At 67.1% G+C, this 56,592-nt stretch carries 51 protein-coding genes (2 of these 51 only partly in view); 21 read left to right on the top strand and 30 right to left on the bottom strand.

Annotation, left to right across the window (positions count from 1 at the left end):
• The 6 genes from BLV01_RS18350 to BLV01_RS18330 form a co-directional block, all read left to right on the top strand.
• On the top strand, positions 1-191 hold the final stretch of the coding sequence (locus BLV01_RS18350) for a hypothetical protein (RefSeq protein WP_091803147.1). Its footprint begins 502 nt before the window's first position; the window shows 191 of its 693 coding nt (coding positions 503-693); its start codon lies beyond the left edge, outside the window; it ends in the stop codon at positions 189-191.
• A 292-nt stretch (positions 192-483) separates the two neighbouring features.
• Positions 484-1,299, top strand: a complete 816-nt coding sequence (locus BLV01_RS26390; protein ID WP_175486101.1) for a gasdermin — start codon at positions 484-486, stop codon at positions 1,297-1,299.
• A gap of 56 nt (positions 1,300-1,355) precedes the next feature.
• Positions 1,356-2,495, top strand: coding sequence for a trypsin-like peptidase domain-containing protein (locus tag BLV01_RS26385; RefSeq protein WP_175486099.1), 1,140 nt, complete (start codon positions 1,356-1,358; stop codon positions 2,493-2,495).
• Positions 2,496-4,418, top strand: coding sequence for a serine protease (locus BLV01_RS18340; RefSeq protein ID WP_091803144.1), 1,923 nt, complete (start codon positions 2,496-2,498; stop codon positions 4,416-4,418).
• 182 nt (positions 4,419-4,600) lie between these two features.
• Complete coding sequence (locus tag BLV01_RS18335; RefSeq protein WP_139178845.1) at positions 4,601-7,630, top strand: hypothetical protein; 3,030 nt, start codon at positions 4,601-4,603, stop codon at positions 7,628-7,630.
• 109 nt (positions 7,631-7,739) lie between these two features.
• The gene (locus BLV01_RS18330) at positions 7,740-8,351 is read left to right on the top strand and encodes a DUF1353 domain-containing protein (protein WP_175486097.1); all 612 of its coding nucleotides are present in this window, start codon (positions 7,740-7,742) and stop codon (positions 8,349-8,351) included.
• A gap of 27 nt (positions 8,352-8,378) precedes the next feature.
• Here the strand turns inward: BLV01_RS18330 and BLV01_RS18325 are convergent, their stop codons facing one another.
• Positions 8,379-9,611 carry an MFS transporter gene (locus tag BLV01_RS18325; RefSeq protein WP_091803134.1) on the bottom strand — a complete coding sequence of 411 codons (1,233 nt, stop codon included), beginning with the start codon at positions 9,609-9,611 and terminating at the stop codon, positions 8,379-8,381.
• Between the two features lie 243 nt (positions 9,612-9,854).
• Positions 9,855-10,526 carry a hypothetical protein gene (locus BLV01_RS18320; RefSeq protein ID WP_091803130.1) on the bottom strand — a complete coding sequence of 224 codons (672 nt, stop codon included), beginning with the start codon at positions 10,524-10,526 and terminating at the stop codon, positions 9,855-9,857.
• A 416-nt stretch (positions 10,527-10,942) separates the two neighbouring features.
• Here BLV01_RS18320 and BLV01_RS18315 point away from each other — a divergent pair, with 416 nt between their 5' ends.
• From BLV01_RS18315 to BLV01_RS18300, 4 genes are all read left to right on the top strand, one after another.
• Complete coding sequence (locus BLV01_RS18315) at positions 10,943-11,620, top strand: winged helix-turn-helix domain-containing protein (protein WP_091803222.1); 678 nt, start codon at positions 10,943-10,945, stop codon at positions 11,618-11,620.
• Positions 11,604-12,848 carry a sensor histidine kinase gene (locus BLV01_RS18310; RefSeq protein ID WP_091803127.1) on the top strand — a complete coding sequence of 415 codons (1,245 nt, stop codon included), beginning with the start codon at positions 11,604-11,606 and terminating at the stop codon, positions 12,846-12,848. The genes BLV01_RS18315 and BLV01_RS18310 overlap by 17 nt, the downstream gene beginning before the upstream one ends.
• A gap of 111 nt (positions 12,849-12,959) precedes the next feature.
• Positions 12,960-14,093 carry an agmatine deiminase family protein gene (locus BLV01_RS18305; protein WP_217633540.1) on the top strand — a complete coding sequence of 378 codons (1,134 nt, stop codon included), beginning with the start codon at positions 12,960-12,962 and terminating at the stop codon, positions 14,091-14,093.
• Positions 14,094-14,247: 154 nt separating this feature from the next.
• A complete protein-coding gene (locus tag BLV01_RS18300) occupies positions 14,248-14,886 on the top strand; it encodes a DUF2306 domain-containing protein (RefSeq protein ID WP_091803122.1) in 639 nt (212 codons plus the stop codon).
• A gap of 9 nt (positions 14,887-14,895) precedes the next feature.
• Here the strand turns inward: BLV01_RS18300 and BLV01_RS18295 are convergent, their stop codons facing one another.
• Together BLV01_RS18295 and BLV01_RS18290 are read right to left on the bottom strand one after the other, a co-directional pair.
• The gene (locus BLV01_RS18295; protein WP_091803118.1) at positions 14,896-15,144 is read right to left on the bottom strand and encodes a hypothetical protein; all 249 of its coding nucleotides are present in this window, start codon (positions 15,142-15,144) and stop codon (positions 14,896-14,898) included.
• 211 nt (positions 15,145-15,355) lie between these two features.
• Positions 15,356-17,662 carry a VWD domain-containing protein gene (locus tag BLV01_RS18290; RefSeq protein ID WP_139178843.1) on the bottom strand — a complete coding sequence of 769 codons (2,307 nt, stop codon included), beginning with the start codon at positions 17,660-17,662 and terminating at the stop codon, positions 15,356-15,358.
• A 767-nt stretch (positions 17,663-18,429) separates the two neighbouring features.
• On the opposite strand from BLV01_RS18290, the gene BLV01_RS18285 reads away from it, so the two are divergent.
• Positions 18,430-19,983, top strand: a complete 1,554-nt coding sequence (locus BLV01_RS18285) for a hypothetical protein (protein WP_091803112.1) — start codon at positions 18,430-18,432, stop codon at positions 19,981-19,983.
• A 106-nt stretch (positions 19,984-20,089) separates the two neighbouring features.
• Here BLV01_RS18285 and BLV01_RS18280 read toward each other — a convergent pair whose 3' ends face one another.
• From BLV01_RS18280 to BLV01_RS25650, 5 genes are all read right to left on the bottom strand, one after another.
• A complete protein-coding gene (locus BLV01_RS18280; protein WP_091803108.1) occupies positions 20,090-20,656 on the bottom strand; it encodes a hypothetical protein in 567 nt (188 codons plus the stop codon).
• A gap of 97 nt (positions 20,657-20,753) precedes the next feature.
• Positions 20,754-21,233 (bottom strand): VOC family protein, encoded by a 480-nt coding sequence (locus tag BLV01_RS18275; RefSeq protein ID WP_091803216.1) that lies wholly within the window; start codon positions 21,231-21,233, stop codon positions 20,754-20,756.
• 181 nt (positions 21,234-21,414) lie between these two features.
• The gene (locus BLV01_RS18270; protein ID WP_139178841.1) at positions 21,415-22,140 is read right to left on the bottom strand and encodes an SRPBCC family protein; all 726 of its coding nucleotides are present in this window, start codon (positions 22,138-22,140) and stop codon (positions 21,415-21,417) included.
• Between the two features lie 42 nt (positions 22,141-22,182).
• The gene (locus tag BLV01_RS18265) at positions 22,183-22,431 is read right to left on the bottom strand and encodes a DUF6869 domain-containing protein (protein ID WP_343124248.1); all 249 of its coding nucleotides are present in this window, start codon (positions 22,429-22,431) and stop codon (positions 22,183-22,185) included.
• Between the two features lie 49 nt (positions 22,432-22,480).
• Positions 22,481-23,074, bottom strand: coding sequence for a hypothetical protein (locus BLV01_RS25650; RefSeq protein ID WP_139178839.1), 594 nt, complete (start codon positions 23,072-23,074; stop codon positions 22,481-22,483).
• A gap of 158 nt (positions 23,075-23,232) precedes the next feature.
• Here BLV01_RS25650 and BLV01_RS18260 point away from each other — a divergent pair, with 158 nt between their 5' ends.
• The 3 genes from BLV01_RS18260 to BLV01_RS18250 all read left to right on the top strand — a co-directional run bounded on the left by BLV01_RS18260 (position 23,233) and on the right by BLV01_RS18250 (position 25,571).
• Complete coding sequence (locus tag BLV01_RS18260; RefSeq protein WP_091803101.1) at positions 23,233-23,697, top strand: hypothetical protein; 465 nt, start codon at positions 23,233-23,235, stop codon at positions 23,695-23,697.
• Positions 23,694-24,812 (top strand): XVIPCD domain-containing protein, encoded by a 1,119-nt coding sequence (locus BLV01_RS18255; RefSeq protein WP_091803098.1) that lies wholly within the window; start codon positions 23,694-23,696, stop codon positions 24,810-24,812. The genes BLV01_RS18260 and BLV01_RS18255 overlap by 4 nt, the downstream gene beginning before the upstream one ends.
• A 441-nt stretch (positions 24,813-25,253) precedes the next feature.
• Positions 25,254-25,571, top strand: a complete 318-nt coding sequence (locus BLV01_RS18250; RefSeq protein WP_091803095.1) for a hypothetical protein — start codon at positions 25,254-25,256, stop codon at positions 25,569-25,571.
• Positions 25,572-25,698: 127 nt separating this feature from the next.
• Here the strand turns inward: BLV01_RS18250 and BLV01_RS18245 are convergent, their stop codons facing one another.
• The 5 genes from BLV01_RS18245 to BLV01_RS25645 form a co-directional block, all read right to left on the bottom strand.
• Positions 25,699-26,676, bottom strand: a complete 978-nt coding sequence (locus BLV01_RS18245) for an HNH endonuclease (RefSeq protein WP_091803092.1) — start codon at positions 26,674-26,676, stop codon at positions 25,699-25,701.
• A 644-nt stretch (positions 26,677-27,320) separates the two neighbouring features.
• On the bottom strand, positions 27,321-27,569 hold the full coding sequence (locus tag BLV01_RS18240) for a hypothetical protein (RefSeq protein WP_091803089.1): 249 nt from the start codon (positions 27,567-27,569) through the stop codon (positions 27,321-27,323).
• A gap of 77 nt (positions 27,570-27,646) precedes the next feature.
• The gene (locus tag BLV01_RS18235; protein WP_175486095.1) at positions 27,647-27,799 is read right to left on the bottom strand and encodes a hypothetical protein; all 153 of its coding nucleotides are present in this window, start codon (positions 27,797-27,799) and stop codon (positions 27,647-27,649) included.
• Between the two features lie 22 nt (positions 27,800-27,821).
• Positions 27,822-28,256 (bottom strand): hypothetical protein, encoded by a 435-nt coding sequence (locus tag BLV01_RS18230; RefSeq protein ID WP_139178837.1) that lies wholly within the window; start codon positions 28,254-28,256, stop codon positions 27,822-27,824.
• Between the two features lie 193 nt (positions 28,257-28,449).
• Positions 28,450-29,628 (bottom strand): XVIPCD domain-containing protein, encoded by a 1,179-nt coding sequence (locus BLV01_RS25645; protein WP_139178835.1) that lies wholly within the window; start codon positions 29,626-29,628, stop codon positions 28,450-28,452.
• 194 nt (positions 29,629-29,822) lie between these two features.
• Here BLV01_RS25645 and BLV01_RS25640 point away from each other — a divergent pair, with 194 nt between their 5' ends.
• Complete coding sequence (locus tag BLV01_RS25640; protein ID WP_139178833.1) at positions 29,823-30,209, top strand: hypothetical protein; 387 nt, start codon at positions 29,823-29,825, stop codon at positions 30,207-30,209.
• A gap of 422 nt (positions 30,210-30,631) precedes the next feature.
• Here the strand turns inward: BLV01_RS25640 and BLV01_RS18215 are convergent, their stop codons facing one another.
• Positions 30,632-30,868 (bottom strand): Imm32 family immunity protein, encoded by a 237-nt coding sequence (locus tag BLV01_RS18215; RefSeq protein ID WP_091803079.1) that lies wholly within the window; start codon positions 30,866-30,868, stop codon positions 30,632-30,634.
• A 149-nt stretch (positions 30,869-31,017) separates the two neighbouring features.
• Positions 31,018-31,371 carry a helix-turn-helix transcriptional regulator gene (locus BLV01_RS18210; protein WP_091803076.1) on the bottom strand — a complete coding sequence of 118 codons (354 nt, stop codon included), beginning with the start codon at positions 31,369-31,371 and terminating at the stop codon, positions 31,018-31,020.
• A 528-nt stretch (positions 31,372-31,899) separates the two neighbouring features.
• Between BLV01_RS18210 and BLV01_RS18205 the strand changes: the two genes are divergently transcribed.
• Entirely contained in the window at positions 31,900-33,411 is a 1,512-nt protein-coding gene (locus BLV01_RS18205; protein ID WP_175486093.1) for a reverse transcriptase family protein, read from the top strand.
• Positions 33,412-33,413: 2 nt separating this feature from the next.
• Here the strand turns inward: BLV01_RS18205 and BLV01_RS18200 are convergent, their stop codons facing one another.
• The 5 genes from BLV01_RS18200 to BLV01_RS18175 form a co-directional block, all read right to left on the bottom strand.
• The gene (locus BLV01_RS18200) at positions 33,414-33,926 is read right to left on the bottom strand and encodes a DUF4411 family protein (protein ID WP_091803073.1); all 513 of its coding nucleotides are present in this window, start codon (positions 33,924-33,926) and stop codon (positions 33,414-33,416) included.
• The gene (locus BLV01_RS18195) at positions 33,923-34,960 is read right to left on the bottom strand and encodes an ImmA/IrrE family metallo-endopeptidase (RefSeq protein ID WP_217633539.1); all 1,038 of its coding nucleotides are present in this window, start codon (positions 34,958-34,960) and stop codon (positions 33,923-33,925) included. Before BLV01_RS18195 ends, BLV01_RS18200 begins: the two co-directional genes overlap by 4 nt.
• 238 nt (positions 34,961-35,198) lie before the next feature.
• A complete protein-coding gene (gene aceE, locus BLV01_RS18190) occupies positions 35,199-37,904 on the bottom strand; it encodes a pyruvate dehydrogenase (acetyl-transferring), homodimeric type (RefSeq protein ID WP_091803067.1) in 2,706 nt (901 codons plus the stop codon).
• A gap of 999 nt (positions 37,905-38,903) precedes the next feature.
• Complete coding sequence (locus BLV01_RS18180) at positions 38,904-39,233, bottom strand: DMT family transporter (protein ID WP_091803064.1); 330 nt, start codon at positions 39,231-39,233, stop codon at positions 38,904-38,906.
• On the bottom strand, positions 39,230-39,850 hold the full coding sequence (locus BLV01_RS18175; RefSeq protein WP_217633538.1) for a glutathione S-transferase C-terminal domain-containing protein: 621 nt from the start codon (positions 39,848-39,850) through the stop codon (positions 39,230-39,232). The genes BLV01_RS18180 and BLV01_RS18175 overlap by 4 nt, the downstream gene beginning before the upstream one ends.
• Positions 39,851-39,935: 85 nt before the next feature.
• On the opposite strand from BLV01_RS18175, the gene BLV01_RS25635 reads away from it, so the two are divergent.
• On the top strand, positions 39,936-40,817 hold the full coding sequence (locus BLV01_RS25635) for a LysR family transcriptional regulator (RefSeq protein WP_175486091.1): 882 nt from the start codon (positions 39,936-39,938) through the stop codon (positions 40,815-40,817).
• Between the two features lie 220 nt (positions 40,818-41,037).
• Here BLV01_RS25635 and BLV01_RS18160 read toward each other — a convergent pair whose 3' ends face one another.
• Positions 41,038-41,940 carry a LysR substrate-binding domain-containing protein gene (locus BLV01_RS18160; RefSeq protein WP_091803053.1) on the bottom strand — a complete coding sequence of 301 codons (903 nt, stop codon included), beginning with the start codon at positions 41,938-41,940 and terminating at the stop codon, positions 41,038-41,040.
• 103 nt (positions 41,941-42,043) lie between these two features.
• Here BLV01_RS18160 and BLV01_RS18155 point away from each other — a divergent pair, with 103 nt between their 5' ends.
• Entirely contained in the window at positions 42,044-42,673 is a 630-nt protein-coding gene (locus BLV01_RS18155) for a flavodoxin family protein (protein ID WP_091803048.1), read from the top strand.
• 142 nt (positions 42,674-42,815) lie between these two features.
• Here the strand turns inward: BLV01_RS18155 and BLV01_RS18150 are convergent, their stop codons facing one another.
• The 6 genes from BLV01_RS18150 to BLV01_RS18125 all read right to left on the bottom strand — a co-directional run bounded on the left by BLV01_RS18150 (position 42,816) and on the right by BLV01_RS18125 (position 50,262).
• Positions 42,816-43,178 carry a hypothetical protein gene (locus BLV01_RS18150; protein WP_091803045.1) on the bottom strand — a complete coding sequence of 121 codons (363 nt, stop codon included), beginning with the start codon at positions 43,176-43,178 and terminating at the stop codon, positions 42,816-42,818.
• Between the two features lie 203 nt (positions 43,179-43,381).
• Entirely contained in the window at positions 43,382-44,404 is a 1,023-nt protein-coding gene (locus BLV01_RS18145) for a glycosyltransferase (RefSeq protein WP_175486089.1), read from the bottom strand.
• A gap of 42 nt (positions 44,405-44,446) precedes the next feature.
• On the bottom strand, positions 44,447-46,759 hold the full coding sequence (locus BLV01_RS18140; protein WP_091803038.1) for an NADP-dependent malic enzyme: 2,313 nt from the start codon (positions 46,757-46,759) through the stop codon (positions 44,447-44,449).
• Between the two features lie 218 nt (positions 46,760-46,977).
• Entirely contained in the window at positions 46,978-48,144 is a 1,167-nt protein-coding gene (locus BLV01_RS18135; protein ID WP_091803035.1) for an ABC transporter substrate-binding protein, read from the bottom strand.
• A complete protein-coding gene (locus BLV01_RS18130) occupies positions 48,141-49,577 on the bottom strand; it encodes a sensor histidine kinase (RefSeq protein WP_091803032.1) in 1,437 nt (478 codons plus the stop codon). Before BLV01_RS18130 ends, BLV01_RS18135 begins: the two co-directional genes overlap by 4 nt.
• Positions 49,570-50,262: a response regulator transcription factor gene (locus tag BLV01_RS18125; RefSeq protein WP_091803029.1), complete on the bottom strand. Its 693-nt coding sequence runs from the start codon at positions 50,260-50,262 to the stop codon at positions 49,570-49,572. Before BLV01_RS18125 ends, BLV01_RS18130 begins: the two co-directional genes overlap by 8 nt.
• A 335-nt stretch (positions 50,263-50,597) precedes the next feature.
• Between BLV01_RS18125 and BLV01_RS18120 the strand changes: the two genes are divergently transcribed.
• From BLV01_RS18120 to phbB, 3 genes are all read left to right on the top strand, one after another.
• Positions 50,598-51,794: an OprO/OprP family phosphate-selective porin gene (locus tag BLV01_RS18120; protein WP_091803026.1), complete on the top strand. Its 1,197-nt coding sequence runs from the start codon at positions 50,598-50,600 to the stop codon at positions 51,792-51,794.
• Positions 51,795-51,920: 126 nt separating this feature from the next.
• Positions 51,921-53,249 (top strand): CitMHS family transporter, encoded by a 1,329-nt coding sequence (locus BLV01_RS18115; protein WP_091803023.1) that lies wholly within the window; start codon positions 51,921-51,923, stop codon positions 53,247-53,249.
• Positions 53,250-53,387: 138 nt separating this feature from the next.
• The gene (gene phbB / locus BLV01_RS18110) at positions 53,388-54,128 is read left to right on the top strand and encodes an acetoacetyl-CoA reductase (RefSeq protein ID WP_091803020.1); all 741 of its coding nucleotides are present in this window, start codon (positions 53,388-53,390) and stop codon (positions 54,126-54,128) included.
• A gap of 117 nt (positions 54,129-54,245) precedes the next feature.
• On the opposite strand, the gene BLV01_RS18105 is transcribed toward phbB, so the two are convergent.
• Entirely contained in the window at positions 54,246-55,520 is a 1,275-nt protein-coding gene (locus BLV01_RS18105) for a flavohemoglobin expression-modulating QEGLA motif protein (RefSeq protein WP_091803018.1), read from the bottom strand.
• 78 nt (positions 55,521-55,598) lie between these two features.
• A protein-coding gene (rsgA, locus tag BLV01_RS18100; protein WP_254782687.1) for a ribosome small subunit-dependent GTPase A crosses the window boundary here: on the bottom strand, positions 55,599-56,592 show its 3' portion. 176 nt of this gene lie beyond the right edge of the window; only the last 994 of its 1,170 coding nucleotides appear in the window; its start codon lies off the right edge, out of view; its stop codon occupies positions 55,599-55,601.

Below are 56,592 nucleotides of genomic sequence, written 5' to 3'. Positions count from 1 at the left end.
TCCCCAATTCGATGACCTTCGCCGACGGCAGCAGCGCCCACTACGGCCTCAGCGGCGGCACCGGCCCGGGCTACATCGCCTATGTCGAAGTCGCGGGACAGCGCTGCCTGTACAACGTGTGGGCCGACGTCGGCGGGCAGCAGCGCCTGGAAGAGCTGCTGCGCAGCTTGCGCAAGGTGCAGACGCCGTAACCCACGCACGCGGCCGGCCGCTGCACGGTAGCCGCGGATGCGGCGCCCGTGCGGCGGGACGCCGCACGCGGGCGGCGCCGCGCCGCATCGCTATTGGACAGGTCCACTCGCCGGCCCCGCCCGTCCGCGCGCGGCGCCGATGTTTATCGCGCTGAACGCCCTCGCCGCGCGGACGCGGACGGACATGGCCCGGCGCCGCGGCGTTTTTCGTTACGAACTGACGAGGGCGAATCTTTCGCCCACGCAGCGCAAGCGCGGCTCGCGCCGCATCCAATGGATTGGGAGCCAGCGCATGAGCATCTTTCCCGCGTGCAAAGACCCGTCCCTGACCGCGCTGCGGTCCAAGGGCTACAACGTCGTCCAGCTGCCGCGCGCGGATCTGCGCCCGACCCAGTTGCTGGTCGAGAAGAGCAAGCGCCTGCAGCGCCTGGGCGAACTGCTTTCGGTCTTCGACGCCGCCGCGGACGGCCCGCCGGCGCCGCCGGTCAGCGCCGACCGCCCCGGCCCCAACATCGCCGGCACCCAGTCGGCCGACCTGGATGTCGATCTCGGCCTGAGCGTGCTGCGCGGGATCGTATCCGCGCTCGGCGGCTCCACCTTGGGCATGGACGCGGCGTTCGCCCGGGCCGCCACGGTCCAGTTCGAATTTTCCTCGACCCTGGAGAACAACAGCGAGCTGGCGCTGATCGACCGGTTCCTCGCCGCGTCGCAGGTCAACCCGCACGCCCGCGCGGTGATGGAAATGCTCGAGCAGGATCAGGTCTACGTGGTCACCAGCACGCTCAAGGCGCAGCGGATCAATGTCGCCGCCAAGGATTCGAACAAGCGCTCGCTGGGGCTGGACCTGCCGGTCATCCAGGACGCGATCGGCGCGAACGTCAAGATCGCCGCCGCGACGACGGGCAGTTCCACGGTGAGTTTCGAAGGCGCGCAGCCGCTGGTGTTCGGCTTCCAGGCGGTGCGGCGGATCTTCGATCGGGGCCGCTACCGGACGATGCGGCTGGTCGACGCCGGCGGGGTCGTCGCCGAGGCGGTGCGGCCCGACGGCGCGGCGCACGGCGAGCCGCCGTGCTGGCTCGACGTCGAGGCGATGTTGCTGGATCGGTAACGCGCAAGCCGGGGAACGCACAGGGGGAAGACATGCAGCAGGAACGGATCAGGCACTTGGCCAAGTTGCTGGCCGCCGGCGGGCGCGCGCGCGATGCGCAGGCCGAAGCGATGATGGACGGGGGCGTCGCCGCGGCGGCGGCGCCGGCAAGGCAGACCCTGGACGTGGTCGAGCAGGCCCTGTCCGCGCCGCCCGACGGCGTCGATGCGGCGAAGTGGCGCGCAGCGCGCGAGCAATTGCTCACCCATGCGCGAAACGGCCTGGTGAAGCTGCAGCGCGGCGATCTGCAACTGGCCGCAGACGAAGGCTGCGCGATGGAAGCGGTGATCATCAGCGATGGCACCCGCCCGAGTTTCCTGCTCTGCGACGGCGAGATCGACCCCAAAGACCCCTTCATCGGCCCCTGGGACGGCAACATCGCCACCGCCCAGGCGCTGGGCATCGCCCGGCTGGCCGCGGCGGTGGGCCGGATCCAGCCGCAGCACGGCCACGCCTCGCGCTATGTCGGCACCGGCACGCTGATCGACCGCGACGCCGGCCTGATCCTCACCAACTACCACGTGATCGAACAGGCGCAGCACAACTACGGCGTGGCGATGACCCGCGACGGCGATCGCCTGCGCGTGGACGGCTGGCTGGAGATCGACTTCGTCGGCGAAGCCTGCTCGCTGCGCAGCCAGCGTTTCCGCATCGTCGAGGTGGCGCTGCCGCAAGGGTACGGCAGCACCTTCGCCGGCATCGACGCGGCGGTGGCGCGGATCGAGCCGTTGCCCGACAGCCCGGCGCTGCCCGACCCGGCTCCGCTGCTCAGCGCCGAGCCGGCCTACGCCACCGGCGCGATCTCGTCGCTGGCGCTGATCGGTTTTCCCGCCCAGCCCGCGCTGCAGGACGGCAAGGACGTGGACTGGAATTTCGTCCTGCGCGTGCTGTTCGGCAACCGCTTCGGGGTCAAGCGGCTGGCGCCCGGCCACTTCACCCTGCCGCTGGGCAGCCACGCGCTCGACCAGGGCCGCCGCGCGATCGGCCACGACGCCACCACCTTCGGCGGCGCGTCCGGCGCGCTGGTGATGTCCTGGCTCGACGATCGCACGCCGAGCTTCGCCCTGCATTTCGGCGGCACCACCGGGGCGAGCAACTACGCGCTGTCCTTCGCCGCCTCGCACCAGGCGCTGCGCGCGATCGGAGCGCGGTTCTAGATGGTCGCGGCGCTGCAAGCGGACTACAGCCGCGCCGAGGCCTTGGCGGCATGGACGCGGCTTTCCGACGAGTTCATCGGCAACTGCTATGTCAGCGTGCGCCCGCGCCACGCGCCCGCCTGGGAGGTCGTCGTCGCCAGCGCCGCCGGCAGCCTGCGGCTGGAAGCGTTCAAGCGCGCCCACGACCACGACTTCCTCGCCCCGCTGGCGGTCGCGATCGGCAACTGGGAGCAAAAGGCGCAGCGCTCGGACCACGAGATCGCGCAGATACTCGACCAGGTCTGCGACTACGGCCTCATGCAGGGCATGACCAATCCCGACAAGGGCTTCATGCACGCGGACATTCTGTTGCCGCTGCTGCAGGCGCGCGACGCCTGCGCCATCGTGGTCAGGACCGAGCCGGTGTTCCAGCAACTGGGCACCGCCTTCCTGGTCCGGCCGGATCTGGTCCTGACCGCGGCCCACGTGGTGATGGACGTGGACGCCGCCACCGGCCAATGGGCGCCGACGCTGAAAAAAGGGTTGGCCTTCCACTTCCGCGAAAAACCCAACCAGCGCGAACATCCCTCGCTCGCGATCCGGCCGGCCGCCGCCGCCCTGGTGTCGCACGCGCTGCCGCACGGCAAACCGCCCAACCTGCTCGAACGTTCCTTGACCGCGCCGGCCGACACGCGGCTGGACTACGCCCTGATCCGGCTGGCGCAGCGGGTAAGCCACCTGCGCCCGGTCGAGGTCGTCGACACCGCGGCGGTCAAGCAAGGCAAGCCCTGCTGGGCGTTCGGATTCCCCGGCGGCAACGCGTTGATGATGGACGTGGACCTGGTGACCGACATCGACGCCGGTTCCGGACGTTGGCTGCATCGCGCCAACGCGGCCGCGGGCATGTCGGGCGGCTGCTGCATCAACCACGAGGGACAAGTCGCGGGCCTGCACGAGGGCACGCTGGACAGCGAGGACGACGCCACCGTCAAGCGCAACCGCGGCATCAGCATCGCTGCGATCCGGCGCGATCAATGCCGCGACGGCAAGGACCCGCTCGCCCAGGCCGCAAGCTCGCCGAGCCTGGAGTTCCGCGATCCGGCCTTGGTCGACGCCTGGTACCGCGCCGGCACGGCGCTGGCCGGCGAGGCGGGCGCAGCGCAGTGGCGCGCCTCGGTCGCGGACGCGCTCGGCGGCAGCGATCCGGACGCGACCGATTCGCTGCCGGCGTATCACCCCTGGTTCGCGCGCGCCGAAGTGGACAAATGGATCGACAGCGCCGATCCGGACGAGCGGCTGTGCCTGATCCACGGCCAGCCCGGCGTCGGCAAGAGCTTCTGCATCCACCTGCTGCGCGGCAAGCTCGACCCATACGCGGATCTGGTGGTGTTCAACCCGACCCAGACCAACGACATGGCCTGGAGCGACGCGACCGGCCACGCAGCCGCGGCCAACGCCGCCGACTACCGCACCGCGGCCGCGACCGTGCGCTACCGCGCCATCGACGACTTCCTCAGCGAACTGCGCGCACGCTCGGCCGACGGAACCCGCACCTGTTACGTGGCGATCGACTTCGGCCCTGCCGGCAGGCAGGACCGCTTCGTCGGCAGCAACTGGGTGGAACTGATCGCGACCCTGGCCGCCGCCGGCTGGATCCGGGTGATGCTGATCGGGCTCGGCGAGTACGAGCGCAGCGTCATGGTTGACCGGATGGAAAGCCGCCCTGAAACCGACCGCGTGAAAATCGCCGAAAGCGAACTCGCGCCGATCACCGCCGCGGAGTTCCGCACCTACGCCAGGCACCTGGCCAGTGCGCGCGGCAAGCCCGCCCCGAAGCAAGCGGACGTCGCCAAATACGTGGACAGCGCGGTCGTCGGCGTTGCCGAACCGATGAAGATGGTGACCGCCGTGCGCGCGGCGATCGAACTGGAGGCCGCGCTGTGATGACGCCGACCGCTCCCGAACTCGAGTACGCGCTGGCTACGTCGATCGAGTCGAACGTCCCGCCGATCGTCCCCGCGCGCGCCGGCCCGGACGACGGCGCCGACCGCCTGCGGCTCAGGCTCGCGGTACGCGGCTGGGCGCGGCCGCTCGACCTGATCGATGCCCTGAATTCGCCGGACGAAGTGCTGGCGATCCTCGGCGCGCTGGCCGCCGAGGTCGAAACCGCGGTGCAGACCCGCCCGAACCAGTGGTATCTGTCGCTCGCCGCGCGCAAGCGAGAGTTGGCGCGCCGCGACGACGCGCAGCTGCGCGCGGCGGCAAGCGCAAGCTTCCGCGGCGACGACGACGACCCGGTCCTGCACGCCATGCGGATCGCGCTGGCCGATGCCGCGCCGACGCTCTCAGCGCTCGATGGCGAGGTCCTGGCCGCCTTGGGCAACGCCTGCGACTGGCTCGGCGAGCGTTGGCGCCATGCCGTCGGCGCGCAGCGCATCGCCGGCGAACTGGCGTCCAGGGCCCTGAACGCCGACCTGCAGCGGATGACCCGCGACCCGATGGTGGGGCGCAGCCACAACCAAACGCTCGCCAGGTTGATCGGCTTCGCTACCGGGGCCAGCCAGGAGCCGCTGAGCGTCGCCTACCTCTACGGCGGCGGCGGCGCGGGCAAGACCACCTTGTTGTCGTTCCTGCAACGCGAATTGTCCCAGCGGGCCGATCCGGTGCCCGTGGTGCGCATCGACTTCGACGAACCGGCGATCGATCCCACCCGCATGGTGACGCTCAACATTGCGCTGGTCCAGCAATTGACGCGGGCCGTTCCCGCGCTGTGCAACCGCGCCTCGGACATGCTCTCCGCCCTGCGCGACACCGCGCTGGTGCAGCACGATGCCGGGCTCTCGCGCGGCGCGCCACGCAAGCGGATCAAGTCGAGCCGGCCGGACTCGATGCTCAAGGCCGAGTCGGTGGCCTCGCAGGCGGCCTCGGACGAAGGTTCCATCCTGTACCGCCTGCTGGCGCCCGATACGGTTCCCGGGCCGATCCTGATCGTGTTCGATACCGCCGAGCTGGTGCTCGCGCAGAGCGACCATGTCGCCAGCAGCCTGGTGTCCTGGCTGAACTTCCTCAACCGCGAAGCCGGCGCGCGCGACCTCAGGCTGGTCATCGCCGGCCGCGATCCGCCCGACGACCAGGACATCGGGCACGCCGCGAACGACCTGCTGTCCCGCCTCACCGACGCCGGCGCCCGGATCGAAACGCCGATCGGGCTGCCGGAACTCGATCAAACCGAAGCGCAGCAACTGCTGCGCAACTGCGGCGTGGAAGACCCGACGGCGGCGGCCGAAGCGGCTGCCGCGGTGCCCGGCAATCCGCTGCTGCTGCGGATCACCGCCGATGCGTTGCTGCAAGGCGAGGCCGAACTGCGCGAGAGCGTGCGCAGGGCGCATCGCGACAGCCGCATCGATGCAGACAGCGCCCGCAATTACCTACTGCGGCGCGTCGTCGCCCACGTCCGCGATCCGGTCGCGCGCCCGTACGTCCTGGCCGCGGCCTATTCGCCCGTGATCACCGCCAAGCTGCTGGAAGAAGCGGTGATTCCCGCGGTCGACCGCAGCGCGCGCGACGCCGGGCAAGGCAAACCGGCAAACGCAAAGGCCGCCGCCGACCAGGCCAAACGCGTGTTCGACGCGCTCGCGTCCACGTACTGGCTGACCCGTCCGACGCTGTCGCCCGAGGCCGTGCCCTTCAACCGCGAGATCCGCGCCTTCGCGCTCAAGCTGCTCGCCGCCACGCCCGAAGGCGCGCTGCTGGAACGCGATGTCCGTCAGTCCGCGGCGATCCATCACCTGCGCCGCCGTTCCGCTAACGATCGCGCGCTGGCGCTGTATCACCTCGCGGTGCTCGGCCATCCCTACAGCATGCCCCACGTCAGCGAGCCCATGCATGCGATCCTGCGCGATGTCATGGAAGAGCTGCCCGCGGCGCTGCGCGCCCGGCTGGCGCCGAAGGTCGAAAGCGTCGCGCCGGGCAACGCATCCGCCCGCGTCGACTCCATGGCGCAGGCAGAATGGCGGCTCTACCTGGAGGGCAGCGAGAGATACGGGCGCACCGGCGAAGGCGCGCAGATGGTCAAGGCCGACCGCGCCCGCGAAGCCCTGAACCTCTACCTGTCGCGCCCGACCCGGCCGCCCGGAGCGCCGCCCACCTTCGTGATCCAGGCCCAGGCCGACCTGGGCGAGTGGGACGACGGGGTCACCGACATCGACGCCATCCTCCGCCAAGAAATGGATGCGTGGCTGGGCCAGAAGAGCATCGGGCCGGAGGCGCTGTCGCGGATCTACTGGATCACGCGGCTGGCGCTGCAGGCGCACCGGCGTTTGTCGGGCCCGCACGTCGAACTTCTGCGCGACGCGTCGGCCGCCGCCAAGGGGCCGGGGCTGAGCACCTTGCCGGCGCTGATCGCGGTCGCCGAAGCCCTGCAGGGCGAGCCGATCATGAACGAGCGCATGCGCAAGCAGGCGCTCAGCACCGATGCCGCCGGCGTCTTGCTGTTGTCCGGATGGCGACGACCGGCGCCGTCGACCGCCGGCCTGTTCGAGGCCGGCCTCGTCGTCACCCAGGCCGATTGGCGGCAGCGCGTGGCCCGCCTGGCGACGGCTGTATCGAATCCGGCCGATCTGGCGCGCATCCGCGATCTCCAGTCGCAGTTGGACGACCTGCATGGCGGCCCGATGGCGCAGGTGAATCTGCTGTTCAACAAGCTGCGCGACCGCATCCAGGTGGCACCCGACCTCACCGATCTGGAAGGGGCGGTACTGCTGCTCCGCGGGCCTACGGTGGAGTTCCACCGCCCGCTACGCGAAGCCTTGCTGGCGTTGTGCGCGGACGGCGTCGCCAATGCCGAGATGCGCGGACTGATCGATTCCACCGTCGCCCGCATGTCGATCCGCCCGCGCGAGATGCAGCCGAAAATCTTCTATTCGCGGCTGAAAGCGAACCCGCGCGCCTGGTGCACGGCGTTCGTCAGCTACGCCGACCGGTGCCGGTTGCTGCCGGGCCTGTGCGCAGACCTCGCCCGGTACTCGACCGACCGCAAGTCGCGCCGCATCGCGTCCTCGTTCCTCGCCTGGGACGAAGCCTTGTGCCATGGCATAAGCAGCGACTGGGGAAATGGCCCCGATGGCGGCGACTCCGCGAAAACCGTTCCCGGATGACGTCCGGCGCCCGGGCCGGCATCCGCCCCGCGGCTCGGCGGCCCGGGCCGCAGCAGGTGCAGCCGAACCCAAACCGTCCGATCCACCTCGTCGAACAAGGAGCAAGCGCATGAGCAAGAACCTGGACGATGTCCTCGCGCACATCCGCGCGATGACCGACAACGATTCCGAAGTCGTCGCCGAAGCCGTCACCGACTACGGCCGCTTCGTCGGCCTGCCGGCCAAGATCGCGCTGGACGAGAACGGCCGCAGCGCGGAACTGCTCGAAGCCATCGGCTACATCGCCGCCTCGGGCGTCGAATGGCCGGTACCCGCCGGCGCCTGGCTCGACGGCGCTTCGATCCCGAAGGCGTTCTGGAGCGTCATCGGCGGCCCGTTCGAAGGCAAGTACCGCGAGCCGTCCATCGTCCACGACCACTACTGCATCGTGAAGACCCAGCCCTGGCGCGACACCCACCGGATGTTCCATGCCGCGATGCTGTGCCGCGGCGTCTCCGGATTCAAGGCGCGGGTCATGTTCTACGCGGTCTATCGGTTCGGGCCGCGCTGGGGCGTTCCCGGCGATATCGCCGAAGCCGCGCCGGCGCAGGCAGCGGAGATCGCCGACGACGCCAACGCCGATTCGATCCTGCGCGATGTCGAAGCGATCAGGAACGAGGCGTTGAGCCTGCAGGACATCGAAGCGCTGGCGGATCGTTCGGCGGATTCACCCGCCGATTGAGCTTCGGCGACGCGGGCCGGGCGCAGCCTACTCGGCTTCGCCGGCCAGCACCGCATCGGCGCGCGCGTCCGCGCGCGCCCAGAAATAGATCAGCAGGCCGCCCAGCGCGGTCATCGCGCCGACCACGCCGGTCGAGGTCCAGCCCAGGCCGGCGTTGATCGCCATGCCGCCGAGCCACGGGCCCAGCGCGTTGGCCATATTGAACGCGGAGTGGTTCGAGGCCGCGGCCAGGGTCTGCGCCGAGCGCGCCACGTCCATCAGGTGCGCCTGCAGCACCGTCGCCAGCGCGCCCATGGTGCCGACCGCCAGCACCGCCGGCAGCACCGTCCACACCGAGCGCGCGGCCAGCGGGAACAGCAGCAGGATCGCCATCGACCAGATCAGGATCCACGCCGCCGCGCGGAACTGCAGTTTGTCGAACAGCCAGCCGCCGCCGAGGGTGCCGAGGATGCCGCCGATGCCGAACGCGACCAGCCCGAACGGGATGAAGGACTCGCGTACGCCGGTGACGTGGACCAGGGTCGGCGCGAGGTAGGCGAACACGCAGAACATGCCGGCGAAACCGACCGCGCCGATGCCCAGCGCCAGCCACACCGGCTTGCGGTTGAAGTCGCGCAGTTCGCGCAGGGCGTCCGGGCGCGGCGCGTGCATGCCCTTGGGCAGCACCCGCGCGGTCATCGCCACGGTGGACAGCGCGATCACCGAGACCAGCGCGAACGCCCAGCGCCAGCCGAAGGCCTGCCCCAGCCACGTCGCCAGCGGGTTGCCGACCAGCAGCGCGATCGACAGGCCCAGCATCACCCGACCGACCGCGAGGCCGCGCTGTTCGGGCGGGCTGATGCGCACGGCCACCAATGCGGCGACGCCGAAGTACGCGCCATGCGGCAGGCCGGCGATGAAGCGCGCCAGGGCCAGCGTGTAGTAGCCCGGCGCCAGCGCGCTGGCGAGGTTGCCGACCGCGTAGAAGCCCATCAGCGCCAGCAGCAGGCTGCGGCGCGGCATCTTCGAGCCCAGGATCGCCAGCGCCGGCGCGCCGACCACCACGCCCAGCGCGTAGGCGCTGATGACGTGGCCGACCTGCGGCTCGTCCACGCCCATCGCCCGGGCGATCTCGGTGATCAGGCCCATCACCACGAACTCGCTGGTGCCGATGGCGAAACCGCCCATGGCCAGGGCGAACAGGATCAGGCCGACCTGGCGCGGGGACAGGATCGGGGCGGGCGCGGGGGCGGCCTCGGCGGCGGGGCGGGCGGGGGTCATGGGGGCATTATTGTGCTTTGCAGCATTTGGCGCCATTGCGGGGATTGGCCGGAACCCCGGGAGGCGCCGTGGATGCGGCGTAGCGGGATTCAGGCAGGTGGCGTCGCCGCTGGAGGTTAGCGGTCGCGGCTTGCGCCGCTCCTACAGGTAGCCCATGTAGGAGCGGCGCAAGCCGCGACCACGCCAATCCAACCACTGCGCCTGGGCAACACCGATCGGAAACTCCGCTCGAGCCACCGACGTTTATCGCGCAACGCCCTCGCGATCATCCACCGCCAGCCGCAAGCCCGCGCGCTCGCGCAAGCGCTGCAACACCATGTCCACGGTCCACTGCTGCGCCGTCAGCGACAACGCCCCATGCAGATCGTCCTGCAGCACCACTTGCGTAGCGACGCCGTGCGCGCCCAGAACCTTCTGCGCATCGCGCAGCGTGCGCCCGGTGCCGGTGAGCCAGCTGCGATTGGCGTGCTCCAGCAGCCAGCGCGCGTCGATCAGCGAGCAGCCCAGGCGCTGATGCAGATGGACCACGGCGCGCTTGTCGTCTGCCGCATAGTCCGGACGCAGCACGTAATGGGCGCCGGCCGCGTCGTCGAGGTCGTAAATGTCCTGGATGCTCTCGTGCCAGGTTTCGTAACTGGGCGTGATCGTCAGGCGGCCGCTGGCGATATGCACCAGGTAGGCGCCGTCGCCGATCAGGCAATGCTCCGAACGGCCGTCGACCACATACTCGTACGCGTTGGCATGGATCACCCAATACTGGCCGCGCGGATCCAGCTCGCACGAGGCGATGGCGCCGCGAGTGCCGGTGAATCCGGCGAGAACCTGGTCGCAGGCCTCTTGTTGGGTGATCATCGCGCCGCCTCGCTTGCCGATGGCCGTCGACGGAACGTCGGTCCGCCGGCCGACTCGCATCATACGCATGCGCGGCCGAAGCCCCGAATCCGGCGGGCGCTGCGTCTTCGCCGGCGTTCGCGCCAATGAGCCAGGCCCGGTTCCGCCGCGTCGTTCGCCCCCGGCCGCTATGCGCGAAGCCGCAGCCGATTTGCGCTGCGCCCGATGCCGCAACGGGGCCGGGGCGGCGAAGGCGAACCGCCCTGGCCATTGGTTGAGCCTGCCGGCAGGTCCTGGACCCGGCCACGCTCGCGCGACCGCTGGGCACGACGGCGCAGGAGCGCTGGCATCCGCAGGCGCGGCTGCGCGAACAGAGCGGCCAGGTGGCCGACGAGTATTCGAGCGCCTGCGCGCGTGCGCAGTGCGTCGCCCGCAGCGCATCCGGCTTCGGCCCGCGCGGCTTCATCCGCCTGTGCATCCCTGCGGGTAAGCTGCGGCCCATGCGTGTCCTGTTGCTGGAAGACCAATCCGACCTGCGCGAAGCCGTCGCCGGCCGCTTGCGCGCGCACGGGCATGCGGTGGACGAGGCCGGCGACCTCGCCGAAGCCGAATCCTTCGTGCAGTCCTACGCCTACGGCGCGCTGGTGCTCGACCGCACCCTGCCCGACGGCGACGCGCTCGGCGCGCTGCAGCGCTGGCGCCAGCGCGGCATCGCCACGCCGGCCTTGTTCCTGACCGCACGCGACGCGGTCGCCGACCGCGTCGCGGGTTTCGCCGGCGGCGCCGACGATTACCTGGTGAAGCCTTTTTCGATGGACGAGCTGGTCGCGCGCATCGGCGCCATCGGCCGCCGCGGCGGCGCGATCGTGCCGAGCACGATCCGCATCGGCGACCTGGAGGTCGACCTGGGCCGGCGCGAGGCGCGCCGCGCCGGCATCGCGCTGCCACTGCGGCCGAAGGAATTCGCGCTGCTGCAACTGCTGGCCGAACGCGCGGGGCAGGCGGTGCCGCGCCAGGACATCCTGGCCGCGTGCTGGGGCGAGGACCAGCAGCCGGCGTCGAACGCCGAGGAAGTGTTGATCGCGACCCTGCGGCGAAAACTCGGCGACCCGCCGCTGCTGCGCACCGTGCGCGGCTCGGGCTATCGGCTGGACGCGCCCGATGCCGCGCGCGCGTGAGCGCCTGCTGCGCGGGCTGCACCTGCGCCTGAGCGCGGTGTGGACGCTGGCCTGGCTGCTGTGCGTGGCGGCGCTGTGCACGGTCGCGATCGCGACCCACGCGCGCCTGACCCAGCTCGACCTCGCCTCCGGCCTGCGCCTGCGCGCGACCGCGGTGTACGGGCTGACCTGGTTCGACGCCCAAGGCCGTTTCCACGACGAGACCGCGCGCAAGGAGCCCGGCCTGCTCGACGCCGACGCCGATGTCTGGGTGATCGGCAACGGCGCCCCGGCGAAGGTGTTGCTGGCGCCGAAGCGGCCGCGCTTCGACCTCGCCGATCCGTCCGCCAGCGCCGACGCGGCCTTGCGCGACGGCCCCGAGGGCGCGCTGGAAGGCCGCGACCGCCGCGGCCGGCCGTACCTGCTGCAGGCCAAGGAAACCTACGACGAGCGCGACCGCGCCGTGGCCACGATCCTGGTGCTGGCCGATCCGGCCGCGCGCGACGCCGCGCAGTCCGCGTTCGTGCGCCGCACCCTGGCCATCGCGCTGGGCTTCGCGGTGTTCGGCGTCTTCGTCGGCCACTGGCTGTCGCGGCGCTCGCTGCGGCCGGCCATCGCCTCGTTCGAACAACAAGAGCGCTTCCTCGCCGCGGCCGCGCACGAGCTGCGCACGCCGGTGGCGCGGCTGCAGGCGCTGTGCGAAACCGCGCACGACGGGCGCGAGCCGCCCGCGCAGGTATTGGCCAAGGTCGAACGCGTCGCGGCGCAGACGGCCGGCTTGGTCGACAAGCTGTTGCTGCTGGCGCGGCTGGATGCGTCCGCTGCGCCGGCGAGCAAGGAACCGGTGCGCCTGGATCTGTTGGTCGAAGCGGTGTTGCCGGAAGATCGCGGGATCGAATTCCATGCCGCCGAGTCGGTGGTGAACGCCGACATCCGGCTGATCCAAACCGCGGTGCGCAACCTGATCGAGAACGCGCTGGTGCATTCGGCAACGACCGACGCCTCCACGCCCGTCGCCGTCACGGTCGAGGCCGGCAAGGTGATCGTCGAAGATCGCGGCCCGGGCTTTCCGGCGGACCTGCTGGCGCGGCTGCGCGAGCCGTTCGTGTCCGGGCCGGGCAGTCCCGGCAGCGGGCTGGGGCTGTCGATCGTCCAGCACATCGCGCAGTTGCACGGCGGCGAGCTGCGTCTGCTGAACCGGCCCGAAGGCGGTGCGCGCGTGGAGCTGGTGTTGCAGGCGCGGGCTTAGCGCAGCCGCGGCGGGGCCGGGTCTCGCGCGGCGGCCGGTATCAGCTGGATATCAGGTTCGCTGGCTAAGGTGCGCCCCATCCCCCGACCACGCACCCCAAGGCCCGCCGCCATGCCCACCCCGAACCTCCCCGCCGCCCGCCCCGCCTGGCTCGCCCTCGCCGCCGGCGCGCTGTTCGCCGCCGCCCTCGCCCAGCCCGGCGCCGCGCGCGCCCAGTCCGGCTACATGCCCGACGAGACCGCGCGCCACGACGCCACCTGGCTGCAGTGGCCGCACGCCTACACCTACGGCCGCGCCTACCGCGACCGTCTCGACCCGACCTGGGTGGCGATGACCCGCGCGCTGGTCGCCAGCGAGCGCGTCCACATCGTCGTCTACGACGCCGGCGAACAGGCGCGCGTGCGCAAGCTGCTCAGCGCCGCCGGCGTCGCGCTGGACCAAGTGAGCTTCCTGATCCGCCCGACCGACGACGTGTGGGTGCGCGACAACGGCCCGCTGTTCGTGTTCGACCGCGACGACCGCCTGTCCGTCGGCGACTGGGGCTTCAACGGCTGGGGCCTGGACGCGCCCTACCGCAAGGACGACACCGTGCCGGCCGCGGTCGCCCAGCGCCTCGGCCTGCCGCGCATCGACTTGAACGACGTGGTGCTGGAAGGCGGCGCGATCGAAGTCGACGGCCGCGGCACCCTGCTGGCCACGCGCAGCTCGACCCGCGAGCCGCAGCGCAACGCCGAACTGAGCGAGGCCGAACTCGAACGGGTGCTGGGCGACCAGCTCGGCGTCAGCAAGTTCATCTGGCTCGACGGCAAGGACGGCGGCAAGGAAGACATCACCGACATGCACGTCGACGGCTTCGCCCGCTTCGGCACGCCCGACACCCTGGTCACCATGAGCCGCGCCGACCTGCGCGAATGGGGCCTGTCCGCGGCCGACGTCGAACGGCTGTACGCCGCCAGCGACGTCGACGGCACGCCTTACCGCTTCGTGCAACTGCCGTTGACCGCGAACGACGTGGTCACCGAATACGGCTACGAACTCGGCTACAAGGGCTCGTACGTGAATTTCTATGTCGGCAATACCGTGGTGCTGGTGCCGCAATACCAGGACCCCAACGACGCCAAGGCGCGGACGATCCTGCAGCGCGCGTTCCCCGGCCGCACCGTGGTCGGCATCGACGTGCGCAACCTGTACCGCAACGGCGGCATGGTGCATTGCGTGACCCAGCAGCAGCCGGCGGCGTTGTAACCGCGCTGTCGCAATCCTCCCGCCGCGACGCCGCGCAGCGGCCCGCGGCGGCCGATGCGACCGCCCGACCGGTCGCCGGCCCGACCAATGGCACAGGCGCGACCGTGCGGCCAGGCGCTTAGATGCACGCGCCACGCAAGCCGCAGGGAAGCCGATGTCCACGCCGCATCTGATCAACATCGCCCTGCACGTAGCGGCGGGCACGCTGGCGATGGCGATCGGTTTCTACCAGTTGGCCAACGCCAAGGGCAGCCAGGCGCATCGGCGCTGGGGCCGGCGCTTCTGCTATGCCGGCTTCGCGGTCTGCGCGTCGGCGGCGGCGGGACTGGCGCTGTTCCGGTTCCTGCCGAACTTCGCGGTGCTGACCGTGCTGGTGCTGTACCAGTTGCTCGGCGGCTGGCGCTCGGCGCGCACCCGCGAACGCGGGCCGCAGGCCGCCGATGCCGCGTTGACCGTGGCCGCCATCGCCGCGGGCGCGTGGCTGACGCCGGTCGTGCTGGCCGCGGGCGCGAACGTGCTGGTGTATTCCTCGCTCGGCGCGCTCGCCAGCGTGATCGCCTACGACGCCGCGCGCTGGCGGTTCCCGCGCCGCTGGTTCGCCCGGCTGTGGCGCTACGACCACAGCTACAAGCTCATCGCCGCGTTGTTCGGCATGGTCTCGGCGCTGGTCGGCAATGTGGTGCGGTTCGGCCAGCCGTGGTCGCAGCTGCTGCCGTTGGCGCTGGGCTTCGCGACCGTGGGCTTCGTCTTCGTGCGCCTGTACCGGCAGGATGCGGCGCGGCCGCGCGGCTGAGGCCCGGCCTCAGGCGCGTTCGAGCAGGCTCACCCCGACATCGTCGCCGAGCGTGCCGGCGGGATAGTGCACCAGCCCTGCGTCGTGCGCGAACAGCACGCAACCGCCGCCCAGGTAAGCCCACTCGTCGGCGATGTAGCCCTCCACCGCGGCCTGTTCGTCGATCAGCACCACCACCCGGCAGGTGTCGTGCGCGCCGAAACTGGCCACGTCGCCCAACCGCACGTCCTGCCCGTCGTGATAACGCATCGTGGCCATGGCCGGCTCCGCGAGAGTCCGTCGCGGCGGGGGCCGCGACGGCCGCAGCTTATCCCAGCGCCGGCGCCGGCGGATGCCGCGCGGTTGGCAAATCCGCGTTCGCGCGCGCAGGCCTGCGCGCGACAGCGACGGCGCGCAAAAAACAACGCCGGGGCGGACCCCGGCGTTGCCGTGCGATGCGGCCCACGCGCGATGCGCGGCCGCGGCGGACTTACTTCGACGCGCCGCCCTGCGCCGCCTCGGCCTGCGCCTTGGCCTTCCCCTGGGTCTCTTGGGTCCGCGCGTAGGTCTGGGCGAACCCGCGCTCGCCGGTGATCATCACATCGAACACGCAGTTGCCGCGCATGCGCTCGTCCTTGACCACGCTGCACGCTTCCACCGCGATCTCGCGGCTCACCGGCTTGACCGGCACCTGCCCGGTCAGGTTGCACGGCGGGTTCTCGTTCGGCCAGCTCTTCAAGGTGAAGGTGGCGGTCGAGGTGCCGGGCGCGTAGTCGAACAAGGTGCTGGCGTTGCTCACCCGCCAGGCCTCGCCGAACTTCTTGTACAGGTGCTCGTAACGGTCGCCCAGCGCGGCCGGACGCGGGCCCAGCGAGGACCCGTCGGGCAGTGGCGGCAGCCAGCTCTGCGCGGCCAGCGGCGCGCCGATGCCGCCGAGCGGGGTTTCGGCGTCGCCCGCGCCGCCGGCGCCGTCGGCCGGCTTACGCGTCACCCCGATGTTGAGATACCACTTGCCCTGCGACGACCACCAGCCCGGCGTCACCTGCAGGTTGTACTTGTCCGGGAAGCTCACCCGGATGCCGCCCGGCGCCGAGGTCGGGCTGATGCTGCCGCCGTTGCCCAGGTCGATGCCGGTGCCCAGCTGCACCAGGCGCCCGTCGATGCGCAGCTGCAGGCCCTTGGGATCGGGCTCGCCGTTGAGGTTGGGCTGGTAGGTCACCCGGTACTTGCCGACCCGCGCGGCCACCGCGCTGTTGAGGCTCACGCAGGTCGCCAGGCCGCTGTACGGATCGGCACCGGGATTGAACGTGGTCGCGATCGGCGTCTGCCGCGCCTGGATCTCCACTCCGGCCGGATCGCGCAGGACGGTGTACTCGCCGGCGCCCTGGAAGTCGTAGCGCACGCCGTCGAGCGTGGTCACGTGCGGGTCGCCGTCGACGCCGATCACGCCGGTGTTGGTCGGATCCAGCCAGTCCTTGAGCCGGGTCGCCGGCGTGCCGCCGCCGGTCCAGCTCACGCTGAGCTTGCCGTACCAGTCCGACGTGGTCGGCGCGCTGCACGAGGCGTAGCCGCCGTGCAACTGGCCGATGCAGCGCTTGCTGCTCGCGCCCCACAGGCAGGAACCGGACGAGCCGCCTTCGGTGGTGCCGCTTTCCCACGCGTCCACGCGCCAGTGGTTGGCGGTGGCGCTGACGGTGTTGGACAGGTACGCGGTCGAGGTCACCGCGTTGTTGTTGAACGAGATCGCCTTCTCGTCGCCGCTGGGATGGTGGATGCCGACCGTCGCCGCCGGCGCGGTGCCGCTGATGTCCCAACCGCTGAAGTAGGGATTGGAGCCGGCCACCGGCGGCGCGTCGAGCTCGACCAGCACGAAATCGCTGGGCGCGTAGGACGCGCGGTAGGTCGCGCCGATCTGGTTGATCGCCAGGCTGCCGCCGCTGAGCGCGCCGCAGGTCGGCGAGTGGAACTGCCAGTAGAACACCAGCGTATCGTCGTTGGCCGTGCTCACGCCGCAGTGGTTGGCGCTGAGGAAGTACGGCTTGAAGTCGTAGCTGGTGTTGTTGACCAGCTGGCCGCTGCACAGCGAAGTGCCGCCGATCACGTAGCGCGCCACCGAGCGGATCTGCTGCCCCCAACCGGCGGCGACCGGGCAGACCACATCGTTGTTGCAGCTGCCCTGCTTGTCCCAGTTCTTGGCGGTGAAATCGCGATAGCCCTGATTGACCGCGCCGAGCGTCAGCTTCGGCTGCGCCGCGCCGTTGGGCACGAACAGCTCGACCACGACCTCGTCGCCCTCGATCATCGGCGTCCACAAGCGGCCGTGCCGGCTGCGGTCCTTGGCCGTATACGCGCCTTCGACGTGCTTGCCGGCCGGATCGTAGATCCACAGCTTGGCGCCGGGCGTCATGTCGTAGCGGGTGAAGCCGAGGTTGTGGTTGGCCGCGCCCGGCGTGTGGATGCGCAGGCGCCACAGCAGGCCGTCGGGCAGCTTGTGCCAGGTGCCGGAACCGCCGGTGTCATAGGTCACGCCCGCGTTCACCGCGAACCGCAGCGGCTGCGGCGCGCTCACCGACTTCGCGCGCATCTCGTCCTCGGCCAGCAGCCGGGCCGGATCGATGCTCGGCAGGGTCTTGCGCTGCACCGCGTCGAGCGACTTGTCCTGCAGGGCGAAGCTGCGCGGCGCCTCGGTCATGCGCGCGACCGCGCTGGCCAGCGGCAGCGCCGCCAGCACGGTCGCGATCGCGAGCCTGCGCAGCCAGCGCACGCCGAGCGGCGCGTGTTTGCTTGGAACTCTCATCGCATTCTCTCCTTAGGATGGGTGGAACGTCCTGTAGCCCAGGCATGAGTGATGCCCGCAACTTCGCCGATGAGTCCCTGTCGCATGCGCACGCCCAGTTCCGCGCGCCGCGGCTGCACGGGCCGGCCTGTGCGGCCCGCCGATCCGCAAAACGGAAGTTGCTGCCTAGCCAACGCCTCCGCCGCTGCGCGTCGGACAGCGCTTGGGCGGCGGGATTGTTAAATCTCGACGGGAAACGCTTTCTCGCCGCGACGACGGCGCATTTGCGTGACGCGATGGACGAAAGCCTGCCGATGCAACGACGCGCTTGGCACGTGCGTTCGTTTTTCGCCGCCGCGTGCGGTGCCGGAGCGTTTCGACGCAGCGCACGTGCATACCGATCAGCCGAGGCGACGACCGGCGCTGCGCGGATCGAGTTGGCGACGCGGCGCGCGAATGCAGGGCAGCCGCAGCGCGCTCGACGACGCATGCGCGTTCGCGAACCGGTCATAGGCGATTGCGGCGCAACCACATGTCGCGCGGCGGCCTTCGCCCGCCAGCGAAGAGCCACGTTGGCCAGGCGCGAACGCAAGCGCTGCGAGCAAGAAGCGATGACACCATCGAAGCGCCGCGCGCATGCGCCTTGTGGCCGTATCGCTGCAAACGCATGCAGCGCGGTCCTGGCCGGCCGCGACAACCGGTATGCTTGGCCGCTGGGCGCGCCGATCGCAACAGCGACGGCCGCCAGGGACCGGCGCGGCCGCGCCGGCCTGCCGCCTGGGGGATACATGCATCATCGAATTCGCGCCGTAGGCCGCGGCCTGGCCCTGAGTCTGTCGCTCGCCTGCGCAGCCGCATCCGCGCAGGCGCCGGCTTCCACGCCGCCCGCGCCCGCGCAGCCCGCGCCGTCAGCCGACGCGCGCGAGGCCGCCGTCGAAGCCGAGGTCACCCGGTTCCTGGAGCGCCTCAACGCCGCGCTCGCGCACTCGCGCGCAGGCCGCTACGAACAAGCCGACGCCGCCTTCGCCGAGGTGTTCAAGCACCCGGCCTTCGCCGCCCTCGGCGCCGGCGACCGGCGCGTCGCCCTGGCCGCCGCGGCCCAGGCCGCCGCGCTCACCGGCCACCTGCCGCGCGCCACCGCCCTCTACCGCCAGGCCACCGCGGCCGAGAACACCCCCGACGACTGGTACCGGCTGGCCCTGGTCGAATACGACCTCAAGCACTACGACGCCGCCGCCGACGCCTTCGTGCAACTGGTCGAGTACTGGCCCGAAGCGCTGGCGAAAGTGAATTCCGACATCCTCTCGCGCCTGCAGACGGAGCTGCCGCACGGCTCCGAGCAACGCCTGACCTTGTTGCGCGCGCTGTACGCCGCCAACTGGAGCCACCGCACCGCCGACGCCAGCCCGGTGTGGTTCGCCCTGGTCGAGATGCTGGTCGAGCGCGGCCGCCGCGACGAGGCCCGCACCGTCGTCAAGCGCATCGTCGATCCGATGCAGCTGGTGCGCCTGCGCATCGACAAACGCTTCGACTTCCTCGCCCAGGACGGCGGCTGGGCCACCGACATCGCCAACGCCTCGCGCCGGCAGATCGAAGCCCAGCGCGAGAAAGCCGAGCTCGCCCCGCGCAGCCTCGACAGCCGCGTGCAACTGAGCTACGCGCTGCTGACCGCCGGCGACAACGCCGGCGTGCTCGCCCTCGCCCAGGACGCCGGCCAGCGCGGCGACAGCGACTACGACGACCCGCACCAACGCGCCTGGCTGATGAACACCGCCGCGATCGCGCTGCGCCGCCTGGGCCGCAGCGACGACGCCGTCGCCGAACTCGAACGCGCCAGCCGCATGACCGAAGACGGCCTGCCCAACGTCAGCCAGGCCATCAACCTCGCCTCGCTGTACTGCAGCCTGCAACGCCCCGACGACGCCCTCGCCGCGCTCGGCCGCATCGGCCCGGACCTCAACGCCTACGCCCGCCTGGTCGTAGAGAACGTACGCCTGTGCGCCGCCCAGGCCCAAGGCCAGCGCCGCGCCGCCGACCGGGCGCTGCGCTACCTCGGCGAACACCGCAAGGACGGCCCGCGCGTCTACCTGGAAAGCCTGCTGCGCCTGCGGCGGGTGGACGAGGCGGCCACGCTGACGGCCGAACTGCTGGCGACGCAGGACGAGCGCGTGGAGACGCTGCTGTGGCTGCAGGAGTTCCGGCGGCCGGCGCCGTTGCCCGGGGATGTGGCGTATCGCCAGGCGCGCGAGGCGCTGCTGGCGCGCGCGGACGTGCAAGAGGCCGCCGCGAAGGTCGGACGGATCGGACGCTATGAGGTGTACGGGTCCGGCGAGATGGACTGACCCGCGACACAGCCGCTCGAACGACCGCCGCGACAACGCGTCGCGGCGGCCGGCATTTATCCCCGCCCACGCCGCGCGCAGCGACGCGCAACCGGCGATACCGCGTTCAACCCGCGCCCTGCTGCGTCTGCTGCAGTTGCTGCGCAACGGGCTCCGCGCGCTCGGCCGCCGCGGGATGATCGAGCCACTGCGCCCGCCAGATCTGGTTGGCGCCGCCGTTCCACGAGAACGAAATCACCGGATTGGCCTCGCCGGTGCCCGACTCGCTGATGTCCACCACCGCGCCGTGGTACGGATCGTTGAGCGCGAACCAACACAGCTCGACGAAATCCAGCGCGAACTCCGGCGGATCGATACGATCGCCATCCTGCGGCTGGGTCAACTGCTCCAGGACCAGTTGATCGCTGGACGTTCCCTCCCACGACAGGAACTGGCTGGTGTCGCCGTCCCAGGCCAGACTGAAGCGCCCGGGCCCGAGCGCATTGACCCGCATGATCGTCTGCCCCGGACTGCCCGCCGACAAGCGATGCACCCCGGCCACCGACCAGCCCGAGGAGTCCGCCGTCGGCGGGAACACGCCCAGGGCCACGTCGGGATCGAGGTAGGAGACCAGCCGGATGCGCTTGTTGCCGGAGAATTCGCCGATGCTGTCGAGATTGCCGTAAGCGTCCATCGCAGGGCCCCTGTGCGCGGCGGAATGCCGCCACCGTTGAACGCAGGCGGCGGCGCGCGCAGGCCAACCCGGCGACGGGCGGCTATCGCGATCGGCCTCAGCCCTTGCGCGCCGCCTCGATCTTGGCGATGTCGATCTTGCCCATCGTCATCATCGCGTCGAACGCGCGCTTGGCCGCGGCCCGGTCGGGATCGGTGAACGCGTCGAGCAGCGCGCGCGGCGTGATCTGCCACGACAAGCCCCACTTGTCCTTGCACCAGCCGCAGGCGCTTTCCTTGCCGCCGTTGCCGACGATGGCGTCCCACAAGCGATCGGTCTCGGCCTGGTCGTCGGTGGCGATCTGGAACGAAAACGCCTCGTCGTGCTTGAACGCCGGCCCGCCGTTCAAGCCCACGCACGGAATGCCCGCCACGGTGAACTCCACCGTCAACACATCGCCCTGGTGGCCGTCGGGATAATCGCCGGGCGCATGATGGACCGCGGTCACCGCGCTGTCCGGGAACGTCTTCGCATAGAACTCGGCGGCTTCCAGCGCGGCGCCGTCGTACCACAGACAAACGGTGTTCTTCGCGGTCATCGCCATTCTCCTGCCGTAAGGATAGAACCTGCGTAGGTACCGCATGGAGCGACGAAGAAGCTAGTGCCGAAGCGAACGAAATCCTCATGACACCGCTACGCGCCTACGTCCGGCCGCGAATCACATTGATGAACGGGGCCTCGCGTCGTCTCTCGCCCGGCTGCCGACCGAGCGCCCCGGCTCAGTCTTCCAGACCCCGCGGCAACGCCAGGCCCGCCGAACCGGCCACCACCTTGCGCACGCTGGAGACCGCCGCAGACGACAACGTCCCTTTGACCACGAACGCCGGCGTGTTGCCGCCGATATCGGTCAGCGACGCATACACCAACCGCGTCCCCTCGGCCGTCGGCGTCATCAGCCACTCGCCGCGCGAACGCAGCGCGATGCAATCGGGCTTGGAATTCGCCTCCGCCTTGTCCAACGACGCGAACTTCACCCGCACCGCGCCGCCGGCCAGTTCCTGCCGCTCGAAGCGCATCGAATAACAACGATCCGCCGCCACCGGCGTGCTGAGCACGTCCGACCACACCACCACGTCCGGCCCGCGCTCGATGAAGCTGCGGCGGATGTTCTTGTTCTTGGCGTCGAGGTACTTGCCGAGCAGGAAATCGGCGACCGCATCCGGCGACACCTTCACCGACGTCGCAACGCGAAGCTCGTCGAAGCGCTCGCCGGCGACGCGGCGGGCTTCCAGATGGATGCCGTTTTCGTTGCTGAGGGTGCGCCAGGGCGAAGGTTGTGCGGCGGCGGCCGGCGAGCAGACCGCCGCCGCGCACAACAGGACCGCCAGATAGCCGACCGACCTCCTGCGAGCGACCAGGATGCTCCGCTCGCCCGAATCATGGATCGATGCCATATCTCGCCTCTCAGCAACTGAATCGTTGCGCGAATTCGATGCGACAAGCATGACAGCGGCAAGACAATCCCCGTACCAAGAAGCGACGACGCACTACTCGGGCCGGACGTCGAGTCCATCGCCGCATTCAGGCTCGGCACCGCGAGCCGCCTTCACCCGCTCCCACAGCGCGTCCGGCGTCCTGTTCTTCCACACGCCATGCAGCAAATCCCGAAATGCCGGATCGCGCCGGGCCGTGTCCTCGATCCGCTCGATAAAGTAATCGCCGAAGCAGGCGATCATGTCTTCCAGCGGCCCCGCCGCCAGATAGCCGAGCACAGGCCCGGGCGGATTCCGGGCCATGTCGGCTAGGAAAGCATTTCCGTGGCCACAAAGCGCGGGAGCATGCCGTTCAAGGCCGAACTTCCTTCGGTGCTTTCACCGGAAGATCAATACCGTTCTCTTCAGCGAACTTCCCGGCCTTGGCGACGTCCACCAAGCGAATCTCGGTCAGGCATTTTTCGGCCGGCGCGAACCGTCCGAGAGCGACTTCCACACCGTCCTTGACCGCTGAGCGAGTGTCGTAGTCAGGCCCTTCCGCATAGGGGTAACCGACCGCGCCTATCGGCCTCGCTCCCGTCAGCCGCGCAGCTTCTTCAAGGGGAAAGCATCGGCCTTCATCCACCGAAATGCTGAGTACGCCAGCGTCTTCATACTCGATGACCAAGTTCAGGCGATAGCCATCGGCGAGTATGAGCCCGTCTTCTATCGCCGCTCCGCCTGGGACTTTGATTGCCGGCTTTCCATGCAAGCGATGCAGTTCCTCCGACACCGCACGAATTCCGCTCACCCCACGAGCCAGGGGCAATTGAAGAATACGTGCCAGCGTCACTAAATCTACGCCCCGTCTGTCTGTGCCATCTCCACCGACATGACTCACCGCTATTGAGCAAGCGCCAAGCGAAAAAATTGACGCTATGATCGGCGCGAACTTGAGTATCTCCATCTCAACCCTCATCGCACTCACCGCTGCAGCCTCAGTCTCCGAATCGAATCCATAGCATATGGCTTACCTCTCATACAGGATTTTCGATCATGGCTTCAGTTAAAGACGGCCACTTGGCGCAATGCTCCGGTAGGAACGCATTAATCCGAAGCGCAACTATGAGTATCGCCGTCGCAGCGTTACTGAATTTCCTGACCGGCTGCGCCTCCACAACCGGGCCGGAAGCCAACGCAGGCCTGACCGTCGAGCGCATCCTTACCGAACCGCTGACCGGAATCGCCGGAATGAGCCGCGTGAAGCGAGATCTTTCGGATATCTACGGCTTCGACCCTTCAGTAGACCAGTACACCAATCGCGACTCAAAACCGCTGGCAGGCGGCTGGGTTCTGTCTCAACTTTGGATCGAGCCGTCTCCCGCAGACTTCATATCGGTGAGCCTCGCAACACAGCCCTGCTTTCCCGTCCAGCGCGCGCTGAGCCTGACTCAGGCCATGCCGTACCAAGGCTCGGGCGAGGTATCCGCTCCGATGCATAACGCTATCAAGAACGGAATGTTGGTCGGCTTGACCTCCAGCCCGGACGGCAAGTGCCTTCGAACGATCCACATCGAGAGAGACAAATGAGCGAACAGGACAAGGACGCCCTGAAGAACAGCGATGAGTTCCAACAGATGCCGGAACACATCCGGCGCTGGATTCTACTGTCGCCTCACGCAAGCGAAGACTTCACGGATTTCTTCGCCAAGGGCGGCAAGATCGAAGCCGAAGCCGGCGCAAAGCTCCCTCGCTATCGGCCGAGCGATCCGCCCGCCATCGTGGTAGATCAAGAGAACTGGCGAAATCTCCAGCAGCCAGGGGCGTTTGCATGGTCGCAGCGCCATATGTTCGCCATGTTGGCGCACGAAGTCGGGCACGACCGCGACAACACCGCCCGGCCGTTCAAGCCGGGCGGCACGGCACAAGAGTATGTGCAGTACCGAAGCGAGATTGAGGCGGCGGCTATATTTAACGCCTTCCCGATCCTCAAGGACTTGAAGAACGAGCCGGAGTTCAAGAAGGAATCCCCCTTCGACGCCATCGGCTACTTGAACGGCTTGGAGCTAGCCAAGCTCTATCAGCAATGGAATTCTGGGGAGTTGGACGACAAGCAAGTGATTTCGGCCATCGCCGCCAAAGTCGCCGATACGCGATACACGCTCGGCGGGCCATTGACCGACCAGGATGGTAATGGCGTGCTGACGCACCGTGACGCCTATCTGCGCGACTTCGAGCGCGTTCTGCGTCCCAAGAGCGAGGTGCAACCCTCCGAGCACGGAAGCGGCAACGACCCTAAACAATCGTTACGGGACGGCCACAGTAGCGCGAGCCCAGAGAGCATGTTCTGGCGCGATACGCGCGATAAGACACTTGACGCCTTCGCACAGCATGGTTTGACGCCTAGCGCGCAAGCGCTCGATTGCATAGCCGGGTGTTTGTCGTCACAGGCCAGACTCGACGGTCTGGCTCGGATCGATCATGTGCTTCTGAGCCATCACCTGAGCGGCGAGATCGGCCGGAACGTGATTGCGGTGGAGGGGCGTCTGGACGACTCTGGCCACAAACGGTCGCATGTGGACGTCCAAGCTTCAACGAATGTTTCGCTGGACGAGTCCTTGCAAAGTATCGCTTCGCTTGAGGCTCAACAAAGTCAACAGCTCAATCAAGATATAGAGAAGATCGATCGGCCGCTGCTTCGCTGAATTAATTACCGTCCCAACTGTGATTTAGGCCTGGATATGGCTCATTCCGCGTTATCAACGGAGATTGACTTTAAGCAAGCCGTCGCAGCTGCGCTGTCGCTCGGTGCTGGCATCGTCCACTCGCAAGGAATGGCGTGCACCTTGCTCTTGCTAAGAGAGCTGCGGCTCGTCACTGCACAAAGCTATGATCGTCGCGTAAAAACAGTCGCAGACTCCCTACAGAATCTCAAGTAGATGAGGTCAACGATAGACACCAGCCGCATCGAACCCGGGGCTCTACGGGTAACCTGGAGTATCACTGCCCTACTTGTCCTTTCGTCCACGCCCGGCTGCGCGTCGACCGCCAAGACCAAATCGGAAGCAGACCAGGCCCCTACGATCGAGCGATTGCTGTCCGCGCCGCTTACCGGAATCGAAGGTAGAAACAGCATCCGGTCCGCGATGATGAAGCTGTACGGCATTGCTAGCGTAGATTCGAAACGCATCGACAACCAGCCCAAGACGTTGCAAGACCGTCATGTGCTTTCGATGTTCTGGCTGGAGCCCGCGCCCGCTCATTTCATGTCAATGGCGGTAGCGGCTGAGCCATGCTTCCCAACTGCACGCGCGCTCCAAATCACCGGAGCCAAGCCGCACACCCAAGAGCGGTCGACCGGCGCACAGACTTACGACGCGATCCGAAACGCAGTGATGGTGAGCTTCAGCACCACACCCGACGGGAAGTGCGTTTCTTACATCCATATCGACTCAGACCAATAAACCAAGCGACTGGATACTCGCCTCGCCTAATGTGACAACTGACTTCGCAACGTTCCTCAAAGGGAGATCATCAGTTGAGCACCGCCAGAGAGCCCGCGTGCGGAATCGACAAAGCTTATCGAAGCACTTAGGTGCTAAGCCGCGCCTGCAAGAACACGTTCGCCCGGTGGTACTCAAGATAGACACGCTGACCACTGCTAAACGCAGAAGTGGCAGCAAACCCATCCGGATCGAGCCCCATCCGCTTCAGCGACGGACGATGGGCCACGGGCGAGATCAGCACTTCCCCGCTGTCTTCAAAACTCAAGAAGCCTCGATCAAACAAGTGATCGGCATCTGGCGTAAGTAGCAGCCCATTCTCCCCATCCAAGCGCTCCGCGTTACTCGCGTCCCGCCAAGGCTTGCAATGGCTAGCGCGCAGATGCTCTACCCGATCCACGCCAGTCAGCCGGCATCGGGTTTCAATCGCCATGACGCGCTGCTTGAACAGCCCCTGGCCACGACGCGCTTGGATCACCGCTTGCTTGGTGGTCTCGGCAAGCTCGGTACTCGCCTGGATCTCGGCCATCTGATGCTCTTCCCACTCAATCAAGCCATGTCCCACCGGCTTGTTGGGGGCATCGACAATGCGTTGCCCCTGGATGATCGAATGGGCGGGCTGCCCGATCAGATCAGCCAGCGCCAAAGCGAACGATTCCGGCAGCAGCGTGAGGTAGATGCTCTGCAAGCCGTGGCCGTTCGCTTGCAGCGGCGCATAGCGCTGCGGCAACATCGGCGCCAGCTGCGCCATGTGCTTACTGGGGCGAAGGGCCGCAGGGAGTTCATGAAAGCGGACATCCACCCGCCACCCGATCTGCTCCCAGTACGCCCCCACCTGACCGAACTCGTGCGGCTTCGGCGCTTCGTACGCGTGCGACGCAATCAGGCCGATGGCCTTCACCCCACCGTCGGCGAACGAGAACACCACATCGCCCGGCGCCACCTCCCGCATGTACTCATAGAAGGGGTTGCGGTGGCCGTTGCTCTTGCGTTTCGGCGACCACAGGTACCCGCCGGGCACCTCGTGCCCGTACGTCTGTTTCTGATTGACCCACCAGTAGCGCATCCACAAATAATGCCCAATAAAGGCACACAGGAGAATCCTCTGCTGTTGATGGGTGGGAGGATCCGCGTCGGGCGTTGATTTCTCTAGCTGTTGCGAGACGGAACAGCCTGGGAGTGACTTCAATGCAGCAAAAAGCTTTATCGATGTCCCTCTAAGCTGCTTCGGAAGCCGTGAGAGCTCCATCGACAAAGCTTTTTTGGACTCGCGTGGGCAAATTTTGGTCTTGCGTCGAGCAAATCAGGACTCGCGCCGAGAAATTTGGGACTCGCACGAAGCAAATCCGGACTCACGTGAGGAAATTTCGGACTCGCGTGAAGAAAATTAGGTCGCGCATGAGCAAATTTCGGACTCGCGTGAAGCAAATCCGGACTCGCGTAAGCAAATTTCGGGCTCGCGAGCGCTTTTTCGGGTCGCTCGAGTCTTCGGACGGCTTTACGGGACGCTGATCCGCCCCTCGCGAGATCGACAGCGAGGTGGCCGCTGTGCGCTCACGAGTTAGGGGTCGGCCCCAACGCTCATCCAGTCCGGGGCCAGCCCGCGCGAACGGCCCTAGCGCCATTGGCTAAAGCCCGCTCGCAGCAGTCACAGAGGACGAAAGGCAGCGAATCGGGCAGACGACGGCCTGACCCAGCGCAGGCGGCGGCTCAGGCCCGAGCGAGCAACACCAGGTTGGCGTCGTGCAGCAGCCCCTCAGCGTCGTAATGAAACAGGCCGACCGCATCGACCGAGATCATGCAGCCGTGGACCAGATAGTCCCACTCCGCGGCGACATAACCGGGCAGCGCGGTCTGCTCGGCGATCATGACCACGATGGTGCCCTGCCCCTCGTCGCCCCAGCGGACGCGGTCCCCCAGCCGAACCGGCGGGCCCGCGTGATAGTGCAGTGGCGTCATCGCCGGCTCCGTCTCAGGGCAATCGGCGGAGTCTACGCGCGGGGCGCGATCGCATCGCTGCGAACGCGCGACGGGCTCTAATCGCCCGCCCCACCCGCCTGCGCCAGCCGGGCCTTGAGGTCGGCCACGGCCTTGCGCTGCTCGGACTTGGACAGCAGGCCCAGGGTCAGGATGGCCTCGGCCAGCACGTCGGTGTCGGCGTAGAGGAAGGCGAGCGGCGGGCATCTCACTGAGGGATCTCGATCAGGCTCCCTACTGTGCCAGGACAATGGAGCCTACGCATTCGGAGCCGGGCCCAGCGGTAAAAACTATCACCAGCATGCCGTTCTTCTTCGTGGTGAAGGTGCGGCCGTGTTCGTCGTCGTGCTCTTGCGGGAGAGCTTTCGCGATTTGCACATCAGTTATCCCCGCGACTTGCGCGAGCGGGAAGCACCTGTCGCTGTCGAAGGCCAAACTCAACTTCCGTTGCCCCTTATAGTCCTCAACGGTTACGTCACTCACAACGACTCCGTCGGTGAGCGTGATCGGTCCCGCGGCTTTCAGGATGGGCGGCTCCTGCCGGAGCAGCTTGAAATGGACCACTGAACGAAGCGCCTGGGCGACGCGATCATAGCCAACGGCTCCCTGCTCAAATGGAAGCCGAAGAATGTCCCGCGCTTCCAATGCGGCGACGTGTTCCTTTTGCACCGAATTTCCATCCGGTTTACTGAGGCAACCTGTAGATAGCAGCAAGAAAATCGCACAGATTGCGTAGCTGCGAATCTTAGGACGTCTCATACGAATCGACACTCCCTGTTCCATGACGTTAGCCTAGGCGCGGAAGATGCGGTCGACAAGGCGAGCGGGACGCCCAGCGACTGTGCGATACGGCGCGCCGCTTCTATCGACCACCCATAATCGGCCCTCCGGGTCCGTCGTCTTGGGTTCGAGCCACCTGCCGATCCAGGGTCGCCTCTTGGGCGATTCGCTCGTTGAGCGTCTCAACCTTCTCGAACGACGCCTGCTCGGGTGTTCGGATAGCTTGATCCGTCTTCATGTGGGCCCGCAGATGCGCAGGATCATCAAGCCGCCCTTGCACCACAAAGACGTTCTCTCCCGCGGCTACGCGGTCGTTCTTGACGCTGAAAACCCCGTGATCTACTTGAGATAAACCGCCTGCCTTCGCCAGCGCTAGCAGACTGGCCGTCATTCGCTGACTGACCTCATCCCATGGACGACCGTTCTGGCGATCGTGTTCACGCACGTGCCCCGCTATCTGCGAGTAAAGGCCATGGTCCGGATGACCTGCCTGAGAAGGACTGGTCCGGCCCTGATCCCCGCCCTGCTCCGGCGCACCGGCTTGTGTGCCACCCAGGCTCGGCGACCGCTGCATCATCGCTCGGTAATCGCGCAGGTATGCATCACGCTGGGTCAATATCCCATCGCCGTTCTGATCGGCCAGTGGCTCGTTGCGGGTATAGGGAAAGTTCGGAATCGGTGCAGCCAAGCGCGCGATGGCTTGGTCATCGGTCAGGACACCCTTTGACCAATCCAGGTGAATGGCTGCGGTTCCCAGTCCGCCTCCCTGCCCATAACCGATCTGATTCCAGCGAGGTTGGAACTCACCATATCCCTTGAGCTCGGTGAAGATCGGAAATGCGTTGAAGACCGCACTCGCTTCGAGCTTGGCGCGATAGGCGACGTACGCCTCCTCACCTTGCCCGCGAAACGGCACCGTACCCGGGTTGAACTTGTCGTGTCCGATTTCATGAGCCAGCGTGGTGAACATCGCCAGTTCCGACTCGATCGCACGTTCGGCATCGGGACCGTGCAATGCGTCATAGGCGCCCTTGTTCACGACGATCCGAGGCGGCTCGGTGGCGTGATAGTAAGGCAGCGACACGCCGTCCTTTGATTCGATGGCTCCTCCTTTTTCGAAGAACCGCGCAAAATCTTGACTGGCGTGAGGGGAATGAAGAATCCAGTCCCTCGTCCGGAACGGCATTTCCAGAAACTTGGCGTGCGCGATCAGGCACTCCCGATCGCCCTTAGCCAGCAACGAATTTTCGTCGCGCTCCATCGCCTTCCTCACCGTCGACCGAAGGCTCTATGCTAGGACGGCCTACCGCTTGGGAGTAGACGGTGAAAATATGTGGCTCACGTGCGCACGTATGCGCAACGCTCACGCTGACGGTGTTTGCGTTGAGCGTGACTGCATGTGCGACCAGTCCGACGCCGTCCACTGATATGTCCGATCACCTAACCGTCGAATCCATGCTGACCCAGCCTCTTCAATCAGGCGCCGACGGCTTCGATCACGTGACCCGGATGCTTCAGGCTCGGTTTCCCATGAGCGATCAAGCGCCGGTCACCGATCAGGTCGAGCATCAGAAGCCACTGAAGTTGCGTGACGGCTATATCGTCCTTCGTTACCTGCAACTGGAAGGCCGCCACGCGTTAGTGGAAATCGACAGTTCCCCCTGCTTTCCCGTCGAGAAGGCCATCGCTGTTACGCATCCCGATCCATCACGACTGGATCAGTCCCGGAACTCTGGCCTCTACTTCGCAACCGGCAGCGGTATGTCGGTCGGGTTCTCGTCTACCGACGCCAAGCGGGTATGCGTGACCGCGCTGGAAATCGCGGAGACGCCCCGGCGGTAGCAGCCCTCGCTGCGTACGAGCCGCACCCGGCCCACGCGATCGGAAGCGGCGCAAAAGAGGGAGTCCGCTGCGACGAAGCGTTCGCCCTGCACTCGCGAGGAGCCCACCGCTTCCGCCTGTACTGCTCGAGACGCCTCAGTCAGGCTCAGCGGAGCCATCGACACCGGGCCGAAGGCCTCCATAGGGGAACCGGACACGGCGACTCGAAAAGGACACCACCGCCGCTGCCAACACGATCGCCTCCCGGCAACCGCGCGGCCGGCCCTAATCGCCCGCCCCGCCCGCCTGCGCCAGCCGGGCCTTGAGGTCGGCCACGGCCTTGCGCTGCTCGGACTTGGACAGCAGGTCCAGGGCCAGGATGGCCTCAGCACGTCGGTGTCGGCGTAGAGGAAGGCGAGCGGGACGCGATCGGCGCAGGCGGCCTAGGTCGTCCTGAACACCACGAAATGCGGCGAGTCGTCGAACCCCGGCTGTCGATCCGACAAATGTTCGTGATCGTAGGTGTCGCCCATGCGCTCCATCGTGTCGGCCGCGTTGTTAAAGAAGGTGGCCATACGCCGAAGCTCGGCCGGGCTCGCCGCCAGGCTGATCTCCGCCAGTTGGATGAATCGAATGTCTTCGGCGTCTTGATCTTCGACGCTGTAACCCGTGAGCTTCATGGCGCAGCCGCTACCCGAATAGGAAAGGCGCCAGGGTATACGCATGAGCGCTCGCAGGGACGAGCCCACTGCCCGGGCAGACACCGTGCCCTGGTCGAGCCTCCGGTCCGTTGGCGCGACCCAAGGACGCGCCCAAGGCCACGACGCGCTTAGCCCTTGTAGTCCGCCCCGCCCGCCTGCGCCAGCCGGGCCTTGAGGTCGGCCACGGCCTTGCGCTGCTCGGACTTGGACAGCAGGCCCAGGGTCAGGATGGCCTCTGCCAGCACGTCGGTGTCGGCGTAGAGGAAGGCGAGCGGGACGCCCAGCGACTGCGCGATGCGACGCGCGGTGGCCAGATCGGCGTCGTGGACGCCCTTTTCGTAGCGGTTGATGCGGACCGCGGCCGTTTCTTGCGGCAAACCCACAGACATGCCCAGCTCCTTCTGAGTGAGCCCGGCATCTTCCCTGGCTGCTTTCAGCCGCTGCGCAAAGATGGAGCGGGCGTCTACTTCGGTCTGGGCCATGCGCGAAGGATGGCTTCAAACCCTTAAACCGTAAATTACGTTAAACGTAATAACATGTCTAGACTAGAGGAGAAATTCCCGCATTGGCGATATCTAGTTAGGGATGCCAATTAGGTGCTAGGCTCAATCCGGGGCGGGCGAATAGACCTGTTGAGTAGGGTGCGATTCGCATCCGCCATCGCGGCATCACTTGCTTTTCCCTGGTTTATCGCCCGCCCCACTATGAGCCTGAAAAACTTCGCTCCAGACTTGAGACGCCCTACCGACGCTGACTCTTTGGCCAGAGCGCTCGGAATCAGCACGCCTATCTTTCTGCACGTATGCGACTGTACAGATCCGGAAACTCTGTATCGACAGCATCAGATCGTTAAGCGCAGTTGGCGTCCACCAGCATTGCCAGACCTCCCATCAGATCTCCCTATTGGGGCAATTAGACTGGGTCAAATATCTCTTCCAGGCGAGGGAGATTTTCGGTATGTATGGGAAGCAGTAGCTTCACAGATAAAACTAGCGCACAAGAGTGCGGCCGTGAATATTGATCGATTTATACATGCCCACGCGCCTTCGTTCATACATGAAAATGCATACGGCTACATAAAATATCGATCTACGCGCGCAAATGCGTCTCGCCACAAAGGCGCTAAAATCATTGTCAGCGCCGATATAAAAGAGTTCTTCCCCTCCATATCAATCGGCCATGTGGAGCACGCCCTAAGAAAAACGGGCATGAAAAAAGAGACGGCAAGCCTATTAGCCAAGTTCCTTACAATAAATAACTCATTGCCGCTAGGTTTGAACGCGAGCCCGACAATAGCCAACCTAGTGGCGAACCCGATTGATATAGAGTTCACGAACTTAGCCAAAAGAATAAATTGCACTTACACCAGGTATGCGGACGATCTGACATTTTCCGGCGACAACACACTCCCGTCGCACGATGAAATCAACGGCATTCTTGGCAAGTTCGGATTTAGGTCAAACGAGAGGAAATTTCGCGCGTCCAAGCGGGGACAGAAACACTATGTCACCGGACTGAGTGTTGCCGATCCAAAACAGCCCCATGTACCACGCGGCTTAAAACGTAAGCTACGACAAGAGCTCTACTATATTCAAAAATACGGACTCAAAAACCACGTAGAGAAGTCCGATAGCGAATCCACTCAGAGGATCATCAATCGGCTCGACGGAACCATTAGCTACGTCACGTCTGTTGAGTCACAGCTTACAAGAAAGCTTAGATCAGCATGGACGTCTATTTGCCAGACAGAAAAGGTTGGGCGATCTTTTGAACCGCGACCGTTACATATTCTGCGAGACGCCTACTGGTTCATTGATGAATCAGAAATTCCGCGTCCAGATGGATCAACTTGCTTGGCGTTGTGCTGCGTAGAACTAAGCGCGAACACAATACAAGCAGATGAAGCCAGCCTGACATCCTTGATTGAAAAAGAAACGAGCGACGCCTACCAAACGGCAAAATCAAGCCTACATTGGGCCGAATCAACGCTCAGCCAGCGGGAAAGAATAGTAGATACTTTGATGCCGAGGCTATTCAGCACCTTTGTTGTGCTCGAAAACCTCTCCGACGAGCCTTACAAAGACACGTACATTCGCGCCCTTAAATTAGTAATTGACCCTATACTTCGACGATCAGACGACGCGATCGTTGAGATTATGATCGAAGCTAATCCGTCGAAAATTAGCCAGCAGAGCGTAACCAGCTCCATTAAGGATTCTTATCTACGCCTTGTCGAGCTAAACGAACGACGCCCTGTGGAAATGCCAAAAATCAGAGTAGAGAAAAAAGGTGCGAGACCAGCACTGCTACTCCCAGACATCATGCTCGGCGCACTATCTACATACGCAAAATTCCAGCCAGGCAGCAATAGCACGCTAGAATATAGCTTTTTTGAAAAGCTGCGTACGAAATATACCATTATTATAGACACCGCCGAAAAAAAGCTCTACCACAGGAAAAACCCCTTCACTCCTTGGCACACTAGAAATAACACTAAAATTCAGCCCTCGAAAGCAGAATAATCCTAGCGACGCCAAGAGGTAGAAAAATTCAACTCCCTAACGAACGCAAAAGTGTCAAGCCAGCGAACACCGAAGCTGGTGCAAACGTCTGGGAGTTTCTTATTCTGGCGTTGTTTACTGGGCTTAGACACTTCTGTCGTCACTACAGTGCGCCCCCTAAGATCCCGCATTGCATAAGCGACCAGAAAGGGATCTCGCCCTATTTGTTCAATCTCACTATCGGTAAGGTCTTGGGCGTAGCCATCCATGACCACTCTTGATACGAGCGATGGATCGACATCTTCGTCAAGTATTAAGTGGCATTTAATATCTTCATCCGTCACCCAGTCATAGAGCAGATCACGCTCATGCTCTGTGGGACCATCTTTTATTTCTTCATATATCTCAAGCGGGACTTTGACACGCCCTGCTTCAGCATGATGGAGAAGCCAGCCCCAGAACTCTGGGACTCGATCAATCGGGTAATACAGCGCATTCGCCGTTATCAAAACACCGGCATCAATTAAGTAGGTCATTGACGCCCCTCATGAGCCATTTGATCGGCTCTAATGAGAGGACCAACACTACGTGCTTTAACGCCAAGGATCTTAGCCGCCTTCGTCGGCGAAAGTTCGCCATCATTCATCTGTTGACGGACGAAATTTATCAGAGCCTTGCCAAGTTTATGGCGGCGAACCACATAATAACTCGGACCACTTGAGTCATCCTGTCGAGCCTGCTCCCTCGCACTAGCTCTTTGTCGCCGCCAGAGATCGCGAAAATGCCGGCAGCACCGCTCCCACATATCCCTATCAATTATTCTGGCGCGAAACAGCCGATAGGCTACAAGCGAATAACTTAGATTCCGTGGTCGCGCAAATATTGAAATTTCATTTTCTAACCTGCGGAAATCATGAGCTACGCCAACCCAATGCTCGCGAGCTATATCGCGCTCAGGGAGAAGCATTTCGCTGGCAACGTCATTACAGAACCGCTCCACTCCGACATTTGGGGCACCGCCACTGACGCCAGTTTCACCTATCCACAAATGAACTATTTCATGGAGCAAGGTAAACGACCAAGCCGCCTTTGCATCTTGGTCATTTATTACAACGAATGGAGCTACGTTGTCAGCAAGCGCAAAACCTCTAAAAATCTCCGGCTCCAACGCTGTGTGATGACTACCGAGGTTTCCAATGAGAAGAACAAATATCCCGACGCCCTCTGCCGCGTCCCGCAGCATTGCAAATGCCGCCTCAGGAGTTCTAGCCCGGCGAAACTCAGGCAAGTCAAATCCAATAACACGCGTGATGTCGCGAGAAACATCACCTACGCCATGATCTAGGCTTTTTGAGCCTATAAAACTCAGAGATTCCGCCTCATCATCGTCCAATGCAGACCGAACCATCTGTTGGCGTGCGCGCACATCACGAATAAGTGCATCCACCAAGGCATCAGCGCCAGGATCTATAGCTCCCGGAAGAGTTCTGAAGTCCTGCCCTCGATCCCCGGTCATCGGGGGCTGAGATAGGTAAAAGGTTAGAAGCGGGCGACGGTACTGTTTAGCCATCTTGAGCAGAACTGCCCGGGATGGAGCTTCCTGCCCCGCTTCTAATGCATGGAGGCGATCAAGGGCGGTTCTGCCCCTTGTATCTTTAAAGCCAATCTTGCGCGCAGCGTCATCTAGAGGCAGACCTGCGGTCTGCCTCGCCCACGCCAAGATTCCTGGGTTAACTCTAGGCATAGCTGACGATTTCAGGCTAGTCGCGTCTCAACATCAGCGACTATCGGCAGTATGCATGCGCTAGTCAAACCCCCAACGGATTCGGCTTCTCCACATCAATCTTGTACTGCTTGATAGCCCTCGCCACATCCTTCCCGGTCATCTTCCCTTCCGCCGCCAGCGCCGCAATGGCCGCATGGGCGATGTAGTACCGATCGACCTCGAAGTGACGCCGCAGGTTCGCGCGTGTATCCGACCGCCCGAACCCATCCGTACCCAGCACGGTGTAGCGCATCGGCACGTAAGCGCGCACCTGCTCCGGATACACGCGGATGTAGTCGGTCGCGGCGATCGCCGGGCCCTGACGCCCTTCCAGCAGCTCGGTGATGTACGGCTTGCGCGGGGTCTTCGCTTCCGGGTTGAAGCGGTTGAAGCGCTCGCAATCGGTCGCGTCGCGCGCGAGTTCGTTGAAGCTCGGGCAGGACCAGATGTCGGCGGTGACGCCGAAGTCCTTGTCCAGCAACTCGGCCGCGGCGATGGCTTCGCGCAGGATCGTGCCGCTGCCCATCAGCTGTACGCGCAGTTCGCCCTTCTTCGGCTTGCCGGCGTCCTTGAGCAGGTACATGCCCTTGATGATGCCGTCGGCGGCGCCTTCGGGCATGTCGGGGTGCGGGTAGTTTTCGTTCATCAGGGTGAGGTACCAGTACTCATCCTGCTGTTCGGTCAGCATGCGCTGCATGCCGTGCTGGAACAGGGTCACCACTTCGTAGCTGAAGGTGGGGTCGTAGCTGCGGCAGTTCGGGATCAGGCCGGCCTGGACCATGCTGTGGCCGTCTTCGTGCTGCAGGCCTTCGCCGTTCAAGGTGGTGCGGCCGGCGGTGGCGCCGAGCAGGAAGCCGCGCGCGCGCATGTCGGCGGCCTGCCAGGCGCTGTCGCCGATGCGCTGGAAGCCGAACATCGAGTAGTAGATGTACAGCGGCAGCATCTGCAGGTCGTTGGTGCTGTAGCTGGTCGCGGCGGCGAGCCAGGACGCGAATGCGCCGGCTTCGGTGATGCCTTCTTCCAGCACCTGGCCGGTGGTGTCTTCGCGGTAGTACATCAGCTGGTCGCGGTCGACCGGCTTGTACTTCTGGCCGTGCGGGGCGTAGATGCCGAGCTGGCGGAACAGGCCTTCCATGCCGAAGGTGCGGGCTTCGTCGGCGACGATGGGCACCAGACGCGGGCCGACCTGCTTGTCTCTCAAAGCAATGTTCAGCGCCTGCACGAACGACATGGTGGTGCTGATCTCGCGCTCGCCGGTGCTCTTGAGCAGGCGGTCGTAGGTTGCAAGCGCAGGCACGTCGAGCGAGGTGCTGGCCTTGCGGCGGCGCTGCGGCAGGTAGCCGCCCAGCGCCTTGCGGCGCTCGTGCATGTATTCGATTTCCGGCGACTTGTCGCCGGGGTGGAAGAACGGCACGGCGCCGTCCTTCAGCTGTTCGTCGCTGACCGGGATGTTGAAGCGGTCGCGGAACAGGCGGACGGCTTCGTCGTCCATCTTCTTGGTGCCGTGGGTCGGGTTCAGCGATTCGCCCGACGCGCCCATGCCGTAGCCCTTGACCGTCTTGGCCAGGATTACGGTCGGCATGCCCTTGGTGTTAACGGCTTCGTGGTACGCGGCGTAGACCTTGTGCGGGTCGTGGCCGCCGCGGTTGAGGCGCCAGATGTCCTCGTCGGACAGGTTGGCGACCAGTGCGGCGGTTTCCGGGTACTTGCCGAAGAAGTTGTCGCGGGTGTACTTGCCGCCGAAGGCTTTGCAGTTCTGGTATTCGCCGTCGACGGTTTCCATCATCAACTGGCGCAAGCGACCGGTGGTGTCGCGCGCCAGCAGCGGATCCCAGTAGCTGCCCCAGATGGTCTTGATGACGTTCCAGCCGGCGCCGCGGAACTGGCCTTCCAGCTCTTGAATGATCTTGCCGTTGCCGCGCACCGGGCCGTCGAGGCGCTGCAGGTTGCAGTTGACGACGAAGATGAGGTTGTCGAGGCCTTCGCGGCCGGCGACCGAGATCGCGCCGAGCGATTCGGGTTCGTCGGTCTCGCCGTCGCCGAGGAAGGCCCAGACCTTGCGATCGGACTTCGGCATCAGGCCGCGGCCTTCGAGGTATTTCCAGTTGCGCGCCTGGTAGATCGCGCTGATCGGGCCCAGGCCCATCGACACGGTCGGGATCTGCCAGTAATCCGGCATCAGCCACGGGTGCGGGTACGAGCTGACGCCGCGGCCGTCGACTTCCATGCGGAAGTTGTCGATCTGCGATTCGCTAATGCGGCCTTCGAGGAACGAGCGCGCGTAGATGCCCGGCGAGCTGTGGCCCTGGACGCCGATGAGGTCGCCCGGGTGGTCGGCCGAGGGCGCGCGCCAGAAGTGGTTGAAGCCGACGTCATAAAGCGTGGCCGCGGACGCGAAGCTGGCGATGTGGCCGCCGAGGTCGCCGGGCTTGCGGTTGGCGCGCACGACCATCGCCATCGCGTTCCAGCGGATCAGCGAGCGGATGCGCCATTCCATCGCGGCGTCGCCGGGGCTCTTGGCCTCCAGGTGCGGCGGGATGGTGTTGATGTATTCGGTGGTCGGCTGGAACGGCAAGTGGGCGCCGGCGCGGCGGGTCACCTCGACCATGCCTTCAAGCAACTGGTGGGCGCGTTCGGCGCCGTCGCGGGCGATGACCGCCTGGACGGATTCGACCCATTCCTGGGTCTCGGTCGGGTCGGGGTCGTTCTGCAGCAGGTCGTGCAGGGAGCTGGCAAGCGGCTGGTTCATCGATCTCGCGGCCCCGTGGCCGCGCCTCGTGTTTGTGGGGGCGGATTAGAGCGTCGAGTCTAACAAACGGGGGGTGCGTGGCGGCTTGCTTTAGGTGGTCGGAGGGGTGGGATAGTCCGTTTTGGCTAGGGGGTTTGGGTGGGTTTTGGGTGGATACGCGGGCGTGTGGTTGCTTACGCCGGCGGCGGGGTTGACGCGGTCGCGGCTCGCGCCGCTCATACATGGGCTCCTTGTAGGAGCGGCGCGAGCCGCGACCGCGCTGATTCGACGTCCGGCGCTACATACCTACCGGGCTTAATCCGACCCAGCCCGACGGCTTTTCCCGATTTGGCGTCACGGCCCGCCCGGCGACGCTGGATTCATGGACGAATCGATGGCCCTCGCGCCGATTCGCGGCCATGCGGCCTTACGCCGCGGCCGGGTTTCGGAGGCGCAACGGATTTATCTGCTCACTTTCGTCACCGACGGGAGGGCCGCCTGGTTCGTGAACGGGCCGCTGGCCGATGCGGCGATCGCGGCGTTGCTGGACCGGCGCTCCTGGCAGCGATCGACGCTGCTGGCCTGGGTGCTGATGCCGGACCACTGGCACGGCGTGGTCGAACTCGGGCCGGGCGAGTCGCTGCCGGCGTTGGTGCGGCAACTTAAATGCGCGAGTTCGCGGCGGGTGCGGGCGGCGATGGGGGCGACGGTGCCGTGGGCGATTTGGGGGTCGGCTTATCACGACCGGGCGTTGCGGAAGGACGAGGGGTTGGTGGCGATGGCTAGATATGTGGTGATGAATCCCGTGCGGGCTGGGCTGGTGGAGCGGGTGCGGGAGTACCCGTATTGGGATGCGGTTTGGGCGCAGCGGAAGGTTTCGGTCCCGGCGGAGGGTTGCGCGGTCGCGACTTGCGTCGCTCCTACAGGTAGCCCAGAGGGATCCGAAGGCCCTGTAGGAGCGACGCAAGTCGCGACCGCGACAACCGAACCACGGCGCAACTCACCGCCAGCCGAAACCCCTCAAGCCGGCGCACTGCGCAACAACACGATCCCACCGACGATCAGCCCCACGCCACCCAGCTTCAACGGCGTCAACGATTCGCCGAACAACACCGATCCGATCAACACCGTCCCCGCCGCGCCGATCCCGGTCCACACCGCATACGCCACACCCACCGGCAACGCAGTCAACGCGCGCCCCAGCAGCCACACGAACGCCGCCAGGGCGATCAGCGACACCGCGGTCCAGCCGGGCCGGGTGTAGCCGTTGGACAACTTCATGCTCAGCGCCCAGGCCACGTCGATCAAACCCGCGGCGACCAGCATGATCCAGGCGGTGCCGGCGCTCACGATCGGCCGTCCTCGCGCTCGGCGCGCAGCGCTTCGCGCACGCTGGGGCGCTGGTCCAGGCGGGCCAGGTACGCGGCCAGGTGCGGATACGGCGCGAGGTCGAGCTTCAGCAGCCGCGCCCAGCCGGCGACGGTGTAGAGGTAGGCGTCGGCGATGCCGAAGCGTTCGCCGAGGAATTCGCGGCCGTCCAGGTGCCGGTCGACCAGGGCCAGGCGCGGCTGCAGGCGCTCGCCGGCGATGCGGACCGGGGCTTCGCCGTATTCGGGGTGGAACAACCACGGGCTGAAGGTCTTATGCAGTTCGGAGTTGACGAAGGTCAGCCACTGGTCCTGTTCGGCGCGCTCGAAGCTGCCGAGCGGGGCGCTGAGGCCGGCCTCAGGGTTCTGGTCGCCGAGGTAACGCAGGATCGCCACGCCTTCGCGCAGCAGGCGGCCGTCGTCGAGTTCCAGCAGCGGGACGTAGCCGAGCGGGCTGAGTTCGCGGTAGTCGCGGTCTTCGGCCAGGATGCGGGCCTCGGCGCCCAGGCGCACGCGGCGCAGTTCCAGCGGCAGGCCGAGTTCGCGGGCGACGATGTGCGGGGCGAACGAGCAGGTGTGCGGGGTGTAGTAGAGCTTCATGATGTCGGTCCGTGAGGGGATGGCGCTACTCTCCTCGTCCGGCCCGGCGCCTGGAATACGGCGCGCTCCCAAGGATCGCTTGCGCATGCGACAAACCGCCCGCCTGTCGTTGGAAGACTTCGAACTGCTGCGCGCGATCGGCGCGCACGGCAGCCTCAGCGGCGCGGCCAAGGCGCTGGCGTTGGACCATTCCAGCGCGTTCCGGCGCCTGGCCGGGATCGAGGCGCGCGCGGGGACGCCGTTGTTCCGGCGCAGCCGCACGGGCTATACGGCCACCGAGGCCGGCGCGGTGGCCATCGAAGGCGCGCAGCGGATTCTCGACGATGCCGATCAGTTGCAACGTCAGCTGGCCGGGCGCGACGCGCGCGGCGGGGCGCGGCTGCGGATCACGATTCCGGACACGCTGGCGGAAGTGACGGCGCGACTGTGCGCGGCGTTTACGGCGGCGCATCCGCAGATCGGCTGCGATCTTCTGGTGTCGAACGCGTTCGTGAACCTGCAGCAACCCGAAGCCGATGTGGCGCTGCGGGCGTGCGCGTTGATGCCGAATGGGTTGTCGGTGCGGCGGGTCGGGTCGATCGCGACGGCGGTGTATGCGGCCAGCGGCATGAAAGTGGGAAAACGCGACGGGTTGAGCGATGGCGTGTGGGTCGGGTTCGACGACAACCTGTCGCACTTGTCGTCGGCGATGTGGCTGCGCACGAATGTCGACGAGGCGCGGATCGCGATGCGGGTGAATTCGCTGCCGGCGGCGTTGGCGGCATGCAAGGCGGGGGTCGGTAAGGCGTTGTTGCCGTGCTACTTCGCCGATGCTGCGGGCGGGGTGAAGCGGGTGTCGGAGCCGCTGGCGGAGGTGCCGACGGAGTTGTGGTTCGCGATCCATCCGGATCTGCGCAGGTCGGCGCGGGTGCGGGCATTGCGGGAGTTTGCGTTGGCGTGGTTGCCGCAGGAGATGGCGTTGACCTGAGGTGCGGGCCTGCTGTTGTGGGAGGGCCTTCAGGCCCGATGCTTTTCTCTCAGGTCGCTGCCATCTGGAACAAAAGCATCGGGCCTGAAGGCCCTCCCACAACAGCGGCTTGCGTCGTAGGCGAATTGGCGCGGTCGCGACTTGCGTCGCTCCTACAGGTAGCCCGGATGGGTCCGACGCCCCTGTAGGAGCGACGCAAGTCGCGACCGCGAATCCGCAGCTACGACGCCGGCTCCAACGCCCCCATCTCCTCATCCAGCCAGCCCAAAAACGCCCGCACCGGCGGATGCCGCTCGCGCCCCGGCACGCACAGCACGTGGTAGGTCTCGCCCGGCACCACGATCTCCGGCCGGTACGGCTCCAGCAACCCGCGCGCCACGTTGCCGGCGACCACCACCGAGCTCGCCAGCACCAAGCCCTGCCCCGCGCCGGCGGCGTACATCGCGTAGTGCTCTTCGTCGTAAGCGCGCACCGTCGGCGCGCGCTGGGTCCAATCGACGCCGGCCAGTTCGCACCACGCCTCCCAGGTGCGGCAGTACAACTGCGAGTCGCCCCACTCCACCGAGATCAACGTCGGCGGCGACTTCGCCGCTTCCGCTTGCGTCCGCCCCGGCGCGCCGTACACGCCGAAGAATTCGCGCAGGCCGCCGTGCCGGTGCAGGCCCGCCGGCGCCGCGCCGCCGTAGCGGATCGCCAGGTCGACGCCGGCGTTGTGTTCCAGGTCGACCACCTGCGCGCTGGTGTCGATGCGCACGGCGATGTCGGGATGGCGCGCGTAGAAGCGGCCCAGCCGCGGCACCAACCACAGCGCGGCGAACGAGGTCGAGGTGGTCACCGTCAGGCAGCCGGCGTCGGGGCGCGGGCGTAGCGCGGCGACGGATTGGGCGATGTCGAGCATGGCGCCGTGGACGTCGCGGAACAGCCGGCGGCCGTCGTCGGTGAGGGCGACGCCGCGCGGCTGGCGTTGGAACACGCTGCGGCCGAGCCAGTTTTCGAGCTGGCGGATCTGGTGCGAGATCGCGGTCGGGGTGACGTGCAGCTCCTCGGCCGCGGCCTTGAAGCTGGACAGGCGCGCGGCGGCTTCGAAGCTGCGCAGGGCGGTCAGGGGAAGCTCGGCGAACATCGCGTCAGACCTGAATCTGGCTCATGCCGGGTCAATTATGGTCATTTGCGGCGTTCAAAGGCGAGAAATAGATTCATCTCAGCTCTCTACACGACAGCCTCTTATGACCGCCGAACGTTTCCGCCGCCTGCTGATCCTCGTCGCCAGCCCCCGCCGCAACGGCAACAGCGCCGTCCTCGCCGAAGCCGCCCTGCGCGGGGCGCAGGAGGCCGGGCTCGACGCCTCGCTGCATTTCGCCGACGACCTGATGCAGACCTTCCTGCGCGATTGCCGCGACTGCCGCGACGAGCACGGACGCTGCCGCATCGACGACGGCTACGCCGATTTCTTCTTCGACCGTTTCCTCGATGCCGACGGCTTCGCCCTGGCTTCGCCGGTGTACTGGTACGGCATGTCGTCGCAGGCCAAGGCGTTCTTCGACCGGATGTTCTGCTATGTGGCGCGCAGCTATCCGGATTCGCAGCGGGTGCGCGAGCGCATCCAGGGCAAGCGGGTGGCGCTGCTGACGGCGTCGGAGGAGATGTATCCGACCATCGCGCTGAGCCTGGTCAACCAGATGCAGGAGTACGCGCGCTACACCCATTCGCAGTTCGTCGGCGCGGTGCATGGGCAGGGCGATCGGCGCGGGTCGGTCGCCGAAGACCGGCACGGGGCGATGGCGGCAGCCGAAGCGCTCGGGCGGCAGTTCTTCGAACGGCCGCATGCGGATTACCGCGTGGATTCGGTGCGGTGACGGGTGCGGGGTAGTTGCGTCGTGGTTGTATTGGCGCGGTCGCGACTTGCGTCGCTCCTACAGGTAGCCCAGATCGATCCGAAGCCCTTGTAGGAGCGACGCGAGTCGCGACCGCGACACTACCGATACGACGCAAGCATCGTCATCCCCTGGATGGCGGCCAGAGTTGTCGTTCCTCGCCCGCCTCGACCGCGACCCAGTCGAGGTGCGCGGCGATACGGCGCGCCAACAGGTCGTACCACTGCATCGATGCGTCATAAGCGCAAACCAACTCCACGAGATTGGTGCGCTCCGGCGCGGGCGCGCCGGTGGCGCGCGCGTAACCGCCGTCGGCGCGGGCCTCGATCACGACCACGTGAACCCACGGCTCGCCATCGGCGGCATCGAACTCGGCAGGACCGGCACGGCGCAGTTCCGGCAGGGTCGCGAGGTAGTCCAGAACCGGTCGCGCCGGGATCGGGTCGGGGCGGTGCGACGGCGGGTACAAGGTCAGATACCAGGTCATGTCCCAAGCATTCGTGCGGGTTTCGCGATCTCCCTGTAGGAGCGACGCGAGTCGCGACCGCGGCATCGCGCTTACGACGCATCTGCGGTTTCGCGGTCGCGACTCGCGTCGCTCCTACACGGAGGCGGCGCGGATCGTGGCGACTCGGAAGGAAAGCATCGGGCCTGAAGGCCCTCCCACGACAGCCGCGCCCGCTGGGAGAATCAGCGCAACCCGAACCACGACCGCGGCAGCAGCAGCTTGAGCGCGCGCTCGGCGCTCTTGCGGCGCAGGCCGCGCTGGCCGAGGCCGCGCAGCACCGGGCCGAGCCAGCGCCAGCGCGGTTGCTGCAGGATCGCTTCGCGCGCGTCGGCTTCGATGCGGTACATCGCCAGCACCTGTTCGGCCAGGCGGCGCTTGCTGCGCGGCAGTTCCGGCATCTTGCGCAGGCAGGCTTCCAGGTCGTCGGCGGTGCCGCGGTAGAACTGCACGGTGCGTTCGTAGCGGCGGCGGGTCGCCAGCGCGCGCGGTTCGTCGCGGGCGAACACGGTGCCGCTGACGCTGCCGGGGTGGCGGCGGTACTGGATCAGCGGCTGGCGCAGGTTCAAGGATTGGCCGAGCAAGGCGCCGCGCAGGCTCAGCGCGTTGTCCTCGATCGGGCCCAGCAGCGGGCCGAAGCGGTCGTAGACCTCGCGCCGGAACGCCATGGTCGCGCCGAGCAGGCCGATCAGCCGGCCGATGCGCACGTAGTAGTCGAAATCGTAGCGCTGCGGGCGCTGGCGGAAACTGACCTGGATCGGCTCGCCCTGGCTGCCGATGGCGTCGAAGTCGCTGCCCAGCACGGTCGCGCCGGGGTGGTCGTCGAAGGCGCGCACGATCGTCGCCACCCGCTCGGGGTAGGCGATGTCGTCGCCGGCCATCATCACCACGATCTCGCCGCTGGCCAGCGCCATCACGTCGTTGAAGTGCGCCGACACGCCGAGGTTGCGTTCGGTCTTGCGCACGTGCACGCGGTGCGGGCCGCGGTAGGCGGCGACCATTTCCTGCGCGATCTCGAAGGTGCCGTCGCCGGAGCAGTCGTTGGAGACGATGATCTCGCACGGCACGGTCTGGGCGAAGGCGCTGTCGAGCGCGGCGCGGATGTAGTCCGCGTCGCGGAAGCACAGCAGCAGCACGCTGACCCGCGGCCGGGGTTCGGCCACGGATTCCAGTACCGGCAACGGGGTCACCGCTGGCAGTTCGGTCAATACCGCGTTCAGTGCGCCCCCTTCGCCCGCCCGGTCATCCGGTCAGGCTCCGCCCAGCTCGGCCAGGCCCTTTCGGCCCGATTCTCGCGCCGTGCGGATCTGCGCGTCTACCGCCGCGATGGCGGTCATGTTGACCACTCGTCGGGGGGTCGAGGCCGGGGTCAGGATGTGCGCCGGCTTGTCCAGGCCCATCAGGATCGGGCCGATGGCCACGCCGTCGGTCATCACCCGCACCATGTTGTAGGTGATGTTGGCCGAGTCCAGGTTCGGCAGCACGAACAGATTGGCACGACCGTGCAGGGTCGCGTTGGGGAAGATGCGCTTGCGCAGCAGGTCGTCCCAGGCGGTGTCGGCCTGCATCTCGCCGTCGACTTCCAGCTTGGGCATGCGCTGGCGGATGATCTGGCGGACCTTGCGCATCTTCGCCGCCGACGGGTTGTCGTGGCTGCCGTAGTTGGAGTGCGACAGCAGCGCCACCTTCGGCTCGATGCCGAACAGGCGCAGGCGGTAGGTCGCCTGCAGGGTGGCCTCGGCGATCTGCTCGGCGGTCGGGTCGACCTGCACGTGGGTGTCGAGGAAGAACCACGCGCCCTGGTCGTTGATCACGCCGGTCATCGCCGAGGTGCCGGACACGCCCGGATCGAAGTCGAAGATGCTGCGCATGTAGCCCAGCTTCTTGTGGAAGCGGCCGACGAGGCCCGAGATCATCGCGTCGGCTTCGCCGCGCTCGACCATCAGCGCCGCGATCAGGGTCGGCCGCGAACGCAGCAGGTTCTTCGCCGCCGCCGGGGTCACGCCGCGGCGCTCGGTCAGCGCGTGGTACTGCTGCCAGTACTCGTTGAAGCGCGGATCGTCGTTGATGTTGGTCAGTTCGAAGTCCACGCCCTCGCGCATGCGCAGGCCCAGGCGCTTGATCCGGGTGTCGATGACGTCGGGGCGGCCGATCAGGATCGGGAACGCCAGTTCCTCGTCGATCACCGTCTGCACCGCGCGCAGCACGGTCTCTTCCTCGCCCTCGGCGTAGACCACGCGCTTGCGGTCGGCGCGGGCGCGGTCGTAGACCGGCTTCATCAGCAGGCCGGTGCGGTAGATGTACTGGCTGAGCTTTTCCTCGTAGGCGTCCATGTCGACGATCGGACGCGTCGCCACGCCCGAGTCCATCGCCGCCTTGGCCACGGCCGGGGCCAGCATCACCAGCAGGCGCGGGTCGAACGGGCGCGGGATCAGGTACTCGGGGCCGAAGGTCGGCACGTCGCCGCCGTAGGCGCTGCCGAGGTCGGACGACTCCATCCGCGCCAGCGCCGCGATCGCGCGCACGCAGGCCAGCTTCATGTCCTCGTTGATGACCGTCGCGCCGACGTCGAGCGCGCCGCGGAAGATGTACGGGAAGCACAGCGCGTTGTTGACCTGGTTCGGATAGTCCGAACGGCCGGTGGCGACGATGCAGTCCGGACGCACGGCCTTGGCGTCTTCCGGCAGGATTTCCGGATACGGGTTGGCCAGGGCCAGGATCACCGGCTTGTCGGCCATCGTGGCGACCATCTCCGGCTTCAGCACGCCGCCGGCCGAGAGACCGAGGAAGATGTCGGCGCCGGCGACGATGTCGGCCAGGGTGCGCTTGTCGGTGTCGCGCGCGTAGCGCTCCTTGTCCGGATCCATCTTGCCGCGGCCGGTGTAGAGCACGCCGTCGCGGTCGACCGCGAGGATGTTCTCCGGCTTCAGGCCCAGCGCGACCAGCATGTCGAGGCAGGCGATGCCGGCCGCGCCGGCGCCGCTGGTGGCCAGCTTGACCTGGCCGATGTCCTTGCCGACGATCTCCAGCGCGTTGAGCACGGCGGAACCGACGATGATCGCGGTGCCGTGCTGGTCGTCGTGGAACACCGGGATCTTCATCCGCTCGCGCAGCTTGCGCTCGACGATGAAGCACTCCGGCGCCTTGATGTCTTCGAGGTTGATGCCGCCGAAGGTCGGCTCCAAGGACGCGATGATGTCGACCAGCTTGTCGGGGTCGCGCTCGTCGATTTCGATGTCGAACACATCGATGCCGGCGAACTTCTGGAACAGCACGCCCTTGCCTTCCATCACCGGCTTGCCGGCCAGCGGGCCGATGTCGCCCAGGCCGAGCACGGCGGTGCCGTTGCTGATGACCGCCACCAGATTGCCGCGGGCGGTGAGCTCGCTGGCGGTGTTGGGGTCTTCGACGATGGCCTCGCAGGCGTAGGCCACGCCCGGCGAGTAGGCCAGGGCCAGGTCGCGCTGGGTGACCATGGGCTTGGTCGCGGTGACCTTGATCTTGCCCGGCGGGCTGAGGCGGTGGTAGTCGAGCGCGGCGGTTTTCAGATCGTTGTCGGACATCGCAAAGGCAGCCGTGGCAAGGGGCGCGAAAGTGGATTGGATCAGCAGTCTAATGGATGCGTCGGACGGTTTCGCGCGACCGCCGGCACCTGTTCATTAGTACTTTGGAGTTGTACCGGGTTGCGGCGACCGCGTCAGGCGCCGGCTTTGCCCGGTCGGCCGGCCCGTCTCGCCCAACCGGCCCGCCGGCCCGACGCCAGGGTATGGACGGCGCGCGTTCACGGCGGCGGCGTCCCGGGCCGGGCGCCGCGCGGCTGCACGGTGCTGCGCCAGGCGTCGAGGAATTGCCGGCGCTTGAGCGCGTCCAGGTAGACCAGCAGGCCCGGCCCGAGCGGGATCGGCCGCAGCGCGCGCACCCGCGCGCCGTCGCCGGCCTGCGGCGCCAGCGGCGCGCCGCTGGCCGAGCGGATCGGCTGCAGGCCGACCTGGCGGGCCAGCACCGCCTGGCCGCGCGGCGAGATCAGGTAGTCCAGGAAGCGGCCGGCCTCGACCGCGTTGGCGGCCTCGCGCGGGATCAGCGCGGTGCGCAGCAGCACCAGGGTGTAGTCCTCCGGCAGGACGATGCCGAGCGGGGCGCCGGCGTCGATCCGGGCCTGGGCGTAGGAGCCCAGCACGTTGTAGGCCAACGCCAGCTGGCCGCGGGCGACCCGGTCCAGCAGCGGCCCGGTGCGCTCCTCCAGCACCACCGCGTTGTCGCCGAGCGCGGCCTGCAGCGCCCCGGCCATGCTGCCGAGCTGGTGGTCCTGGGTGGCCAGCAGGTAGCCCACGCTGCTGCGGCCGGCGTCGTAGGTGCCGACCCGCCCGGCCAGTTTCGCCTTCGGGTCGCGCAGCAGCGCCAGCAGCTGGCGGCGGGTGCGCGGCACCTGCGCCGGGCCCAACAAACGTTTGTTGTAGACGATGACGATGGGCTCGTAGCTGATGCCGAAGGCCTCGTGCCGCCACTGCGACCACGCCGGCAGCCCGGCGGTGGCCGGCGAGCGGTGGACCAGGGCGTGGCCGTCGTTGACCAGCTTGGTCTGCAGGTCCATGCCGCTGCTGATCAGCAGGTCGGCGCGATCGCGCGGGGCCGAGCGCAGGTAGCGGGTGTAGATGTCCTGGGCGACCAGGTCCGAATACTCGACCTGGGTGCCCGGGCTGAGCTTCTGGTAATCGGCGATGACCGCGGCGAAGTTCTCGATGTCGGTCGAGCCGTGGATGCGCAGGCGGGCGGTGGTGGTTTGCGGGCTCGGGAAGGCCTTGACGTCGCCGGGTTCGGCGGCGGCGGGCAGCGCGACCAGCCCGGCCAGCGCAGCGAGCAGCGCGCCGATGCAACGGCACCGCCAGGCGCCCGCGCCGCCGCGCGCTTGCGGTCGTTCGCGCCTTGCCGCGCGGGGTTCGCGTCTCATACCAGGGTCCTCGGCAGCCGCAAGGTCACCACCAGGCCGCCGCCGACCCGGTTGCTCAGGTCGATCGCGCCGCCGTGGCTCTCGACGATGCGCTTGACGATCGCCAGGCCCAGGCCGGCGCCGCCGGCGGCGGCGTCGCGGCCGCGGGCGAAGCGCTCGAACACGGTCTGGGCGTCGGCGGGGGCGATGCCGGGGCCGTGGTCGGCGATGGTCAGCACCGCCGTCGGCCCGGTCGCCGCCGCGGCCGCGCCTTCGCCGGCGGCGGTCAGGGCGATCTGCAGCGGCGCGCGGCCGTGCTTGAGCGCGTTGTCGATCAGGTTCTTGATCGCCTCGCGCAGCAGCAGCGCATCGCCGCGCACGCGCAGCGGTTCGCTGGTCGCGGCCAGGTGCAGGTCCGGGCGCGGGCCGGACTGCGGCACCGCCTCGAAGATCGCCTGGTGCAGCAATTCGGCCAGGTCGACGGTCTCGAACTGCTGCAGATGGCCGCGGTGGATCGCGCTGGCATCGCTGAGCAACTGGTTCAGCAGCCGGCTCATGTGGCTGGCGTTGCGCTCGATGGTCTCCAGGCTGCGGCGCTGCTCGGCCGGGTCGTCCTCGTCCAGCGCCAGCTGCGCCTGCGCGCGCAGCGCGGCCAGCGGCGTGCGCATCTGGTGCGCGGCCTCGCCCATGAACGCGCGCAGGGTCTCGTTGCTGGCCGCCAGCCGGCCCATGAAGCGGTTGAGCGACTCCACGGTCTGGTCGAGCTCGGCCGGCACCTCGCGCGCGACCGGGCGCAGGTCGGAGGGATCGCGTTCGGACAGCTCGCGCTCCAGCCGCTGCAGCGGCCGCAGCGCGCGGTAGACGCCGATCCACACCAGCGCCAGCGCCGCCAGCGACAGCGCCACGATCGCGACCAGCGCGCGCAGCACCATGTCGTCGGCCAGGGCCTCGCGCGCGCGCCGGGTCTGGCCGACCTGGACGATGGCCTGACCCTGCGAGGCGGGCCCGGCGACCCAGCGCGAGACCGCGACGAAGCGGGTGTTCTCGCCGCGGTAGACCGCATCGAACAAGCGCGGCTGGCCGTCGCGCGGCGGGCTCGGCGGCGCCGGCAGGTCGGCGTAGCCGGTGATGGTGGGGCCGTCGCCGGCGCCGGCGCCGCGGCTGGAGACGCGGTAGAACACCCGGTCCTCCGGCGCCATCGCCAGCAGGTCGAGCGCGGCGTACGGCAGGTCGACCTGCCACTGGCCGTCGACCAGCGCCACCGAATCGGCGATCGACAGCGCCGAGGAGATCAGCAGGTGGTCGTAGGAGCGGTCGGCGGCGGCGCGGCCGTAGCTGCGCGCGGCCAAAAACAGCAGCGCGGCGCCGATCAGCGACAACGCGCCGAGATAGATCAGCAGGGTCTTGCGGATCGAATCGCGGCGCCCGGCCGCCGCGCGCGCGGGTTCAGCCATCGGCGCCGCCTTCGGCCGCGGCGCCGGCCTCGATCAGATAGCCGGCGCCGCGCACGGTGACGATGCGCAGCGGCGCGCTCGCGAGCTTCTTGCGCAGGCGCCCGATGTACAGCTCGATCGCGTTCGGCCCGGCCTCGTCGTCGAAGCCGAACAGGCCGTTGCCGATCTCGTCCTTGCTGACCACCTGGCCGAGCTTGCCGATCAGGATTTCCAGCAGGCGGAACTCGCGGTTCGGCAGTTCGATGGCCTCGCCGTCAAGGGTGACGCGGTGCGCGCCAGCATCGAAGGCGAAGCCGCCGAGCTGCACGGTGCCGGCGGCCTGGCCGCGGTTGCGCCGCAGCAGCACCCGGCAGCGCGCCTCGAACTCGCGGAAATCGAAGGGCTTGCTGAGGTAGTCGTCGGCGCCGGAATCGAGCGCGCGTACGCGGTCGTCGATGCCGTCGCGCGCGGTCAGCATCAGCACCGGGGTGGCGTCGCCGCGTTCGCGCAGGCCGGCCAGCAGGCCCAGGCCGTCGAGCCGCGGCAGGCCGATGTCGAGCACGATCAGGTCGAAGCCCTGGTAGCGCAGCACGCTGTCGGCCTTGAGCCCGTCGCTCTGCCAGTCCACGGCGTGGCCGTCGCGACGCATGCGCCGGACGATGGCGTCGGCGAGGTCCGCGTTGTCTTCGACGAGCAGGATGCGCACTCGATGTAGTCCTCTGCCTCTTGTCGAAGTCGCGACTGCGGGTTCGCGGCGAATCGCCGAAGCCGTCATCCCCGCGAAGGCGGGGATCCAGAGACTTCACAGCCATGTCGCGATGAAACCCTGGCCCCCGCCTTCGCGGGGATGACGGGCAAAAACGGTCGCTCCGCCACGACATCGCCGACTCGTCCACGCCATGACAGGTCTTTGACAGCTTCGACCGCCTAGCCTGCGCTGGAGGGGTTGGGACAGGCCGTCCGGGCCGACCCAACTATAAGCGCCCGTCGCGCCTTTGTGCGCGCAAAGAGGCCGGAAAACAAGGGTCGGGAGAAAAATCGATGGCTGTCGCCAACCACGCCGGCGCGTGCGTCGCGCTGTGCCTGCTCGCTGCGTCCGCAACGCCGGCCTTCGCCGCCGAAGACGCCGGCGAAGGCCCGGTGACCGCCGAGATCGGCGGCCGCATCCACTGGGATTTCGCCGAGTTCGACAACGACCGCCGCGGCGCGCCGAACCCCGACGACACCGAAGTGCGGCGGCTGTGGCTGGACGTGTCGGGCAAGTTCTACGGCTGGGGCTACAAGATCGAAGGCGACTTCGCCGGGCTGCAGGACAAGTTCAGCGGCGACAACATCGAGGCCAAGGACGTCTACGTCACCCGCGACTTCAAGGCCGGCAAGCTGACTCTCGGCCAGTTCAAGCAGTACTTCACTCTCGATGACCGGATCAGCTCGAACTACGGCGTGTTCATGGAACGCAGCATGTTCGCCAGTTCGGTCGCGCCGCTGTACCGCCTGGGCGCGGCCTGGATCACCGCGCGCGACGCGTACACCCTCGGCGGCAGCGTCTATAGCCTGGAAAGCATCGATGTGTGGCAGGTCAAGGGCCGCGCGTTCGGCGCGCGCGGCACCTGGGCGCCGCGCCACGACACCGGCGACGCGCTGCACCTGGGCCTGTCGCTGGCGCGCGAGTACTACGACCATCCCGGCCGCGACGGCGCCAACGGCCTGCGCATCGCCCCGCGCCCGGCCGGGCATCTGTCCGACAACAGCCGCGCGACCTTGGTGAACTTCAATCGCGGCCTCGACACCGACGTCGACAAGTATTCGCTGGAGTTCGCGCTGGCGCGCGGCCCGGTGTACCTGCAGTCCGAACTCAGCGGCGCCGATTTCGACGACGGCAGCCAGCGCGGCGAGATCCGCTCGGCCTACGCCACGGTCGGCTGGTTCGTCACCGGCGAGAACATGCCCTACGACACCAAGTCCGGCCGCTTCGGCCGGGTCAAGCCCGCGCGCGCGAGCGGCGCCTGGGTGGTCGCGGCGCGCTACGACACCATCCGCGGCAAGCAGCACCTCAACGGCGCGGCGAACTTCAGCGACGTGTCGATGCAGCAGACCAGCGTCGGCGTGAACTGGCACCTGCGCGCGAACCTGCGCTTCATGCTCGATCTGATCGAAAGCCGCAACCGCGACCGGCTCGCGGGCGCGACGCTCGACCGCACGCGTGCGGTGACCGGGCGGTTTCAGTACGACTTCTGACTCTTTCGCTCGAAACGCCCTGGATCCCCACGTTCGCGGGGATGACGGGATGAGAGTTCCGTCGCGACTGACCGCCGCATCGTCCGTCCCGCATTCCCGCTCCACCTTCCCTGCAAGGAACCCGCAATGCTGACCATCCTCGGCTTCGGCATGGTCCTCACCTTCATGTATCTGATCATGAGCAAGCGGCTGTCGCCGCTGGTGGCTCTGATCGTGATACCCATCGCCTTCGCCCTGGCCGGCGGCTTCGGCGCCGGGATCGGCGAGATGATGATCGAGGGGATCAAGAAGATCGCGCCGACCGGCGTGATGCTGATGTTCGCCATCCTCTACTTCGGGGTGATGATCGACGCCGGCCTGTTCGACCCCATCGTCAGGCGCATCCTCAAGCTGGTGAAGGGCGATCCGGTCAAGATCGTGGTCGGCACCGCGGTGCTGGCGATGCTGATCTCGCTCGACGGCGACGGCTCGACCACCTACATGATCACCGTCTCGGCGATGCTGCCGCTGTTCCAGCGGCTGCGCATGAACGCGCTGAACCTCACCTGCGTGACCATCCTGGCCAGCGGGGTGATGAACCTGACCCCGTGGGGCGGGCCAACCGCGCGCGCTGCGACCGCGCTGCACGTGGACCCCAGCGAAGTGTTCGTGCCGTTGATCCCGGCAATGGTGATCTCGCTGCTGAGCATCATCGCGCTGGCGTGGTACCTGGGCCTGCGCGAGCGCAAGCGCCTGGGCATCGTCACCCTCGACGGCCACGCCGCCGACTGGAATCCGGAGCTGGATACCGCCAGCGACAACCTGCCGACCCTGGCCGACAGCGAGGACACCAAGCGGCCCAAGCTGCTATGGGTCAACGCCGGCCTGACCACCGCGCTGATGGCGGCGCTGGTCCTCGGCCTGCTGCCGCTGCCGGTGCTGTTCATGATCGGCTTCGCGATCGCGCTGGTCATCAACTACCCGGACCTGGCCGAACAACGCCGTCGCATCGGCAACCACGCCGGCAACGTGTTGGCGGTGGTGTCGCTGATCTTCGCCGCCGGCATCTTCACCGGCATCCTGTCCAACACCGGCATGGTCGAGGCGATGTCGCGCAGCTTCCTGGCGGTGATCCCCGACGCCTGGGGCCCGTACCTGGCGGTGATCACCGCCATCGCCAGCATGCCTTTCACCTTCTTCATGTCCAACGACGCGTTCTATTTCGGCGTGCTGCCGATCCTGTCGGAGGCGGCCGGGCACTACGGCATCACCCCGGTGGAAATGGCGCGCGCGTCGCTGGCGGGGCAGCCGGTGCATCTGCTGAGCCCGCTGGTGCCTTCGACCTATCTGTTGGTCGGCATGGCCAATGTGGACTTCGCCGACCACCAGAAATTCACCCTGAAGTGGGCGGTGCTGATCTCGCTGATCCTGATGTTCGCTTCGCTCGCCTTCGCGCTGTATCCCTTCGCCGCTTGATGCCCTCCTGTACGAGCGGCGCGAGCCGCGACCGCGACATTCGGCTTGTGTCGTGAGCGCGGCTTGCGTCGTAAGCGCGATGCCGCGGTCGCGGCTCGCGCCGCTCCTACAGGTAGCCTACCCACAGGAACCTAGGTCATGACTCTTCGCATTGCATACGTCACCAGCGGCATGGGCAGCCTGGGCACCGCGATCTGCCGCAAGCTCGCCGACAGCGGCCACACCGTGGTCGCCGGTTGCGGGCCGAATTCGCCGCGCAAGGCCGGCTGGCTGCGCGAGCAGCGCGAGTTGGGCTACGACTTCATCGCCTCGGAAGGCAACGCCGCCGACTGGGACTCCACCGTCGCCGCGTTCGCCAAGGTCAAGGCCGAGGTCGGCGAGGTCGACGTGCTGGTCAACAACGCCGGCGGCACCCGCGACGTGCTGTTCCGGCAGATGACCCGCGACGACTGGAACGCGGTGATGGCCGGCAACCTCAACACGCTGTTCAACATCACCAAGCAGGTCGTCGACGGCATGGCCGCGCGCGGCTGGGGCCGGATCGTCAACATCGGCTCGGTCAGCGCGCAGAAGGGCCAGATCGGCCAGGTCAACTACGCCACCGCCAAGGCGGCGATGCACGGCTTCACCCGCGCGCTGGCGCAGGAGTTCGCCGCGCGCGGAGTCACCGTCAACACGATCTCGCCCGGCTACGTGGCCAGCGCCGCGATCAGCGCGTTCCCGCCCGACGTGCTCGACCGCCTGGCCGCGTCGGTGCCGGTGCGCCGGCTCGGCAAGCCCGAGGAAGTCGCGAGCCTGTGCGCGTGGCTGGCCGGCGACGATGCGGCGTTCGTGACCGGTGCGGATTACGCCGTCAACGGCGGCCTGCAGATGGGCTGACGCCCCTTGTAGGAGCGGCGCGAGCCGCAACCGCGCCAACGCGACTGCGACGCAAGTTTCGGCGCAGTCGCGTTGGCGCGGTTGCGGCTCGCGCCGCTCCTACAATGGGATTGCGGATCAACCGATCTCGCTGAAATCGCCTTCGGCCATGTGGTCCAGGCGGATGCGGTTGGCGAACAGCGAGAACGCCAGCATCCCGGCCAACCCGTTCGCGCGGGTGATCCACGGCGGCATCCAGCGCGGCGGCGCCAGCACGCCGGCCTGGAACAGCGGCTCGAAGCGCTGCACGTCGCCCAGGGTCATCTTGCCGGCGAACAGCCAGCGGCACAGGTGCAGCTTCTGCTGGCGCAACGCCCAGCGGAAGAAGGTGTGCACGCCGACCAGGCCGCGCAGGTAGACGGTGTCCTTGGTGAAGGCCGCGCCGCCGGCGGTGGGCACGCCGCGGAACACGCGCTGGGCCGAGGCGAAGCTGTCGTCGGGCGTTTGCCCGGCGTCGATGAAGTAGCCGAATACCTGGATGAAGTCGGCGCCGTCCAGCGCCATCGCCACCGCGTCGATGCGCAGGCTCAGCCGCTTCATCCGGCCGATGTCGATGCTGCCGGTGATCTGCTCGGCGAAGGTCGCCAGCCCTTCCTGGGTGGCGGTGCTGCGCGGCGAGGACAGCGCCAGGCTCGGCAGCACCGGCTGCAAGCGGCCGTTGAGCGCAGTCAGCGAGTGCACGAAGGCCTCGTGCTGCAGCAACTGGTGGCGGTCGTAGTCGCTGAAGGCCGCGCCGCTGCGCAGGCGGATGCGGGTGGCGCCGGCGGCGGCCTTGGCGATCAGGTCCGGGTCCAGCACCACCTCGATCACCCGGCTGTCGAAGTAGTCGTCCAGGTCGCGCTGCAGCTGCAGGCTCAGCGCGGTCGCCGAGATCTGCACGGTCTCGGCCGGCGACATCAGTTCGCGGTCGAGTTCGTTGGCGATGGAGATGAAATGGTTGGCGGCCTCGCGCGTGCTCGGCCCCTGGCCCGGCAGCGCCACGTCGGGCTTGCCGAACAGCTGCACCGAGTAATCGGTGACCTGGCGGGTGCCCAGGCATTCGAGCAATTGCGCGGCGATGCCCCAGGAATGCGCCGATTCGATCAGGTACTCGCCGAGCGGGTGGTCCGGATCGGCGGCCTGGGCGATCGCCTCCAGCTCGGCGCGCACGTCGCTGAAGTCGTGCTTGGGATAGTCGATGACCGGCAGCGTCGCCGCGCCGCGCGCGTAGTCGGCGAGGAACTGCACTTCCAGGCCGGCCGGCCAGCTGGCCATGGTCAGCAGCTTGATCCCGCGCGCGGCGCGGACCATGCGTGCGTCGAGTTCGGCGTGGTGCTGCAGGTCGGGCGACAGTTCGATCGGGAGGGCGCTCATGCGGCGGCCTCTGGGCTCGGGGAAAAGGGGAAGGACGCGCGACGCGACGGGCCCGCGCAGGCGGCGCGCGGCGCGCGCTCAGTGGCGCCCATACTTCTCGTCCAGGCGCTTGTTCAGCGCCTTGCCGAGGACTTTCTCCTCGGACTTCTGCGCGCGCCGGTTGGCCAGTTTGTTGGCCGCGCCGGCGACTTCCTCGCGCAGCTTGAGGTAATTGGCGAAGCGCTGCGGATCGAGCTTGCCGCCTTCGATCGCCGCGCGCACCGCGCAACCGGGCTCGCGATCGTGCGAGCAATCGCGGAACTTGCACTGCTCGGCCAGCGCCTCGACGTCGGCGAAGTTCTCGCCGATGTCCTCCTCGCCGGTCGGCTTGAGCTCGCGCATGCCCGGCGTGTCGATCAGGCAGGCGCCGGACGGCAGCGGGATCAGCGCGCGGTGGGTGGTGGTGTGGCGGCCGCGCGCGTCGCTCTCGCGCACCGCGCCGGTCTTCATCCTGTCGCTGCCGAGCAGGCTGTTGGTGATGGTCGACTTGCCGGCGCCGGAGGAGCCCACCAGCACCACGGTGCGGCCCGGGCCCAGCCACGGCGACAGCGCGGCGAGCACGCCGTCGCGGTCGCGCGCGTTGACCGCGCGCACCTGGATGCCCTGGCTCAGCTCGACCAGCGCATCGGTGGCCAGCGTCACCGCCTCGGGATCGGCCGCCAGCGCGGCGTCGGCCTTGGTCAGCACGATCACCGGCTCGGCGCCGCCGCGCACCAGCAGCAGGTAGCGCTCGATCCGGCGCGGGTTGAAGTCCGCGTCCAGCCCGCACACCACGAACACGGTGTCGATGTTGGCGGCGATCAACTGCTGCTTGTAGTGCTCGCCGGCCGCGCCGCGCTTGATCGCGCTGTGCCGCGGCAGCAGCGCCACCACTTTGTCGCGCGAACCGCTGCGCTCGATCAGCAGCCAGTCGCCCACGCCCGGCCGTTGTTCGGGCGGGAACCGCGGGCGTTGCCATTCGGGCAGCGACTCGACCTTGAAGCCGGCGCTGTCGGGGCCGTCGGCGACCACGTAACCGCTGCGATGCTGCTCG

This window comes from Lysobacter sp. yr284, from assembly GCF_900107375.1.
Classification (GTDB): Bacteria; Pseudomonadota; Gammaproteobacteria; order Xanthomonadales; family Xanthomonadaceae; genus Lysobacter.
The sequence above is the reverse complement of the archived record's forward strand: the minus strand, read 5'-3'. Positions and strand labels throughout refer to the sequence as shown.

Excerpts from the sequence above, each read along its gene's own strand:
- BLV01_RS26390 (WP_175486101.1), top strand. The coding sequence starts at position 484 with ATGAGCATCTTTCCCGCGTGCAAAGACCCGTCCCTGACCGCGCTGCGG.
- BLV01_RS18340 (WP_091803144.1), top strand. The coding sequence starts at position 2,496 with ATGGTCGCGGCGCTGCAAGCGGACTACAGCCGCGCCGAGGCCTTGGCG.
- BLV01_RS18330 (WP_175486097.1), top strand. The coding sequence starts at position 7,740 with ATGAGCAAGAACCTGGACGATGTCCTCGCGCACATCCGCGCGATGACC.
- BLV01_RS18325 (WP_091803134.1), bottom strand. The coding sequence starts at position 9,611 with ATGACCCCCGCCCGCCCCGCCGCCGAGGCCGCCCCCGCGCCCGCCCCG.
- BLV01_RS18320 (WP_091803130.1), bottom strand. The coding sequence starts at position 10,526 with ATGATGCGAGTCGGCCGGCGGACCGACGTTCCGTCGACGGCCATCGGC.
- BLV01_RS18315 (WP_091803222.1), top strand. The coding sequence starts at position 10,943 with ATGCGTGTCCTGTTGCTGGAAGACCAATCCGACCTGCGCGAAGCCGTC.
- BLV01_RS18310 (WP_091803127.1), top strand. The coding sequence starts at position 11,604 with ATGCCGCGCGCGCGTGAGCGCCTGCTGCGCGGGCTGCACCTGCGCCTG.
- BLV01_RS18305 (WP_217633540.1), top strand. The coding sequence starts at position 12,960 with ATGCCCACCCCGAACCTCCCCGCCGCCCGCCCCGCCTGGCTCGCCCTC.
- BLV01_RS18300 (WP_091803122.1), top strand. The coding sequence starts at position 14,248 with ATGTCCACGCCGCATCTGATCAACATCGCCCTGCACGTAGCGGCGGGC.
- BLV01_RS18295 (WP_091803118.1), bottom strand. The coding sequence starts at position 15,144 with ATGGCCACGATGCGTTATCACGACGGGCAGGACGTGCGGTTGGGCGAC.
- BLV01_RS18290 (WP_139178843.1), bottom strand. The coding sequence starts at position 17,662 with ATGAGAGTTCCAAGCAAACACGCGCCGCTCGGCGTGCGCTGGCTGCGC.
- BLV01_RS18285 (WP_091803112.1), top strand. The coding sequence starts at position 18,430 with ATGCATCATCGAATTCGCGCCGTAGGCCGCGGCCTGGCCCTGAGTCTG.
- BLV01_RS18280 (WP_091803108.1), bottom strand. The coding sequence starts at position 20,656 with ATGGACGCTTACGGCAATCTCGACAGCATCGGCGAATTCTCCGGCAAC.
- BLV01_RS18275 (WP_091803216.1), bottom strand. The coding sequence starts at position 21,233 with ATGACCGCGAAGAACACCGTTTGTCTGTGGTACGACGGCGCCGCGCTG.
- BLV01_RS18270 (WP_139178841.1), bottom strand. The coding sequence starts at position 22,140 with ATGCTTGTCGCATCGAATTCGCGCAACGATTCAGTTGCTGAGAGGCGA.
- BLV01_RS18265 (WP_343124248.1), bottom strand. The coding sequence starts at position 22,431 with ATGGCCCGGAATCCGCCCGGGCCTGTGCTCGGCTATCTGGCGGCGGGG.
- BLV01_RS25650 (WP_139178839.1), bottom strand. The coding sequence starts at position 23,074 with ATGGAGATACTCAAGTTCGCGCCGATCATAGCGTCAATTTTTTCGCTT.
- BLV01_RS18260 (WP_091803101.1), top strand. The coding sequence starts at position 23,233 with ATGAGTATCGCCGTCGCAGCGTTACTGAATTTCCTGACCGGCTGCGCC.
- BLV01_RS18255 (WP_091803098.1), top strand. The coding sequence starts at position 23,694 with ATGAGCGAACAGGACAAGGACGCCCTGAAGAACAGCGATGAGTTCCAA.
- BLV01_RS18250 (WP_091803095.1), top strand. The coding sequence starts at position 25,254 with ATGATGAAGCTGTACGGCATTGCTAGCGTAGATTCGAAACGCATCGAC.
- BLV01_RS18245 (WP_091803092.1), bottom strand. The coding sequence starts at position 26,676 with ATGCGCTACTGGTGGGTCAATCAGAAACAGACGTACGGGCACGAGGTG.
- BLV01_RS18240 (WP_091803089.1), bottom strand. The coding sequence starts at position 27,569 with ATGACGCCACTGCACTATCACGCGGGCCCGCCGGTTCGGCTGGGGGAC.
- BLV01_RS25645 (WP_139178835.1), bottom strand. The coding sequence starts at position 29,628 with ATGGAGCGCGACGAAAATTCGTTGCTGGCTAAGGGCGATCGGGAGTGC.
- BLV01_RS25640 (WP_139178833.1), top strand. The coding sequence starts at position 29,823 with ATGCTGACCCAGCCTCTTCAATCAGGCGCCGACGGCTTCGATCACGTG.
- BLV01_RS18215 (WP_091803079.1), bottom strand. The coding sequence starts at position 30,868 with ATGAAGCTCACGGGTTACAGCGTCGAAGATCAAGACGCCGAAGACATT.
- BLV01_RS18210 (WP_091803076.1), bottom strand. The coding sequence starts at position 31,371 with ATGGCCCAGACCGAAGTAGACGCCCGCTCCATCTTTGCGCAGCGGCTG.
- BLV01_RS18200 (WP_091803073.1), bottom strand. The coding sequence starts at position 33,926 with ATGACCTACTTAATTGATGCCGGTGTTTTGATAACGGCGAATGCGCTG.
- BLV01_RS18195 (WP_217633539.1), bottom strand. The coding sequence starts at position 34,960 with ATGGCTAAACAGTACCGTCGCCCGCTTCTAACCTTTTACCTATCTCAG.
- aceE (WP_091803067.1), bottom strand. The coding sequence starts at position 37,904 with ATGAACCAGCCGCTTGCCAGCTCCCTGCACGACCTGCTGCAGAACGAC.
- BLV01_RS18175 (WP_217633538.1), bottom strand. The coding sequence starts at position 39,850 with ATGAAGCTCTACTACACCCCGCACACCTGCTCGTTCGCCCCGCACATC.
- BLV01_RS25635 (WP_175486091.1), top strand. The coding sequence starts at position 39,936 with ATGCGACAAACCGCCCGCCTGTCGTTGGAAGACTTCGAACTGCTGCGC.
- BLV01_RS18160 (WP_091803053.1), bottom strand. The coding sequence starts at position 41,940 with ATGTTCGCCGAGCTTCCCCTGACCGCCCTGCGCAGCTTCGAAGCCGCC.
- BLV01_RS18155 (WP_091803048.1), top strand. The coding sequence starts at position 42,044 with ATGACCGCCGAACGTTTCCGCCGCCTGCTGATCCTCGTCGCCAGCCCC.
- BLV01_RS18150 (WP_091803045.1), bottom strand. The coding sequence starts at position 43,178 with ATGACCTGGTATCTGACCTTGTACCCGCCGTCGCACCGCCCCGACCCG.
- BLV01_RS18140 (WP_091803038.1), bottom strand. The coding sequence starts at position 46,759 with ATGTCCGACAACGATCTGAAAACCGCCGCGCTCGACTACCACCGCCTC.
- BLV01_RS18135 (WP_091803035.1), bottom strand. The coding sequence starts at position 48,144 with ATGAGACGCGAACCCCGCGCGGCAAGGCGCGAACGACCGCAAGCGCGC.
- BLV01_RS18130 (WP_091803032.1), bottom strand. The coding sequence starts at position 49,577 with ATGGCTGAACCCGCGCGCGCGGCGGCCGGGCGCCGCGATTCGATCCGC.
- BLV01_RS18120 (WP_091803026.1), top strand. The coding sequence starts at position 50,598 with ATGGCTGTCGCCAACCACGCCGGCGCGTGCGTCGCGCTGTGCCTGCTC.
- BLV01_RS18115 (WP_091803023.1), top strand. The coding sequence starts at position 51,921 with ATGCTGACCATCCTCGGCTTCGGCATGGTCCTCACCTTCATGTATCTG.
- phbB (WP_091803020.1), top strand. The coding sequence starts at position 53,388 with ATGACTCTTCGCATTGCATACGTCACCAGCGGCATGGGCAGCCTGGGC.
- BLV01_RS18105 (WP_091803018.1), bottom strand. The coding sequence starts at position 55,520 with ATGAGCGCCCTCCCGATCGAACTGTCGCCCGACCTGCAGCACCACGCC.